54 protein-coding genes and 1 riboswitch (2 of these 55 only partly in view) are annotated in these 56391 nt (G+C 72.8%); of the genes, 26 read left to right on the forward strand and 28 right to left on the reverse strand.

All coding sequences use genetic code 11. The annotated features are described in order from the left end of the window. Nucleotides 1–251: the end of an FAD-binding oxidoreductase gene (locus tag M8H82_RS08465; RefSeq protein WP_250071867.1), read on the forward strand. It extends 1153 nt beyond the left edge of the window; 251 of the gene's 1404 nt are visible here — the last part of the coding sequence; the start codon falls outside the window, past its left edge; the stop codon is at nt 249–251. 141 nt (nt 252–392) lie between these two features. Here M8H82_RS08465 and M8H82_RS08470 read toward each other — a convergent pair whose 3' ends face one another. Next, the gene (locus tag M8H82_RS08470) at nt 393–1373 is read right to left on the reverse strand and encodes a zinc-binding dehydrogenase (protein ID WP_250071868.1); all 981 of its coding nucleotides are present in this window, start codon (nt 1371–1373) and stop codon (nt 393–395) included. Nucleotides 1374–1431: 58 nt separating this feature from the next. Continuing rightward, complete coding sequence (locus tag M8H82_RS08475) at nt 1432–2592, reverse strand: FAD-dependent oxidoreductase (protein ID WP_250071869.1); 1161 nt, start codon at nt 2590–2592, stop codon at nt 1432–1434. A gap of 146 nt (nt 2593–2738) precedes the next feature. Between M8H82_RS08475 and M8H82_RS08480 the strand changes: the two genes are divergently transcribed. Then, complete coding sequence (locus M8H82_RS08480) at nt 2739–3425, forward strand: pentapeptide repeat-containing protein (protein WP_250071870.1); 687 nt, start codon at nt 2739–2741, stop codon at nt 3423–3425. 63 nt (nt 3426–3488) lie between these two features. Here M8H82_RS08480 and M8H82_RS08485 read toward each other — a convergent pair whose 3' ends face one another. Beyond that, a complete protein-coding gene (locus M8H82_RS08485) occupies nt 3489–3989 on the reverse strand; it encodes a hypothetical protein (protein WP_250071871.1) in 501 nt (166 codons plus the stop codon). A gap of 36 nt (nt 3990–4025) precedes the next feature. On the opposite strand from M8H82_RS08485, the gene M8H82_RS08490 reads away from it, so the two are divergent. Beyond that, complete coding sequence (locus tag M8H82_RS08490; RefSeq protein ID WP_250071872.1) at nt 4026–5381, forward strand: M1 family metallopeptidase; 1356 nt, start codon at nt 4026–4028, stop codon at nt 5379–5381. Nucleotides 5382–5617: 236 nt separating this feature from the next. Here M8H82_RS08490 and M8H82_RS08495 read toward each other — a convergent pair whose 3' ends face one another. Further along, a complete protein-coding gene (locus M8H82_RS08495) occupies nt 5618–6568 on the reverse strand; it encodes a bifunctional GNAT family N-acetyltransferase/NUDIX hydrolase (RefSeq protein ID WP_250071873.1) in 951 nt (316 codons plus the stop codon). A 92-nt stretch (nt 6569–6660) separates the two neighbouring features. After that, a complete protein-coding gene (locus tag M8H82_RS08500) occupies nt 6661–7236 on the reverse strand; it encodes a TerD family protein (protein ID WP_250071874.1) in 576 nt (191 codons plus the stop codon). Between the two features lie 166 nt (nt 7237–7402). Here M8H82_RS08500 and arfB point away from each other — a divergent pair, with 166 nt between their 5' ends. Both arfB and M8H82_RS08510 read left to right on the forward strand, forming a co-directional pair. Further along, nucleotides 7403–7840 carry an alternative ribosome rescue aminoacyl-tRNA hydrolase ArfB gene (arfB, locus tag M8H82_RS08505; protein WP_250071875.1) on the forward strand — a complete coding sequence of 146 codons (438 nt, stop codon included), beginning with the start codon at nt 7403–7405 and terminating at the stop codon, nt 7838–7840. 147 nt (nt 7841–7987) lie between these two features. Continuing rightward, complete coding sequence (locus M8H82_RS08510) at nt 7988–8830, forward strand: sigma-70 family RNA polymerase sigma factor (protein ID WP_250071876.1); 843 nt, start codon at nt 7988–7990, stop codon at nt 8828–8830. Between the two features lie 15 nt (nt 8831–8845). Here M8H82_RS08510 and M8H82_RS08515 read toward each other — a convergent pair whose 3' ends face one another. After that, nucleotides 8846–9313: a GNAT family N-acetyltransferase gene (locus M8H82_RS08515; protein WP_250071877.1), complete on the reverse strand. Its 468-nt coding sequence runs from the start codon at nt 9311–9313 to the stop codon at nt 8846–8848. Between the two features lie 48 nt (nt 9314–9361). Continuing rightward, nucleotides 9362–9940 carry a flavin reductase family protein gene (locus M8H82_RS08520; RefSeq protein ID WP_250071878.1) on the reverse strand — a complete coding sequence of 193 codons (579 nt, stop codon included), beginning with the start codon at nt 9938–9940 and terminating at the stop codon, nt 9362–9364. A gap of 329 nt (nt 9941–10269) precedes the next feature. Here M8H82_RS08520 and cdgB point away from each other — a divergent pair, with 329 nt between their 5' ends. Continuing rightward, nucleotides 10270–11922: a diguanylate cyclase CdgB gene (cdgB, locus tag M8H82_RS08525; RefSeq protein WP_250071879.1), complete on the forward strand. Its 1653-nt coding sequence runs from the start codon at nt 10270–10272 to the stop codon at nt 11920–11922. 118 nt (nt 11923–12040) lie between these two features. Further along, entirely contained in the window at nt 12041–12985 is a 945-nt protein-coding gene (locus M8H82_RS08530; protein WP_250071880.1) for a carbohydrate-binding protein, read from the forward strand. Nucleotide 12986: 1 nt separating this feature from the next. Here the strand turns inward: M8H82_RS08530 and M8H82_RS08535 are convergent, their stop codons facing one another. From M8H82_RS08535 to M8H82_RS08545, 3 genes are all read right to left on the reverse strand, one after another. Beyond that, nucleotides 12987–13916, reverse strand: a complete 930-nt coding sequence (locus tag M8H82_RS08535) for a 1-phosphofructokinase family hexose kinase (RefSeq protein WP_250071881.1) — start codon at nt 13914–13916, stop codon at nt 12987–12989. A gap of 114 nt (nt 13917–14030) precedes the next feature. Next, on the reverse strand, nt 14031–15221 hold the full coding sequence (nagA, locus tag M8H82_RS08540) for an N-acetylglucosamine-6-phosphate deacetylase (RefSeq protein ID WP_250071882.1): 1191 nt from the start codon (nt 15219–15221) through the stop codon (nt 14031–14033). After that, a complete protein-coding gene (locus tag M8H82_RS08545; protein WP_250071883.1) occupies nt 15221–16192 on the reverse strand; it encodes an ROK family protein in 972 nt (323 codons plus the stop codon). The genes nagA and M8H82_RS08545 overlap by 1 nt, the downstream gene beginning before the upstream one ends. A 73-nt stretch (nt 16193–16265) precedes the next feature. Here M8H82_RS08545 and M8H82_RS08550 point away from each other — a divergent pair, with 73 nt between their 5' ends. The 3 genes from M8H82_RS08550 to otsB are packed head-to-tail and all read left to right on the forward strand — an operon-like array spanning nt 16266 to nt 18704. After that, the gene (locus tag M8H82_RS08550) at nt 16266–17540 is read left to right on the forward strand and encodes an ABC transporter substrate-binding protein (RefSeq protein WP_250071884.1); all 1275 of its coding nucleotides are present in this window, start codon (nt 16266–16268) and stop codon (nt 17538–17540) included. Nucleotides 17541–17575: 35 nt separating this feature from the next. Next, nucleotides 17576–17809 carry a DUF3263 domain-containing protein gene (locus tag M8H82_RS08555; protein WP_250071885.1) on the forward strand — a complete coding sequence of 78 codons (234 nt, stop codon included), beginning with the start codon at nt 17576–17578 and terminating at the stop codon, nt 17807–17809. 43 nt (nt 17810–17852) lie between these two features. Then, the gene (gene otsB, locus M8H82_RS08560) at nt 17853–18704 is read left to right on the forward strand and encodes a trehalose-phosphatase (protein WP_250071886.1); all 852 of its coding nucleotides are present in this window, start codon (nt 17853–17855) and stop codon (nt 18702–18704) included. 32 nt (nt 18705–18736) lie between these two features. Here the strand turns inward: otsB and M8H82_RS08565 are convergent, their stop codons facing one another. Both M8H82_RS08565 and M8H82_RS08570 read right to left on the reverse strand, forming a co-directional pair. Continuing rightward, nucleotides 18737–20125, reverse strand: coding sequence for a trehalose-6-phosphate synthase (locus M8H82_RS08565; RefSeq protein WP_250071887.1), 1389 nt, complete (start codon nt 20123–20125; stop codon nt 18737–18739). Nucleotides 20126–20187: 62 nt separating this feature from the next. Next, nucleotides 20188–21159, reverse strand: a complete 972-nt coding sequence (locus tag M8H82_RS08570; protein ID WP_250071888.1) for a glucosyl-3-phosphoglycerate synthase — start codon at nt 21157–21159, stop codon at nt 20188–20190. Between the two features lie 150 nt (nt 21160–21309). Next, nucleotides 21310–21448, forward strand: a riboswitch (SAM riboswitch). An 18-nt stretch (nt 21449–21466) separates the two neighbouring features. On the opposite strand from M8H82_RS08570, the gene thrC reads away from it, so the two are divergent. The 4 genes from thrC to groL all read left to right on the forward strand — a co-directional run bounded on the left by thrC (nt 21467) and on the right by groL (nt 25613). Next, complete coding sequence (thrC, locus tag M8H82_RS08575) at nt 21467–22753, forward strand: threonine synthase (RefSeq protein ID WP_250071889.1); 1287 nt, start codon at nt 21467–21469, stop codon at nt 22751–22753. Further along, nucleotides 22750–23025 (forward strand): MoaD/ThiS family protein, encoded by a 276-nt coding sequence (locus M8H82_RS08580; RefSeq protein WP_250071890.1) that lies wholly within the window; start codon nt 22750–22752, stop codon nt 23023–23025. Before thrC ends, M8H82_RS08580 begins: the two co-directional genes overlap by 4 nt. A gap of 430 nt (nt 23026–23455) precedes the next feature. Further along, nucleotides 23456–23659 carry a cold-shock protein gene (locus M8H82_RS08585; RefSeq protein ID WP_004986573.1) on the forward strand — a complete coding sequence of 68 codons (204 nt, stop codon included), beginning with the start codon at nt 23456–23458 and terminating at the stop codon, nt 23657–23659. Between the two features lie 331 nt (nt 23660–23990). After that, on the forward strand, nt 23991–25613 hold the full coding sequence (gene groL, locus M8H82_RS08590) for a chaperonin GroEL (RefSeq protein ID WP_250071891.1): 1623 nt from the start codon (nt 23991–23993) through the stop codon (nt 25611–25613). 48 nt (nt 25614–25661) lie between these two features. Here groL and M8H82_RS08595 read toward each other — a convergent pair whose 3' ends face one another. Next, nucleotides 25662–26351: a class I SAM-dependent methyltransferase gene (locus M8H82_RS08595; protein ID WP_250071892.1), complete on the reverse strand. Its 690-nt coding sequence runs from the start codon at nt 26349–26351 to the stop codon at nt 25662–25664. 109 nt (nt 26352–26460) lie between these two features. Between M8H82_RS08595 and M8H82_RS08600 the strand changes: the two genes are divergently transcribed. After that, nucleotides 26461–27591, forward strand: coding sequence for an NADH:flavin oxidoreductase (locus M8H82_RS08600; protein ID WP_250071893.1), 1131 nt, complete (start codon nt 26461–26463; stop codon nt 27589–27591). A 38-nt stretch (nt 27592–27629) separates the two neighbouring features. Here the strand turns inward: M8H82_RS08600 and M8H82_RS08605 are convergent, their stop codons facing one another. The 3 genes from M8H82_RS08605 to M8H82_RS08615 are packed head-to-tail and all read right to left on the reverse strand — an operon-like array spanning nt 27630 to nt 30901. Further along, nucleotides 27630–28982: a PTS transporter subunit EIIC gene (locus M8H82_RS08605; RefSeq protein ID WP_250071894.1), complete on the reverse strand. Its 1353-nt coding sequence runs from the start codon at nt 28980–28982 to the stop codon at nt 27630–27632. A 16-nt stretch (nt 28983–28998) separates the two neighbouring features. Continuing rightward, nucleotides 28999–29934 carry an N-acetylmuramic acid 6-phosphate etherase gene (gene murQ / locus M8H82_RS08610; RefSeq protein WP_250071895.1) on the reverse strand — a complete coding sequence of 312 codons (936 nt, stop codon included), beginning with the start codon at nt 29932–29934 and terminating at the stop codon, nt 28999–29001. Between the two features lie 31 nt (nt 29935–29965). Beyond that, the gene (locus tag M8H82_RS08615) at nt 29966–30901 is read right to left on the reverse strand and encodes a MurR/RpiR family transcriptional regulator (RefSeq protein ID WP_250071896.1); all 936 of its coding nucleotides are present in this window, start codon (nt 30899–30901) and stop codon (nt 29966–29968) included. Between the two features lie 55 nt (nt 30902–30956). Here M8H82_RS08615 and M8H82_RS08620 point away from each other — a divergent pair, with 55 nt between their 5' ends. Beyond that, on the forward strand, nt 30957–31349 hold the full coding sequence (locus M8H82_RS08620) for a hypothetical protein (RefSeq protein ID WP_250071897.1): 393 nt from the start codon (nt 30957–30959) through the stop codon (nt 31347–31349). A 10-nt stretch (nt 31350–31359) separates the two neighbouring features. Beyond that, on the forward strand, nt 31360–31620 hold the full coding sequence (locus M8H82_RS08625; RefSeq protein WP_250071898.1) for a DUF4031 domain-containing protein: 261 nt from the start codon (nt 31360–31362) through the stop codon (nt 31618–31620). Here M8H82_RS08625 and M8H82_RS08630 read toward each other — a convergent pair. Then, nucleotides 31556–32755 carry a GNAT family N-acetyltransferase gene (locus tag M8H82_RS08630; RefSeq protein ID WP_250071899.1) on the reverse strand — a complete coding sequence of 400 codons (1200 nt, stop codon included), beginning with the start codon at nt 32753–32755 and terminating at the stop codon, nt 31556–31558. The two genes, M8H82_RS08625 and M8H82_RS08630, sit on opposite strands and share 65 nt — an antisense overlap. Before the next feature lie 9 nt (nt 32756–32764). Continuing rightward, nucleotides 32765–33430 carry a hypothetical protein gene (locus M8H82_RS08635; protein ID WP_250071900.1) on the reverse strand — a complete coding sequence of 222 codons (666 nt, stop codon included), beginning with the start codon at nt 33428–33430 and terminating at the stop codon, nt 32765–32767. Between the two features lie 145 nt (nt 33431–33575). Here M8H82_RS08635 and M8H82_RS08640 point away from each other — a divergent pair, with 145 nt between their 5' ends. Next, complete coding sequence (locus M8H82_RS08640; protein WP_250071901.1) at nt 33576–34268, forward strand: copper homeostasis protein CutC; 693 nt, start codon at nt 33576–33578, stop codon at nt 34266–34268. A gap of 73 nt (nt 34269–34341) precedes the next feature. Here the strand turns inward: M8H82_RS08640 and M8H82_RS08645 are convergent, their stop codons facing one another. Further along, nucleotides 34342–36384 (reverse strand): UvrD-helicase domain-containing protein, encoded by a 2043-nt coding sequence (locus M8H82_RS08645; RefSeq protein WP_250071902.1) that lies wholly within the window; start codon nt 36382–36384, stop codon nt 34342–34344. 353 nt (nt 36385–36737) lie between these two features. Here M8H82_RS08645 and M8H82_RS08650 point away from each other — a divergent pair, with 353 nt between their 5' ends. After that, nucleotides 36738–36923, forward strand: coding sequence for a hypothetical protein (locus tag M8H82_RS08650; RefSeq protein ID WP_250071903.1), 186 nt, complete (start codon nt 36738–36740; stop codon nt 36921–36923). A gap of 21 nt (nt 36924–36944) precedes the next feature. On the opposite strand, the gene M8H82_RS08655 is transcribed toward M8H82_RS08650, so the two are convergent. Both M8H82_RS08655 and M8H82_RS08660 read right to left on the reverse strand, forming a co-directional pair. Continuing rightward, nucleotides 36945–38588, reverse strand: a complete 1644-nt coding sequence (locus M8H82_RS08655; protein WP_250071904.1) for a DNA repair helicase XPB — start codon at nt 38586–38588, stop codon at nt 36945–36947. 60 nt (nt 38589–38648) lie between these two features. After that, a complete protein-coding gene (locus M8H82_RS08660; RefSeq protein ID WP_250071905.1) occupies nt 38649–41168 on the reverse strand; it encodes a helicase-associated domain-containing protein in 2520 nt (839 codons plus the stop codon). 154 nt (nt 41169–41322) lie between these two features. Between M8H82_RS08660 and M8H82_RS08665 the strand changes: the two genes are divergently transcribed. Beyond that, on the forward strand, nt 41323–42282 hold the full coding sequence (locus tag M8H82_RS08665) for a hypothetical protein (RefSeq protein ID WP_250071906.1): 960 nt from the start codon (nt 41323–41325) through the stop codon (nt 42280–42282). A gap of 32 nt (nt 42283–42314) precedes the next feature. Next, nucleotides 42315–42965 carry an HAD family hydrolase gene (locus tag M8H82_RS08670; RefSeq protein ID WP_250071907.1) on the forward strand — a complete coding sequence of 217 codons (651 nt, stop codon included), beginning with the start codon at nt 42315–42317 and terminating at the stop codon, nt 42963–42965. On the opposite strand, the gene M8H82_RS08675 is transcribed toward M8H82_RS08670, so the two are convergent. Beyond that, nucleotides 42947–43192, reverse strand: a complete 246-nt coding sequence (locus M8H82_RS08675) for a hypothetical protein (RefSeq protein ID WP_250071908.1) — start codon at nt 43190–43192, stop codon at nt 42947–42949. The two genes, M8H82_RS08670 and M8H82_RS08675, sit on opposite strands and share 19 nt — an antisense overlap. A gap of 165 nt (nt 43193–43357) precedes the next feature. On the opposite strand from M8H82_RS08675, the gene M8H82_RS36420 reads away from it, so the two are divergent. Next, on the forward strand, nt 43358–43741 hold the full coding sequence (locus tag M8H82_RS36420; RefSeq protein WP_308293238.1) for a cold-shock protein: 384 nt from the start codon (nt 43358–43360) through the stop codon (nt 43739–43741). A 9-nt stretch (nt 43742–43750) separates the two neighbouring features. Here the strand turns inward: M8H82_RS36420 and M8H82_RS08685 are convergent, their stop codons facing one another. From M8H82_RS08685 to M8H82_RS08700, 4 genes are all read right to left on the reverse strand, one after another. After that, nucleotides 43751–44590 carry a 1,4-dihydroxy-6-naphthoate synthase gene (locus M8H82_RS08685; RefSeq protein ID WP_250071909.1) on the reverse strand — a complete coding sequence of 280 codons (840 nt, stop codon included), beginning with the start codon at nt 44588–44590 and terminating at the stop codon, nt 43751–43753. Next, nucleotides 44587–45258, reverse strand: coding sequence for a futalosine hydrolase (locus M8H82_RS08690; protein ID WP_250071910.1), 672 nt, complete (start codon nt 45256–45258; stop codon nt 44587–44589). The genes M8H82_RS08685 and M8H82_RS08690 overlap by 4 nt, the downstream gene beginning before the upstream one ends. Then, nucleotides 45228–45701, reverse strand: coding sequence for a DUF2771 domain-containing protein (locus M8H82_RS08695; RefSeq protein WP_374211633.1), 474 nt, complete (start codon nt 45699–45701; stop codon nt 45228–45230). The genes M8H82_RS08690 and M8H82_RS08695 overlap by 31 nt, the downstream gene beginning before the upstream one ends. Before the next feature lie 62 nt (nt 45702–45763). Beyond that, nucleotides 45764–47188: an MFS transporter gene (locus tag M8H82_RS08700; protein ID WP_250071911.1), complete on the reverse strand. Its 1425-nt coding sequence runs from the start codon at nt 47186–47188 to the stop codon at nt 45764–45766. Nucleotides 47189–47461: 273 nt separating this feature from the next. Here M8H82_RS08700 and M8H82_RS08705 point away from each other — a divergent pair, with 273 nt between their 5' ends. The 4 genes from M8H82_RS08705 (at nt 47462) to M8H82_RS08720 (ending at nt 53699) form a co-directional block, all read left to right on the forward strand. Then, complete coding sequence (locus tag M8H82_RS08705; RefSeq protein ID WP_250071912.1) at nt 47462–48388, forward strand: DUF3027 domain-containing protein; 927 nt, start codon at nt 47462–47464, stop codon at nt 48386–48388. A 90-nt stretch (nt 48389–48478) separates the two neighbouring features. Continuing rightward, nucleotides 48479–51610, forward strand: a complete 3132-nt coding sequence (locus M8H82_RS08710) for a sacsin N-terminal ATP-binding-like domain-containing protein (RefSeq protein WP_250071913.1) — start codon at nt 48479–48481, stop codon at nt 51608–51610. A gap of 179 nt (nt 51611–51789) precedes the next feature. Next, nucleotides 51790–52650, forward strand: coding sequence for a calcium-binding protein (locus M8H82_RS08715; protein ID WP_250071914.1), 861 nt, complete (start codon nt 51790–51792; stop codon nt 52648–52650). A gap of 149 nt (nt 52651–52799) precedes the next feature. Beyond that, a complete protein-coding gene (locus tag M8H82_RS08720) occupies nt 52800–53699 on the forward strand; it encodes a hypothetical protein (protein ID WP_250071915.1) in 900 nt (299 codons plus the stop codon). Here M8H82_RS08720 and M8H82_RS08725 read toward each other — a convergent pair whose 3' ends face one another. Together M8H82_RS08725 and M8H82_RS08730 are read right to left on the reverse strand one after the other, a co-directional pair. Continuing rightward, a complete protein-coding gene (locus M8H82_RS08725; protein ID WP_250071916.1) occupies nt 53700–56096 on the reverse strand; it encodes a cation-translocating P-type ATPase in 2397 nt (798 codons plus the stop codon). It lies immediately after the preceding gene. A 112-nt stretch (nt 56097–56208) separates the two neighbouring features. Then, nucleotides 56209–56391, reverse strand: partial view of a DUF2530 domain-containing protein gene (locus tag M8H82_RS08730; RefSeq protein WP_250071917.1) — the 3' portion only. The gene runs 69 nt beyond the window's last position; 183 of the gene's 252 nt are visible here — the last part of the coding sequence; its start codon lies off the right edge, out of view — the gene reads right to left on this strand; its stop codon occupies nt 56209–56211.

A 56391-nucleotide genomic window follows, 5' to 3' on the forward strand; every position in this document is an offset into this window, starting at 1 on the left:
CGGCGAATCTCGCGGCGCGGACCCTGCGGGATCTGGTGCAGCAGGACTCGGGACAAGGGGGGCGTACCGAGCTGACGGATCTGCCGTGGGTGGGGCACAAGGTGCGCAAGTGGGAGCCGGAGCCGTTGCGGTGGCTGGGGGTTCAGGGCATGTACGCGGTGTACCGGGCGGCGGATCGGCGGGAGACGGTTACGCGTCGGGCGGAGTCGTCGAGGCTGGCGCGGGTTGCGGATCGGGTGGCCGGTCGCTGAGCGCTCGCGCTCGACTGGGGCGGGGGCGACTACGGGGGTGCCGTGGGGGGTTGGGTGCCGGGTGCGGGTGGGGGTGGCTGGTCGCGCAGTTCCCCGCGCCCCTGGGGGAGTTGCCCTGCCGGAGTCATTTGTTCCCGTGCTTTACGGCTCCAGTACGACCTTTCCTGTCGTTGCCCTTGATTCCAGGGCTCGGTGGGCCCTAGCGGCCTCGGAGAGGGGGAAGCGGTGGACGGACGGGGTGAGGCGGCCCTCGGCTGCCTCGGTCAGGGCCCGTAGTTCCAGGGTGCGGACCGGGTTGGGGCCGCCCGCCCTGGTCAGCATCACCGGGCCGAGGAACTGTTCGGAGACGCCCTCGACGAGATAGGGCCCGCCGCCCTGGATGCCTTCGCCGGACCAGCCGAAGACGATGTGCTTGCCGCCGGGTCCCAGCAGCGCCACGGACTCCCGGGCCACGTCACCGCCCACCCCGTCATAGACCACCGTGGCCGCGCGCCCGCCCAGCCAGGCGCGGACCTTCTCCGGCCAGCCGGGGTCCGTGTAGTCGACGGCGAGGTCGGCGCCGTTCGCCTGGACGCGGGCCACCTTCTCCGGTCCGCCGGCGAGGCCGACGACGGTGGCGCCGGCGTTCCTGGCGTACTGCACGAGCAGGGTGCCGATGCCGCCGGCCGCCGCCGGGACGACGGCCACGGAGTCCGGGCCCGGCTCGGCGAACTGGAGGATCCCCATCGCCGTACGACCCGTGCCGATCATCGCGACCGCCTCGGCGAAGTCCAGGTTCCCCGGGATCTCGTGCAGCCGCTCGGCATCGGTGACGGCGAGTTCGGCGTACCCGCCGGGCGCGAAGCCGAGGTGGGCCACCACTCGCCTGCCGAGCCACGACTCGGCCACGCCCTCCCCGAGGGACTCGACCACGCCCGCGACCTCCCGGCCCGGAACGGTGGGCAGCGGCGTCGGCGCGGGGGCCGGGCCCTGGGCGCCCTCGCGCAGAGCGGTGTCGAGGAGGTGGACACCGGCCGCGGCGACGGCGATACGGACCTGGCCGGTGCCCGGCCGGGGGTCCTCGACCTGCTCGTAGGTGAGGTTCTCGGCCGGCCCGAAGGCGTGCAGACGGATGGCGTGCATCAGGGGTCCCCCATCACTCGGTCACTCGGTGGTTCGTCCGGGTGACCACTCTGCAACCTCAAGCATGCTTGAGGTCAAGGGAGTTCTGTCCGAGGGCCAGCGACACCGCGGTGAGGGCGCTGGTGAAGGACACCTCGGAGAGCACCCCGGGTGCGGCGACCTGGTCGCCCGCGAGATAGACGCCGTCGCCCCGGTCGATGGCGGGGCGGTCCCGCCAACTGGTGCCGGGCAGGTCCACGGCTCCGGTACGGCCGTTCGCGAGCGCCTCCCGACGCCAGGTGACACGGTCCCGCCAGCCCTCGAAGGCGAGGTCCAGCAGGTGCTCGGCACGGGCGATCCCGGCGGCCTTCGACTCCTGCGGGCCGAGCGGGATCTGCCCCTGGATCAACTGCTCGCCGGCCGGGGCGAGGGTGCGGTCCTGCGCGGTGAACCGCTCGATCCACCCCGGTCGGTCCAGATCGGACACGACGAAGGCGTCCCCGCGCCGGGTGCGTACGGCCAGGTCGATCAGTGCGGTCCGGCCGCTCGGCCAGGTCAGGCTGTCGTCCTTCAGCAGCCGCCGGGCGGAGTCCAGCGAGGTGGCGACGATAACCGGGGTGTCGGTCGGGAGGGCGTCGACGCGGGACAGGGTCTCGATCCGGACCCCGAGGTTCCAGGCATGGTCGGCCATCCGCCCGACGACGCTGCCCCAGCCGCCGCGCGGGTAGTGCGCCTCCGGGGGCAGCTTGGTGGCGCGGCGCAGCCGCTCCTGCACGAAGGCGGCGGACAGCGCGCCGGGGTCGTGGTGGAAGAGCGCCACGGCGGAGTAGTGGGCGGCGGCGCGGGCGCCCTCCTCGCCGGCGATTTCGGTCGCCCAGGTCAGGAAGTCCACGTCGACGGGTGCCTGGGGCAGCCCGCGGCGCAGCAGCTTGAGCATGCCGAAGGGTGGGGTGCGGCGCAGCGCGCCCTTGTGCAGCAGCCGTAGCCGGGCGGCCTCCAGGGGCGGGATCGGGGCGAGCGCCCCGATCAGATCGCGCTGCTTGAGCCAGGCCCAGTGCGGGCCGCCGTTGTAGAGGGCGTGCGGTCCCTCGTTGGTCCGGTACAGCCCCTCGGCGGTCCGCGCCCGTCCGCCCAGCGTGTGGTGGGCCTCGTACACGGTGACCTGGGCGCCCGCTTCGGCGGCGGTGATGGCCGCGGCGAGTCCGGCGAAGCCGCCGCCGATGACGGTGATGCGGTGCATGGGGGTCTCCCTCTGCTCGGATGGCCTTCTGCTTGGGGTCCTGGTGCTTGGGTGGCCTTCTGCCAGTACGACGCAGCGAGCGCCCCGAAGTGTGACATCGGCCGAGTTTTCGCAGGTCAGAGCTGTTGTCAGTGGTGGGGTGCAGGATGGGGTGCATGGCGACTACGGGTGGTGGCGGCAGGAGGGTGAAGGCGGCCCGGCGTCCCGAGCTGCGGCTGCCGGCGCTGGAGCCGTACACCGGGGGCGGACTGGAGCCGGACGGGGACTACGACGGGCTGGAGTTCCGGGAGGCGGATCTCGCCGGGCAGGACGGGGGCGGCGCCCGCTTCATGGACTGCGCGCTCGGGGGGTGCGTGCTGGACGGGACGAGACTGGCTCGCGCCCGCTTCCTTGACTCGGTGCTCACCGCTCCGCGCGGGGTCGGCACGGATCTCTCCGAGGCGACGCTGCGGGACGTGGAGGTGCACGACGCCCGCCTCGGCGGGGTCCAGTTGCACGGCGCCGCCCTGGAGCGGGTCGTGATCCGCGGCGGCAAGATCGACTATCTGAACCTGCGCGCGAGCCGCCTGAGAGACGTCGTCTTCGAGAACTGCGTCCTGGTGGAGCCGGACTTCGGCGGTGCCGTCCTGGAGCGGGTCGCGTTCCCGGGCTGCGTGCTGAAGGGCGCGGACCTCGCCGGGGCGACGCTGACGGACGTGGACCTCAGGGAGGCGGCCGAGCTGGACATCGCTCGGGGGGTGGAGCGGCTGTCGGGGGCGGTGATCGGTACGGGGCAGCTGCTGGACCTGGCGCCGTTGCTGGCGGGGGCGCTGGGGATCCGGGTGGAGGACTGAGGGGGGCGGTGGGTCGCGGGTGCGCTCAAGGGTCGCCGGTGCGCCCGAGTAGCGCGGGTCGGGTCAGGGCACGCGGGGGAAGCGGGCCTGGAGGGTCCAGATCGCCGGGTTCTCCGCCAGGTCCTCGTGAAGGTCGCACAGGTCGGCGATCAGGTCGTGCAGGAAGTCGCGGGCCTCCCGGCGCAGCTCGCTGTGGGAGAAGGTCAGCGGGGCCTCCTCGGCCGGCATCCAGTCCGCCTCCACGTCCACCCAGCCGAAGCGGCGCTCGAAGAGCATCCGGTCGGTGGACTCGGTGAAGTCCAGCTCCGCCCGCTGCGGGCGGGAGGCCCGGGAGCCCGCCGGGTCCTGGTCGATCCGCTCCACGATGTCGCACAGCGCCCACGCGAAGTCCAGCACCGGCACCCATCCCCAGGCTGTGGACAACTCCCGGTCGGCCTTGGTGTCCGCGAGGTAGACGTCACCACAGAACAGGTCGTGCCGCAGGGCGTGGACGTCCGCGCGGCGGTAGTCCGTCTGCGGGGGATCCGGGAAGCGGTTGGAGAGGGCGTAGCCGATGTCGAGCACCAGGTGATGGTGTCATGGCCTCGTAGGATCGCGATCGTGTCCCGGTCCGTGCGCCTTGTCCCCGCCCTGGTCGCGCTGGCGCTGACCGCGTGCGGTGGCGGCCCTGACCCCTCCGGCGCCCCCGGTGTCGGCGACCCGTACTTCCCGAAGGCGGGCAACGGCGGCTACGACGTCGGCCACTACGCCCTGGACATCGCCTACGACCCCGCCTCCCGCCGCCTCACCGGCGCGGCCAGGATCACCGCCCGCGCCACCCAGGACCTCGCCGCCTTCCATCTGGACCTGTTCGGCCTGACGGTCGACTCAGTCACCGTTCAGGGCGAGGCCGCCCGCTGGAGCCGCGACGGCCAGGAGCTCACCGTCCACCCGCCCCGCGCACTCGACAAGGGCGGCGCCTTCGAGGTGCGGGTCCGCTACTCCGGCACCCCCCGCACCATCACCGACCCGGACGGCTCCCGGGAGGGCTGGCTGCGCACCGAGGACGGCGCCCTCGCGCTCGGTGAGCCGACCGGTTCGATGGCGTGGTTCCCCGGCAACCACCACCCCTCGGACAAGGCGTCGTACACCGTCCAGGTCACCGTGCCCGAGGGGCTGAAGGCGGTCTCCAACGGGGAGTTGACCGGCGAGCGGACCGCTCGGGGCGCTACCACCTTCGGCTGGCGCGCCGCCGAGCCGATGGCCAGCTATGTCGCCACGCTCGCCATCGGCAGGTACGAGATCCGGCGGTCCACCGCCGGGGGCGTCCCCGTGTACACGGCTGTGGACCCGCGGGAGGAGAACACCGACGAGCTCGCCGAGGTCATGGCGTGGGCGCGGGACGCCTTCGGGCCGTACCCCTTCTCCTCCACCGGCGTGATCATCGCCCGCGCCGGTGACTCCGAGTACGCCCTGGAGACCCAGAACCGGCCCGTCTTCCCGGGCACCCCCGACACCGAGCTGCTGGTCCATGAGATCGCCCACCAGTGGTTCGGCAACTCCGTCACGCCCGCGTCCTGGAAGGACATGTGGCTCAACGAGGGGTTCGCGACCTACGCCGAGTGGCTGTGGCGGGAGGACCACGGAGGCGACAGCGCGCAGCGGACCTTCGAGGCGCTGTACCGCAGTGACGACGCCGACCTCTGGGCCTTCCCGCCCGCCGAGCCGTCCGGCGCCGGGCACATCTCGGACCGGCCGGTCTACGAACGGGGCGCGATGGTCCTGCACAAGATCCGGCAGCGGGTGGGGGACGACGCCTTCGGCGACCTCGTCCGGGGCTGGGCGGCGGCCCGGCGCCACGGGAACGCGAGCACCGCCGACTTCACCCGGTACGTCGAACGGCGGGCACCGGACCAGGACTTCGGCCGGATCTGGGCGGACTGGCTGTACGGGGAGGGAAAACCGGACCGCCCCTGACGGTCCGGCCCGGCGTTCCCGGCCGCCGCCCGCGACCTGCCACCTGCCACCCGCCGCCCGCGACCCGCGACCCGCCGCCCGCGACCTGCCACCCGCCGCCCGCCGCCCGCGACCCGCGACCCGCCGCCCGCGACCTGCCACCCGCGACCCGCCGCCCGCGACCCGCGACCCGCGACCCGCGACCCGCGACCCGCCGCCCGCGACCCGCCACCCGGCGCCCCGTCACCCGCGACCCGTCACACCGGCGTCTCCCACTCCGTCAGCAGCCGGGCCAGGTCGGGCGGCCAGACGGGATCGGGCGCCGTGGCCAGTTCGTCTCGGGTCCACCAGCGCCAGGCGAGGATGCCGTCCTCGGCGTGCGCGGCGGTGAGATGGGGGCCGGTGGGTTCGCGGCGCGGGCCCCGGGTGACGTAGACGTGCTCGTGCTGGTGGACCGGCCCCACCGCGTGGGTGAAGTCGTGCTCCCAGGTGCACAGCAGCGGCCCCGGTTCCAGGTCCGTCCAGCCCGTCTCCTCGCGCAGCTCCCGCAGGGCGCCCTCGCGCGGGCCCTCGCCGGGCTCCAGCCCGCCGCCGGGCAGCGCCCAGTGCACGCCGACCTCGACGTTGTCGTACCGGAAGAGGAATACCGCCCCCTCCGGGTCCAGCACGGCGACGCGGGCGGCGCGGCGGAGGGCGCGCAGCGGCTTGCGCAGGACCGCGCACGGGCGGCCCAGCCGGTGGTCCTCGCGGTGGTCGACGACCTCGTACCCGAGGGCGGTCCAGAAGGCCAGGGCCGCGGGGTTGCCGGCGAGGACGGCGAGGCGTACGCCGGTACGGCCGGCCGTGCGGAAGCGGTCCTCGACGCTCTGCACGATGCGGCGCCCGTATCCCCGCCCGTGCGCGCTCGCGTCCACCATCAGCAGACCGATCCAGGGGTCCGGGTCGGCCGGATCGGGGTGCCGGTCGAGGGTGATCACGATGCCGACGAGCCGCCCCTCGCCGCGGGCGAGCAGCACCTCGGCACCGGGGTGCGCCAACTCCTCGGCCAGCGCCGCCGCCACCTGCTCCGGACGGATGTCGTCCGGGTCCGGGAAGTCGCCGCTGAGGGCGTGGAAGTCGCGGTTCGAGGCGTACAGCGCGGTGAGTTCGGTGCGCAGCGGGCCCGGGATGTCATGGCCGGGGGACACGGGCAGGCGTTCGAGAAGCATGCCAGGACGCTACTGCGCCACGACCGAACCCCCGGCCGGAGCCGGGGGTTCGGGTGCGTCGGTGCGAACGGTCGGACCGTCCGTGCGAACGGTCAGACGTTGACGCCGAAGTCCTGGGCGATGCCCACCAGGCCCGAGGCGTAGCCCTGGCCGACCGCGCGGAACTTCCACTCCGCGCCGTTGCGGTACAGCTCGCCGAAGACCATGGCCGTCTCCGTCGCCGCGTCCTCGGACAGGTCGTAGCGCGCGATCTCGGCGCCGCCGGCCTGGTTGAGGATGCGGATGTAGGCGTTGCGGACCTGGCCGAAGTTCTGCGAGCGGTTCTCGGCGTCGTAGATGGAGACCGGGAAGACGATCTTGTCGATGTCGGCCGGGAGTCCTTCCAGGTTGACGTTGATCGCCTCGTCGTCGCCCGCGCCCTCACCCGTGCGGTTGTCGCCGGTGTGGACGATGGTCTGGTCCGGGGTCTGCTTGTTGTTGAAGAACACGAAGTGGCCGTCGGAGTAGACCTTGCCCTGCGTGTTGACCGCGATCGCGGAGGCGTCGAGGTCGAAGTCCGTGCCGGTGGTGGTGCGGACGTCCCAGCCGAGGCCCACGGTGACGGCGGTCAGGCCCGGAGCCTCCTTGGTGAGCGAGACGTTGCCACCCTTGGACAGGCTTACAGCCATTGTTGGGAGTCCCTTCCCTCGTTTTGCGTACGAGCACGAAGCTACAGCTACCCCTATGAACGTCGAGAGGGGTACGCGAGGTTCCCCGTCGCTTTACTTTCTTTACTCGCCCTTTCGGCGGCCTCCCGGGATATTCGCGTGACGTGGACCGGACAGACGCGCGACGATGGAGGGCATGTCCGGTCCTTACGTCGTTCGCGGCTCCGTCTCGCTTCCCGAGGCCGAGCTCCTGTGGCGTTTCTCGCGCTCCTCGGGGCCCGGCGGACAGCACGTCAACACCAGCGACTCCCAAGTGGAACTCCGCTTCGACCTCGCGCGCACCGAGGCGCTGCCCGAGGTGTGGAAGGAGCGGGCGCTGGAGCGGCTGGCCGGGCGCCTGGTCGACGGTGTCGTCACGGTCCGCTCCTCCGAGCACCGCTCCCAGTGGCGCAACCGGGAGACCGCGGCGGTGCGCCTCGCGGCGCTGCTGGCGGAGGCCACTGCGCCGCCGCCGAAGCCGCGCAGGCCGACCCGCATCCCCCGGGGCATCAACGAACGGCGGCTGCGGCAGAAGAAGCAGCGCTCGGACACCAAGCGGGGCCGCTCGGGCCGCGACTGGGGATAGTGCCCGGCGGCATCCGCCGGAGCGCCCGCCGCGTCGCATCACCGCGCCGCGCCGCATCATCGCTTCGCCTCGCCGCGTCACATCATCCTCGCCCGGTCCGTCATGTCAGTGACCGCACGGGGCACGACGAGAGGGTGTGACGGACCGATGACCACCGACCACGACGTACTCGCCCAGCACTTCGAGGCGCACCGAGGGCAGCTGCACGCCGTCGCCCACCGGGTGCTCGGCTCCTCCGCGGAGGCCGAGGACGCCGTGCAGGAGGCTTGGTTCCGGCTCAGCCGGTCCGAGGCCGCACGGATCGACAACCTCGGCGGCTGGCTGACCACCGTCGTCGGCCGGGTCTGCCTCGACATGCTCCGCTCCCGCGGCTCGCGCGGCGAGCGGCCCCTGGACGCCGTGGGACCGCGACCCGCCGCCGGGGCGGATCCGGAGCAGGACGCGCTGCTCGCCGACTCCGTCGGGATCGCCCTGCTCGTCGTGCTGGACACCCTCACCCCCGCCGAACGGCTCGCCTTCGTGCTGCACGACCTGTTCGCGGTGCCCTTCGAGGAGATCGCGACCGTGCTCGGCCGTACGCCCGCCGCAGCGCGCCAGCTCGCCAGCCGGGCCCGGCGCCGGGTGCGCGGCGCGGAACCGGCGGCCGGGGATCCGGCCCGGCAGCGGGCGGTCGTCGACGCCTTCCTCGCCGCCGTCCGGGACGGGGACTTCGACGCGCTGGTCGGGGTGCTCGACCCGGACGTGGTGGCGCGGAGCGAGGCCGGGGTGTCGACCGGCGCCCTCGCCGTGGCCCGGGGCGCCTCCGGTTACGCCGCCCTCGCCGGCCTCGCCCGGCCCGCGCTGGTCGACGGCCGGGCGGGCCTCGCGGCGCTGGTCGACGGGCGGGTGGAACGGGTACTGGCCTTCACGGTCGTACGGGACCGGATCGCCGCCATCGACATCGCGACGACATCCGAACGCGTCGCGGAACTGGAGGTACGGCTCGTGTAGCGGCCCCTGAGGGGGTCAGTGGAGCTTCAGGACGCCGACCGTCTGACCGCCGCTCGTCTCGCCGTTCGGTTCGAAGCCGAGACCGAGGTAGAAGTTCTCCGGGCCGGTCGGGCCGGGGTGCCAGGTGACGTACATCTCGCTGCCGCCCCGGCGGCGCAGTTCCGCAGCCACGGACTCGACCGCGAACCGGCCGTAGCCCCGCCCCTGTTCCTCCGCCGCGATGTTCAGGCGCCACAGGCCGGAGCGGACGAGGGTGCCGTCGCCCTTCCAGTCGATGTCGAGGAACGCCATCAGGAAGCCGACCGCCCGGCCGTCGTCGACGATCAGGCGGGGCCAGGCGACCCCGGGCCAGACGTACGCCTCGGCCAGCGAGTGCGCCACCGGCTCGACCGCGTCCTCCTGGTCCGGGCGGATCCGGATGGCGAGCGCGTCCTCGACATTCTTCGGGGTGAGCGTTTCCAGGCGGGGGCCGGTCGTCGTCATGCGCGCAGAGTAGGCCGCGAGTTCACACCCCGTCATGCAAATTCCGGCTCAGCCCAATTGGCGATAGCGACCGCGGAAATACGTCAGCGGCCCGCCCTCCGCGCTCGGCACGCTCGCCGTCAGGACGCGGCCGATCACCAGGGTGTGGTCACCCGCCTCCACGCGCTGCTCGGTGCGGCACTCCAGGGTGGCCAGCGCGCCGCCCACCAGTGCCGCGCCGGTCGCCGCGCCGCGGAGGCAGGGGATGTCCTCGAACAGGAGGCGGTCGCTGATGCGGCCCTTCATGGCGAACCGCCCGGCGATGTGGCGCTGGCTCTCGGACAGCACCGAGACCCCCCACAGGGGCTGCTCGTCGAGCAGCTCGTCCATCCGGGCACCCGTGCGCAGGCTGACCAGCACCAGCGGCGGGTCCAGCGAGACCGACATGAACGATGTCGCCGTCATGCCCACGTCCTCCCCCTTCGGCCCGTCGGCGGCGAGCGGGGGTTCGAAGGCGGTCACCAGGACCACACCGGCGGCCAGCCGGGACATGGCGGCACGGAACTCGTCGTTGCTCACCCCCTCAGCATGCCCGGCGGGGGCGGGTGCGGTGATCGGGGCCTGCGCGGCGGGGGGAGTGTTCGGCACGCCGGAAACGCTAGTCTCCGGGTCGGGGCCGCCGCATCGGGCCGGGGGCCGAGAACGGTCCTAGGACCTTCGCCCGACCTCCGACCGACAGCACCCGGCGTTTGCGGTCGGTAAACGCACCGGAAAAACGCAGAAACACTGCGCAATTGTTCATCTTTCGTTGTGACTTGAGTCACAAGGGGCAGTAATTGTTGACCCTGTGTACCGGGTGGGCAGCGCGCTGTGATTCAGTGGCGGGGAACCTTCATCAAGAACAGCAAGGGCACGACACAGAAAAGACGCCGAAGACAACCCTTGATTCGCTGCGAGGTCTCGGGGGGAGGGCGAGCATGGAGACCGAGTCGGAGCCGTACGTCCGTCTTGCGACCCTGCGACAACTGCACCAGGTCATGGCGGACATGAACACCGCGCGCAGCCTGGCGGACACGCTTCAGACCGTCGCCGACGGCGTCGTCACCGGCCTCGGCTACGAACTCGCGGCCGTCAATCTGGTCCGCCCCGACGGCGACCTCGTCGTCGCCGCCCTCGCCGGCAACCCCGCCGCCGAGGCACTGATCACCGGCCGGACCGGCTCCCGCGAGTCCTGGGAGCGCCGGCTGAGCATGGGCGAGCACTGGGGCGACCTGGTGTTCATCCCGCACACCGAGGGCTGGGTCCTCGACGACGACGACGTCCCGCAGTGGTACACCGACGGGCCCGCGCCCCGCTTCGAGGACGAGTGGCACCCCTCGGACCGGCTCTTCGCCCCCATGTACACACCGGGCGTGCACGGCAGCGGCAGCGGTGAACTGATCGGCGTCCTGTCCGTGGACCGGCCGCGCAACGGCCGGCTGCCGGGCGCGTGGGGGCGCGAGGCGCTCCAGATGTACGCGTTCCAGGCCGCCATCGCGATCAGCAACGCCCGCCTGCGGGCGAACATGCAGCGGGCGCTGGTCAGGCTGGAGCGCGAGCAGCAGGCGCTGCGGGCCAGCGAGGAAAGCTTCAGGCAGGCCTTCGAGTACGCCCCCTCCGGCATGGCCATCGCCGAGATGGGCGGCGACCAGCACGGCCGGATCCTGCGCACCAACGACGCCCTGTGCCGGCTGCTCGGCCGCCCCGCCTCCGCGATGCGCCGCTACGCCTTCTCCGACCTCGTCCACCCCGAGGACATCGGCACCCTGCTCAGGACCTCCGCCGAGGGCGGCCGCGCCGAGCTCCGCCTCGGCCGCCGGGACGGCACCTACGTCTGGGTGTCCCTGCGCAACAGCGTGGTCGCCGACGCCGCCGACGGGCCGCGCTTCCTGCTGACGCATGTCGAGGACATAGAGGAGCGCAAGCGGCGCGAGCTCCAGCTCGCCCACCGCGCCTCCCACGACTCCCTGACCGGGCTGCCGAACTCCGCCGAACTGCGCGCCCGGCTCTCCTCGCGGCTGTGCCAGCGCGCCACCCAGGCCGGAGCCCTGGAGTCCCTGGACGCGGCCTTCGGTCACCCGGCCTACGACGTCAACGGCCACGGCTTCGACTTCCCCCCGGGCGCCGAGGTCCTCGACGGCTACGACCACCACGTGCACACCGTCGCCCCTGAGGGTGAACACGACGACGGCACCAAGGGGCTCGCGGTGCTCTTCTGCGACCTCGACGGCTTCAAGTCGATCAACGACCGGTTCGGGCACAACGCGGGTGACGCGGTCCTGATCGAGGTCGCCCGCCGGCTCTCCGGGGGCGTCCGGGACGGCGACACCGTGGCCCGGCTCGGCGGCGACGAGTTCGTGGTGCTGGCCGACGGGCTCGGCCGGGCCGACGCCCAGGACCTGGCCGTACGGCTGCGCAACGAGATAATCCAGCCGATCCGGGTCGACGGCCGCGCCATGCGGGTGGGCGCCAGTTTCGGCATCGGGTGGGCCCACTGCGGCATGACCGCGGACGAGGTGCTGAAGTCCGCGGACGAGCGGATGTACGTAGAGAAACGATCTCGTCCCAAACAGCACAGACGTGCGGGATGAAGCCCAGGTCAGCGAGCTGATGCGGTCCGAGTCACCCGTTTGGGTCAGCCAGAGCGGGTAGGCTCGCCCTTCGCTACACGTACCGCATCCGCCCCGCACCTGGTGAGGAGACCAAGGGATGACGTCCGGCAACAACGGCGCCACTACGCCCGAGGACGACGACCCGTTCGGCTACCTCTACGCCGACGGGCAGGCCAACGGCGCCCAGCCACCGTCCGGTGGCTACGGCTACCCGAACTCGGTGAACCGGGTGCGCTCGGTCGGCCAGCGGCAGTACGGCCAGCAGACGGCTGCGCCCCACACCCAGGTGCCCCAGCAGCAGGGCGGGTACAACCGGCCGAACGCGCACTACTCGGCCCCGGAGACCTTCCCGGGCGGCGCCCCGGCCACCCATCAGCAGACGGCCTCCTACAGCGACGGCATCGGCGGCGGCGGCCGGGGACGCGGACCGAACACCAAGGGACTGCTGATCGGCGCGATCGCGGTGGTCGCCGCGGTCGTCATCGGTATCGCGGTGGCGATGGCGGGCGGTGACAAGGACGACGAGGGCACCGACAACGAGGCCGGCCCCACCCCGACCCAGACCGAGAGCACGGACCCGACACCTTCGCAGGGCAGCAGCGCCGAGGAAGAGGTGGACCTGCCGGAGTCGGACGCGAAGTCGCTGCGCCTGTCGCCCGGAGTGACCGTGGCCTCGGAGGTGCAGGGCGCCAACGCGGGCTCCTACGTCACCGGCCTCAACCAGCCCGGCGCCTCGGCCACCTGGACGGTCGACGGCATCCCCGAGGACGGCACCTACACGCTGTTCACGCGCTTCAGCACCACCGACGAGGACCAGTCGATGACGCTGACCGTCAACGGCAAGCCCTTCGGCAGCAAGCTGAACCTGGGCAACTTCACCCGGACCAAGGGCGGCGACTTCTCCAAGGGCTGGACCCAGACCTACGCCTGGCCCACCCTCAACAAGGGCACCAACACCATCGCGATCTCCTGCGGCGACGGCGACAAGTGCAACGTCCTGCTGGACCAGCTGTGGATCAAGGAAGGCCAGGTCAAACGCTAGGTCAGGCCGCGTCGGCCTCGCCCGTCACGGCCACCCGGCCCAGCAGCTCTTCGTACGTTCCGCGGTCGAACTCGCCCGCCACCGGTGCCGGCACGCTCGCCGCGGACAGGGCGACCGCGCGGGCCAGCCGGTCCGGCCAGGGGAGCCCTTCGACCAGGCCCGACAGCAGGCCCGCGACCGCCGCGTCGCCCGCGCCGGTCGGGTTGCCGCGCAGCGGTGCGGGCGGGACGGCCCGCCAGCGGCCCTGCGGGGTGTGGGCGAGCAGACCGTCGGCCCCCAGTGAGGCGACCACCGTGCGGGCGCCGCGGCGGCGGGCGTCCCGCGTGGCGCGCAACGGCTCGTGGGAGCCGGTGAGTTCGGCCAGCTCGTCGGCGTTGGGCTTGATGAGGTCCGGGCGGGCGGCGACGGCCCGGCGCAGGGGTTCGCCGCTGGTGTCCAGGAGTACGGGGACGCCCGCGGCGCGTGCCGCGCGGACCAGGCCCGCGTAGGCGCCGACGGGGACGCCCGGGGGGAGGCTGCCGCAGAGGGCCACCGCGTCGGCCGACGCGAGCAGCCGGTCGTAGGTCTGCTGGAAGGCGGACCACTCGGCGGGGGTGACGACCGGGCCCGGCTCGTTGAGCTGGGTCGTGTCGCCGGTGAGGTCGTCGACGACCGCGATCGTGCGGCGGGTCGTGCCGGCGAGCGGGACGAGGGCGTCGACCACCCCGCCGTCGGCGGTGAGCAGTTCGCGTACGACGCGGCCCGTGGTGCCGCCCGTGAAGCCGGTGGCGGTCACCTCGTGGCCGAGGGCCGCCAGCACCCGCGCCACGTTCAGGCCCTTGCCGCCGGGGCGTTCGAGGACCTCGGAGACGCGGTGCGAGGCGTGCGGGCGCAGCGCAGGTACGCGGTACGTGATGTCGAGAGCGGTGTTCAGCGTGACCGTGAGGATCATCCGGGCCGACCTCCCCGGTCAGTGGTGCCGTCTCTTCCGGTCCTGATCATGCCAAAGACGAGGCGGCCGTCCCAGCCCTGGGAAACGGCCGCCGTCGCGCGGATGCCGGACGGATCAGCCCAGTCGGGGATCGACCACCCAGTGACCTCGGCGCATGACGCCCTTGACCTCGTAGGCGTCGTCCAGGATCACCAGGTCGGCGTACTTGCCCGGCTCCAGCGAGCCGATCGTGTCGGACAGTCCCAGCAGCCGGGCCGGGTTGGCGGACAGGGCCTTCACCGCGTCCTCCACGGACAGCCGGTCGACCGTCACCGCGCGCTTGAAGGCGCGGTCCAGGGTGAGGGTCGAGCCGGCGATCGAGCCGCCCTCCACCAGCCGGGCGACGCCGTCGGCGACCTCGACCTCCAGCGGGCCGAGCATGTAGCGGCCGTCGCCGAAGCCGGCCGCGTCCATCGCGTCCGTGATGAACGCCACCCGGTCCGCGCCCGCGTGATGGAACGCCAGCTGCAGGGAGGCGGGGTGCAGATGGGTGCCGTCGTTGATCAGCTCGACGGTGATCCGGTCGTCCTCCAGCAGCGCCGCGATCGGTCCCGGGGCGCGGTGGCCGAGGGCGGGCATCGCGTTGAAGAGGTGCGTCGCCACGGTGGCGCCCGCGTCGATCGCCTCGACCGTCTGCTCGTACGTCGCGTCCGTGTGGCCGATCGCCGCGATGACGCCGTGCTCGGCGAGCAGCCGTACGGAGTCGATGCCGCCGGGCAGTTCGGTGGCGAGGGTGACCATCCTGGCCCAGCCGCGCGCGGCGTCGATCAGCTTGCGCACCTCGGCCGGGTCCGGGTCGCGCAGCAGCTCCTCGGAGTGCGCGCCCTTGCGGCACGGGGAGATGAACGGGCCCTCGAAGTGGATCCCGGCGATGTCGCCCTGCTCGGCGAGCTCGGAGAGGAACCCCGCGCGCTGGGCGAGGAAGTCCATGTCGCCGGTGACGGTGGAGGCGACGAGGGTGGTGGTGCCGTGCCGGCGGTGGGTGTCGATGCCCTGCAGCACGTCCTCGACGGTGCCCGAGGTGAACGAGGCTCCACCGCCGCCGTGGTTGTGGATGTCCACGAAACCGGGGACCAGGTAGTGGCCGGTTACGTCGATGACCTGGGCGTTCTCTTGCGCGGTCGCGGCGATTCGGTCGCCCTCGACGACCACTTGGCCGTTGTCGATCACTCCGGTGGGGAGTGCTACGTGGGCTCCCTTGAGGACCGTCTGCGGGCCGGTGGGGGCTGGTCGCGCAGTTCCCCGCGCCCCTGAGGGGGTTGCCATCAGGTGGGTTCCTCCTGGATCCGAGTTGTAGTAGTCAGCAGGTCCCAGGCCAGGAGGCCCGCGCCCAGACAGCCCGCCGCGTCCCCCAGGGCCGCCGGAACGATCTCCGGCACCTTCTGGAACGTGACCCTGCGCCGGACGGCGTCCCGCAGGGGTGTGAACAAGGTTTCCCCCGCCTCGGCGAGGCCGCCACCGATGATCAGTGTGCGCGGGTCCAGCAGGGTGAGGGCGGTGACCAGGCCGTCGGCCAGGGCGTCCACGGCGTCCTGCCAGACGCGTACGGCGTTCGGGTCACCGGACGCGACGGCCTTCGCGCAGTCGGCCGCGTCCGCGTCCGGGTTCCCGTCGGCCCTCGCCCAGGCCTCGCTCACCGCGGCCGCGGAGGCGAAACGCTCCAGGCAGCCGCGCTGTCCGCAGGGGCAGGGGGCGCCTCCGGGGCGTACGACGACATGGCCGATCTCGCCCGCGAACCCGTGCGCCCCGGCCTCCACCCGGCCGTCCACCCCGATCGCGCCCGCGATGCCGGTGCCGAGCGCCACGAACAGGAACCGGTCGGTGCCCCGGCCCGCGCCGACCCGGCCCTCGGCGAGACCGCCGGTGCGCACGTCGTGGCCGAGGGCGGCCGGGATGCCGAGCTCGGTGGAGATCAGTTCGCGCAGGGGTACGTCGCGCCAGCCGAGGTTGGCCGAGTAGGCGGCGATGCCGGCCACCTCGTCGACGATGCCGGGGACGGCGAGACCGGCCGCGGCGGCGGGCTCCCCGAAGTGCTCGGCGCCGTGCGCGCGCAGTTCGGCGGCGAAGCCGAGGATGCCCGCCACGACCGCGTCGGGGCCGCGCTCGCGTCCGGTCGGCCGGCGGGCCTGGTGCAGCAGGGCGCCGTCCGCCCCGACCAGGGCGGCCTTCATCCCGGTGCCGCCCACGTCGAGGGCGATGACATGTCTCACGGGGGACAGTGTGGCCCGCATACCCATGAGAGGTCTAGTCCACTAAGGTGGTGTAGACCTTATGGCGTTGTTTCGAAAGCTTTCGCATCGGGTTGGGGACATGGCAGTGCAGCGGCGCAGGACGGCAATGATCGCGGCGGTGTCCGCCCTCGGTGTGACGGCGGCGCTCGGCGGCTGCGGCCTGACCGGGGGCTCGGACGAGGTCACCCTGCGACTCGTCGCGGCGGACTACGGCGACAGCGCGGCCAACAGCTCCCAGAAGTACTGGGACTCGCTGGTCGGCGCGTACGAGAAGGACCACCCCGACGTGAACGTCGAGGTCAGCGTCTACTCCTGGACCGACGTCGACCGGAAGGTCAGGGAGCTGGTCGACGCCGGCAAGGCGCCGGACCTGGCACAGATCGGGGCGTACGCGGACTACGCGAAGGCCGGGAAGCTGTACACCGCGAGCGAGCTGCTCTCGATCACCACCCAGGCCGACTTCCTCCCGCAGTTCGCCTCGGCGGGCGCGGTCAACGGCATCCAGTACGGGATGCCGTTCGCCTCCTCCACGCGGCTGCTGTTCTACAACAAGGGCCTCTTCGAGAAGGCCGGGATATCCGCCCCGCAGACCTGGCAGGAGCTGGCGGCGAACGCCGAGGCGCTGAAGGCGGACGGGGTGAAGTACCCGTACGCGCTGCCGCTCGGGCCGGAGGAGGCGCAGGCGGAGACCATGCAGTGGCTGCTCAGCGGGGGCGGCGGCTACACCGACACCGACGCCGGGACCTACAACATCGACTCGGAGGAGAACATCGCCACGTTCGACTGGCTCAACGACGAGCTGGTCGGTCAGGGTCTGACCGGTCCCGTCGCGCCCGCCGCGCTGAACCGCGCGGACGCCTTCGAGGCGTTCACGGACGGCGAGGTCGGCATGCTCAACGGACACCCCTCGCTGATGAAGGCGGCCAAGGCCAAGGGCGTGGACTTCGGCATGGTGCCGATGCCCGGCGCCGACGGGCCGAGCGAGGTCTCGATGGGCGTCGCCGACTGGATGATGGCGTTCAAGCAGAACGGCCACGCGAAGGAGGCCGGCGACTTCCTCGACTTCGTCTACGAGGAGAAGAACGTGCTCGCCCTCTCCCGCGAGTACGACCTGCTGCCGGTGACGAACTCGGTCTCGGACATCATGAGCGCGGCGGAGCAGGACGCCGGCCTTAAGCCGTTCCTCGAGGCGCTGCCCTCCTCCGAGCTGTACCCGGTGGGCCGTACCTCCTGGGCGGCGGTCAGTGCGGCGGTGAAGAAGAAGATCGGCAAGGCGGTCTCCTCCAGCGGCGACCCAGCGAGCGTGCTGCGCGAGCTGCAGGGCACGGCGGTGGCTGAGGAGGCCGCGGAGTAGCGGCGCTGTCGGTGCCGGGGGCTACGGTGCCAGGTATGGCACCGGACCCGCTGAACCCCAGGGAACAGTCCATCCTCGCCCTGGAACGCCGCGGCTTCCCCGGCCCGGGCGCCAAGGAGCGCGCGATACGCGAGGAGCTGGGCCTGGCCCCCGTCCGCTACTACCAGCTCCTCAACGCCCTCCTGGACGACGAGCGGGCCCTCGCGCACGACCCGGTGACGGTGAACCGGCTGCGCAGGGTGCGGGAGTCACGCCGAGCGGAGCGGTGAGGTGCTGCTGACCGGCGGGCCGGCGCTGGATAGGGTCGTCCGTATGGGCAGCCACACGGAATCGACCTCCTTGCCGACCCCGGCCACCCCCGCCGGCCGGGCCGGCCTCGACGCCATCCTCGCCGAACCCGCGCGGGCGGTGATCGCCATCGACTTCGACGGGACGCTCGCGCCGATCGTGCCGGACCCCGAACAGGCCCGGGCGCACCCCGGCGCGGTGGAGGCGCTCGCCGCGCTCGCGCCGAAGGTGGCCGCCGTCGCCGTGGTCACCGGCCGGCCCGCCGGCGTCGCCGTCCGGTACGGCGGGTTCGCCGGGGTCCCGGGCCTGGAGCATCTCGTCGTCCTCGGCCACTACGGCGCCGAGCGCTGGGACGCCGTCACCGGCACCGTCAGCGCACCCGCCCCCGACCCGGGGGTCGCCGCCGTCCGCGCGGAGCTGCCCGGAGTCCTCGACGGGGTCGGCGCCTGGCACGGCACCTGGATCGAGGAGAAGGGCAGCGCGGTCGCCGTGCACACCCGCCGGGCCGCTGATCCGCAGGCCGCCTTCGACGCGCTGCGCGCGCCCCTCGCCGCGCTCGCCGCCCGGCACGGCCTGATCGTCGAGCCGGGCCGGCTGGTCCTGGAACTGCGCCCGCCCGGCATGGACAAGGGCGTCGCCCTCCTCGACTGGGTCCGCGAGACCGACGCGACCGCGATCCTTTACGCCGGCGACGACCTGGGCGACCTGCCCGCTTACGCGGCCGTCGACAAGCTCCGCACCGACGGCACCCCCGGCCTGCTGGTGTGCAGCAGCGGCAGCGAGCAGGTCCCGGAGCTGCGGGAGAGGGCCGACCTGGTGGTCCAGGGCCCCCGGGGAGTGGTGGCGCTGCTCAGCGAGCTGGCGGCGCACCTGTAGGCCCCGGGGGGATCGGCCCGGCGTCGCGGGCGCTAGCTCGTCAGCGCCCGCAGCTGGGCCATGAACCACTGCGCCGGGGGCAGGGCCGTGGCCGCCGCGGCCAGCCGCTTGGAGCGCTCGGCCCGCTCGTGCGGGGGCATGGTCAGGGCCTCGTGCAGGGCGCGCGCGGTGTCCAGGACGTCGTACGGGTTCACCACGATCGCGTGCTCGCCGAGCTCCTCGTACGCCCCCGCCTCCCGGGACAGCACCAGCGCGCAGCCCTCGTCGGAGACGACCGGCACCTCCTTGGCGACCAGGTTCATGCCGTCCCGGATGGGGTTGACCAGGGCCACGTCGGCGAGCCGGTAGGCGGCCAGGGAGCGCGCGAAGTCGTCCTTGACGTGCAGCACGACCGGAGTCCAGCCCGGGGTGCCGTACTGGGAGTTGATCTCGTCGGCGAGGCGCTGCACCTCGGCCGTGTACTCCCGGTAGACGGCGAGATCCTGCCGGGAGGGGTAGGCGAAGGCCACGTGCACGACCCGCTCGCGCCACTCGGGGTGGTCGTCGAGAAGCTGCCGGTAGGCCAGCAGCCCGCGCACGATGTTCTTCGACAGCTCGGTCCGGTCCACCCGGACGATCGTCCGCCGGCCCTCCCCGATCTCCGCCCGCAGCGCCGTCATCCGCTCCTCGACGTCCGCCTCGTGCGAGCGCCGGCGCAGGAAGTCCGCGTCCGCCCCCAGCCCGTGCACCCCGATCTCGGTGTCCCCGAGCCCGCCCGCCAGCTCATCGCAGCACGCGGTGAACGCGTCCGCCCAGCGCTGGGTGAGGAAGCCGAGGCGGTCGGCGCCGAGCATGCCCTCCAGCACCTCGCGCGCCACCCGGTCGGGCAGCATGCGGAAGTAGTCCACCGGGGCCCACGGCGTGTGCGAGAAGTGGCTGATGCGCAGGTCCGGGCGCAGCTTGCGCAGCAGCCCCGGCACCAGCGTCAGGTGGTAGTCCTGCACCAGGACCGCCGCGCCCTCGGCCGCCTCGTCGGCCAGCGCCTCGGCGAAGGCACGGTTGTAGCGGGCGTAGTTCTCCCACTGCCGCCAGAACGCGGAGTCGAAGGCCGGCTCCAGCGGGGTCTGGTACAGCATGTGGTGGACGAACCAGAGCACGGAGTTGGCGACGCCGTTGTACGCGTCCGCGTGCACGTCGGCCGGTACGGCGAGCATCCGCACGCCGTCCTCGCCCACCCCGCGGCGCACCGCCTCGCGGTCGCCGTCGGACAGTGCCGAGCACACCCACAGGGCACCGGCGTCCGGGCCGATGGCCGACAGGCCCGACACCAGTCCGCCGCCCCCGCGCTTGGTGCGCAGTGAGCCGTCTTCCTGCAGTTCATAGGAGACCGGGCCGCGGTTCGACGCGACCAGCACCTGAGCAGCGCCGTACGTGGAAGCCATGTGGTCCAACCTAGCCCGTGCCGTAAACGCTCAAACGTGCGAGGCGCTTCGGGCGGCGTGGGTTACGCCACCTTGCGGGACGCGTACTCCGAGATCTCCGCCATCGGCGGCCGTTCCTCGGTGTCCACCGAGTACGTCCGCGGCTCGAAACCGTCCTCACCGCGCTCGAACTGGGTGAGCGTGGGGCGGATGAGGTGGCCGCGGGCCAGCCGGAGCTGGGCCGTGCGGTAGATCGCGGCGGACATCCGGCCGAGCGCCTGGCCGTCCTGGTGCCGGTGCTTGCGCACCCCGACGTCGACCTGGGCCAGCGCGTCGAGGCCGACCAGGTGCAGCGCGTCGACCAGCATGCCGAGCTCCACGCCGTAGCCGACGGGGAAGGGGAGCTGTTCCAGCAGGGAGCGGCGGGCCGCGTACTCCCCGCCGAGGGGCTGCACGAAGCCGGCCAGCTGCGGCCAGTGCATGTTCAGCAGCGGGCGGGCCATCAGCTCGGTGACCCGGCCGCCCTGGCCCGCCGCCGTCGTGCCGGAGGCGCGCCCGTCGGACACCGTGAGCGGGCGGTCGTACATCGCCTTGACCAGGTCCACCCCGGGGTCGGTGAGCAGCGGTCCGACGATGCCCGAGACGAAGTCCGAGGAGAACTCCTTCAGGTCCGCGTCGATGAAGCAGACGATGTCGCCGCGGGTGACCAGCAGCGAGCGCCAGAGGACCTCGCCCTTGCCGGGCACGGCGGGCAGGCGCGGCAGGATCGCGTCCCGGTGCACCACCGTCGCCCCGGCCGCCGCGGCGACCTCGGCGGTGCGGTCGGTCGACCCGGAGTCGACGACGACGATCTCGTCCACCAGCGGGACCTGGTGCATCAGGTCGTGCCGGATCACGGCGACGATGTCGCCGACCGTCTCCTCCTCGTCGAGCGCGGGCAGCACGACGGAGACGGACTGGCCCGAGCTGCGCTTCGCGGCCAGTATCTGGTGGAGCGGGCGATCGGTCACCGACCAGGAGCGGGTGCTCAGCCAGCGCTCGACTTCTTTCAGCACGTAGGCGGCTCCTTCGCTTGTGATCCGCTGTTTGTGATCCATCTCGCCGTTCGGACGACTATCTCAACTGTCCTGGTCGTCGGTTACAGTCTTGAACAACGCGGGTGACCATCGCATGTCCTGGCCGGCCCGGCGTTCACAACTTCATACCGCTCATCCAGAGGGGCAGAGGGATACGGCCCGATGAAGCCCCGGCAACCCTCCAGCCGGTCTCGTTCACGCGAGGCTCCCGGCTCGGGAAGGTGCCAAATCCGTCTCACGGCGAGATGCGTCGTGAGGAAGATGAGGAGAAAGGGCCTCGCCTCACATGGCTGTGCAGACTGTCGCAAGCACCGGAAACACCACTGTCGATCTCGGTCCCGCCGCCGCCCTGAGCTGCCGCGAGTGCGGACACCGCGTCCCGCTCGGCCCGGTTTTCGCGTGCGAGGAGTGTTTCGGCCCGCTGGAGATCGCCTACGACTTCTCGGCGTACGACACCGAGGAGCTCCGCAAGCGCATCGAAGCGGGACCCGCGAACATCTGGCGTTACGCGCCGCTGCTGCCCGTCCCCTCGGACGTGGCCGGCAAGCCCAACCTCAACCCCGGCTGGACCGCGTTCGTCAAGGCCGACAACCTGGCCCGCGAGCTCGGCGTGACCGGCGGCCTGTACGTGAAGGACGACTCCGGCAACCCGACGCACTCCTTCAAGGACCGGGTCGTCGCCCAGGCCCTGGAGGCCGCCCGTGCCTTCGGCTTCACCACGCTCTCCTGCTCGTCGACGGGGAACCTGGCCGGTGCCGTCGGCGCCGCCGCGGCCCGCGCGGGCTTCCGCTCCTGCGTGTTCATCCCGCACGACCTGGAGCAGGGCAAGGTCGTGATGGCCGCGGTGTACGGCGGCGAGCTCGTCGGCATCGAGGGCAACTACGACGACGTGAACCGGTTCTGCTCCGAGCTGATCGGCGACCCGGCCGGCGAGGGCTGGGGCTTCGTCAACGTCAACCTGCGGCCCTACTACGCGGAGGGCTCCAAGACCCTGGCGTACGAGATCTGCGAGCAGCTCGGCTGGCGGCTCCCGGACCAGCTCGTCGTGCCGATCGCGTCCGGCTCGCAGCTGACGAAGATCGACAAGGGGCTGCAGGAGCTGATCAAGCTCGGGCTCGTCGAGGACCGGCCGTACAAGATCTTCGGCGCGCAGGCCGAGGGGTGCTCGCCGGTGTCGGTGGCCTACAAGGCGGGCCACGACGTGGTCCGGCCGCAGAAGCCGAACACCATCGCCAAGTCGCTGGCCATCGGCAACCCCGCGGACGGGCCCTACGTCCTGGACATCGCCCGGCGCACCGGCGGCGCGGTGGAGGACGTGACCGACGAACAGATCGTCGACGCGATCAAGCTGCTGGCCCGGACCGAGGGCATCTTCGCCGAGACGGCGGGCGGCGTGACGGTGGGCGTGACGCGCAAGCTGATCGAGAACGGGCTGCTCGACCCCACGAAGACGACCGTCGTCCTGAACACCGGCGACGGCCTCAAGACCCTCGACGCGGTGGCCGGCACCGGCCTCACCGCGACGATCCGCCCGAACCTCGACTCCTTCCGAGAGGCTGGCCTCGACTCATGAGCGTCAAAGTCCGCATCCCCACCATCCTGCGCACCTACACCGGTGGTGCCGCCGAGGTGACGGCCGAGGGTGGCACCCTCGCCGAGGTCATCGCCGACCTGGAGAAGAACCACACCGGCATCGCCGCCCGGGTTCTGGACGACCAGGGCAAGCTGCGCCGCTTCGTGAATGTGTACGTCAATGACGACGATGTCCGCTTCGAGCAGGGCCTGGAGACGGCGACCCCCGACGGCGCCGGAGTTTCCATCATTCCGGCGGTTGCCGGCGGCTGATCGTTACCGTCGGTAAGGCGCGTCACCCTGAGTTCATCGAATTGCCCTCTCCGTAAGACAAACGGAGGGGGCAATTCAGCTTGATTGAGCGCGGTACAGTTGGGGAACTCGCACCACTTCGCATGCCGGGCGCATATGAGTACCGCGACCCTGTGCGACGAGAAGTAGCCAAAGTGTGCGCGCCTTTTGCGTCATCTGCTCCTTTTGCGGGGCCCGACTTGCCCTGAGTTCTGGCAAATTCTCACTATATTCCGGACCTTGCGCGTCTAGAATTCTCGTCCGATTGACCTGTTGCAGACGGCAGTTGGACAGATACATTCGGCCGCGGTCGACGCGTTCCGGCGCACGCCCCCAAACCGTGGGGGGTGAGGTCTGACCCGGATCCGCGAAGTGCGGATCTGTGCAAGGGCCAGTAATAGGGGAGTTAGGCATGGCTCAGGGCACCGTCAAGTGGTTCAACGCGGAGAAGGGGTACGGCTTCATCGCGGTCGACGGTGGTGCGGATGTTTTCGTCCACTACAGCGCGATCCAGATGGACGGGTACCGCACCCTGGAAGAGGGCCAGCGGGTCGAGTTCGAGATCTCGCAGGGCCAGAAGGGCCCGCAGGCCGACATGGTTCGCGTCACTGCCTGAACGCGCGACCAACGAACCGCAAGCTACGTCTTCCGCTGAAGGGCTCGCACCAAGGGGACCCAACCCCCGGGGTGCGAGCCCTTCCGTGTGCCCGGAGGGTCCCGCCACAGGCGCACGACGCCCGCCCGAAACCCGAGAGCCGCTTGCACTCGCCTACCCCGAGTGCTAATCATTGGCGTTAGCACTCTGAAGGTGAGAGTGACAACGAAGGACCGGGTCGGTGAGGCCCGCAGGCCGGGTGGGGCAAGGAACCACAGGCGTGCGAGCCGTCCGTCGCGGGCGCGGGCGCGGTCCGAAGGAATCACCCCCAGTCCTGGAGGGACCACTTCACATGGCCAAGATCATCGCGTTCGACGAGGAGGCGCGGCGCGGCCTCGAGCGCGGCATGAACCAGCTCGCGGACGCCGTGAAGGTGACGCTCGGCCCCAAGGGCCGCAACGTCGTCCTCGAGAAGAAGTGGGGCGCCCCCACGATCACCAACGATGGTGTCTCCATCGCCAAGGAGATCGAACTCGAGGACCCGTACGAGAAGATCGGCGCCGAGCTGGTCAAGGAAGTCGCCAAGAAGACGGACGACGTCGCCGGTGACGGTACGACCACCGCGACCGTTCTCGCCCAGGCGCTGGTCCGCGAGGGCCTGCGCAACGTCGCCGCCGGTGCCAACCCGATGGCCCTGAAGCGCGGTATCGAGAAGGCCGTCGAGGCCGTCTCCGCCGCCCTGCTGGAGCAGGCGAAGGACGTCGAGACCAAGGAGCAGATCGCCTCCACGGCCTCCATCTCCGCCGCCGACACCCAGATCGGCGAGCTCATCGCCGAGGCCATGGACAAGGTCGGCAAGGAAGGCGTCATCACCGTCGAGGAGTCCCAGACCTTCGGTCTGGAGCTGGAGCTCACCGAGGGTATGCGCTTCGACAAGGGCTACATCTCGGCGTACTTCGCCACCGACATGGAGCGTATGGAGGCCGTCCTGGACGACCCGTACATCCTGATCGCCAACTCCAAGATCTCCTCGGTCAAGGACCTGCTCCCGCTGCTGGAGAAGGTCATGCAGTCGGGCAAGCCGCTGCTGATCATCGCCGAGGACGTCGAGGGCGAGGCCCTGTCGACCCTGGTCGTCAACAAGATCCGCGGCACCTTCAAGTCCGTCGCCGTCAAGGCCCCGGGCTTCGGCGACCGCCGCAAGGCGATGCTGAACGACATCGCCATCCTCACCGGTGGCGAGGTCATCTCCGAGGAGGTCGGTCTCAAGCTCGAGAACACCTCCCTCGACCTGCTCGGCAAGGCCCGCAAGGTCGTCATCACCAAGGACGAGACCACCATCGTCGACGGCTCCGGCTCCTCGGAGCAGGTCCAGGGCCGGGTCAACCAGATCCGTGCCGAGATCGAGAACAGCGACTCGGACTACGACCGCGAGAAGCTGCAGGAGCGTCTGGCGAAGCTGGCCGGCGGCGTGGCCGTCATCAAGGCCGGTGCCGCCACCGAGGTGGAGCTCAAGGAGCGCAAGCACCGCATCGAGGACGCCGTGCGCAACGCCAAGGCGGCCGTCGAGGAGGGCATCGTCGCCGGTGGTGGCGTGGCCCTGCTCCAGGCCTCCTCGGTCTTCGAGAAGCTCGACCTCTCGGGCGACGAGGCGACCGGCGCCAACGCCGTGAAGCTCGCGCTGGAGGCCCCGCTCAAGCAGATCGCCGTCAACGGTGGTCTCGAGGGCGGCGTCATCGTCGAGAAGGTGCGCAACCTGCCCGTCGGCCACGGCCTGAACGCCGCGACCGGTGAGTACGTCGACATGATCGCCGAGGGCATCATCGACCCGGCGAAGGTGACCCGTTCCGCGCTGCAGAACGCCGCCTCCATCGCCGCGCTGTTCCTGACCACCGAGGCCGTCATCGCCGACAAGCCGGAGAAGGCCGCCGCGGCCGCTCCGGGCGGCATGCCGGGCGGTGACATGGACTTCTGATCGACTCCGGTCGGTCGTCGTCTTGCCGAGGGCGGTACCCCCTGTTCGTCAGGGGGTACCGCCCTCGGGCGCGTAGTGGGAGCCGACCGCCGGCTGCCCGGTGCAGTTGGGACCGGCGGCGGGATCGGCGCCGAGATACCGGAACGGCAGCCGGAGGGTGCGCGGCCCCCGGAGGCGGAGCCGGTGGTGCCGGGCGCTGTACCGGAACCCGGCGGCCCGCAGCGCCGACAGCACGGCCCGCCCGGCCGGACTCCCGTCGGACCAGCGGACTGAGTCCGGGTCGAAGTGGGCGAGCAGCAGCCCGTCCGGGGCGAGCCAGGAGGCGGCCCGCGCCAGCAGCCCGAGCTGGTCCCCGACGTAGTGCAGCCCGTGCACACAGGTGATCAGGTCGTACGTCCGTCCCGGCGGCGGCGCCCAGATCATGACCGAGCCGACGATCTCCTCCAGCGAGGGCGGGGCCGGGGTGGGGGCGAGCGGGCCCACCAGGTCGACGGCGGTGAGCACCGCGTCCGGGGGCAGGACGGCGGCGGCCTCCCGCAGCGCGCGTCCCTCGCCGCTGCCCAGGTCCAGCCAGGAGGGCGCTGCCGGCCGGGCGGCCAGGTGGGCCGTCGGATCGAGGCCCAGTTCCCGGGCGTAACTGTTCACCCCGGTCAGGCCGCGCTCGCGGTTCATGGTGTTGTTGGCGACCACGGAGGAGCGTTCGAGGGCGTCGGCGCCGAGCAGGGTGGGCTTGGTCATACGGGCATTCTCCCGGCGCGGGAATGGGCGGCGGGGTCGTGGAGGTTGACGCCGAGGTGTGGTAAATGCACGCGCACATACCCGTCGGTACCCCTCAAGGAGCCCCCACGTGACCGTCGCCGCATCCGAGGCCGCCTCGCGCGCCGCCGAGATCCTCTCCCGCCCGACCTCGATCAACGGCCTGACCGTCCCGAACCGCATCGTCATGGCGCCGATGACCCGGATGTTCTCGCCGGGCGGCGTCCCGGGCGAGGACGTGGCGTCGTACTACGCCCGCCGGGCCGCCGCCGGAGTCGGTCTGATCGTCACGGAGGGGACGTACGTCGGCCACGACTCGGCCGGTCAGAGCGACCGGGTGCCGCGCTTCCACGGGGCCGAGCAGCTCGCGGGCTGGACGAAGGTCGCCGACGCGGTGCACGCGGCGGGCGGCACGATCGTTCCGCAGCTGTGGCACATCGGCATGGTCCGCCGGCCGGGCGAGCCGCCGTTCGCGGACGCCCCCGCGGTCGGCCCCTCGGGGCTGCGCATCGGCGCCGACGAGGTCACCGGCAGGGCCATGACCCAGCAGGACCTCGACGACGTCATCGGCGCGTTCGCCGAGGCCGCCGCCGCGGCGGAGCGGATCGGCTTCGACGGCGTCGAGCTGCACGGCGCGCACGGCTATCTCATCGACCAGTTCCTGTGGGAGGGCACCAACCGCCGCACCGACGCCTACGGCGGCGACCCGGTGGCCCGGACCCGGTTCGCCGCGGAGATCGTGGCCGCCGTCCGCGCGGCCGTCTCGCCCGACTTCCCGGTGATCTTCCGCTACTCGCAGTGGAAGCAGGACGCCTACGACGCCCGCCTCGCCGAGACCCCGGAGGAGCTGGAGGCCGTCCTCGCCCCGCTCGCGGCGGCCGGTGCCGACGCCTTCCACGCCTCCACGCGCCGCTACTGGCTCCCCGAGTTCGAGGGCTCGGACCTGAATTTGGCCGGCTGGACCAAGAAGCTGACCGGCAGGCCCACGATCACCGTCGGCTCGGTCGGCCTGAACGGCGACTTCCACAAGGCCTTCCAGGGGGAGGGCGCCGAGGTGGGCTCCCTCGACAACCTCCTGGACCGCCTGGAGCGCGACGAGTTCGACCTGGTCGCCGTCGGCCGCGCCCTGCTCCAGGACCCGCAGTGGGCACAGAAGGTGCTGACAGGCCGCCTGGCGGACCTGGCTCCCTACGACCCGGCCGCGCTGAAGTCCCTGAGCTGACGTTCACCGCGCCGGCGGAGCCGTGGGACGACCGGAGTTCACCGCGACGCCGATGTGTGAACTCCGGCAGACACGGCCCGCAGACCGAAGGCGTACGTCGTCAGGAAGCCCACCGCGTACCCCGTCAGCAGCCCGCCCGCGTAGATCGCGGCCGTCGGGGCCAGGCCCCTGTTGCCCGCCAGCAGCGGGAACAGCGCCCATCCCGACGGCCCGATCGCCGTCGCGCCCACCCGTTCGCCGAGCATCGCGAACAGCCCGACGAAGCCGCCCCCGGCGGCTCCGCCCACGCAGGCGGTGAGGAAGGGGCGGCCGAGCGGCAGGGACACCCCGTAGATCAGCGGTTCACCCACGCCCAGCAGTCCGGCCGGGAGCGCCGACCTGATCGTCGTCCGCATGGTGGTGTCGTGGCGCAGCCGGACGTACACCGCCGCCGCCGCGCCCACCTGGCCGGCGCCCGCCATCGCGAGCAGGGGGAGCAGGACGGTGTGGCCCTGCTGCTCGATCAGGGTGGCGTGGATCGGGATGAGGGCCTGGTGCAGACCCAGCATGACCAGGGGCAGGAAGAGGCCGCCGAGGACCAGGCCGGCGAAGGCTCCCGTCGTCGTCAGCAGCCAGTTCGCCGCCGTGCCGATGGCCGTCGAGACCGCGCCGGCCGTGTACATCAGGCCGTAGAGCGTGGCCAGGCCCGCCACGAGGACCGTGAGGGTGGGGGTGAGCAGGACGTCCAGGGTGGCCGGGACCCGGCGGCGGCACCACTTCTCGACGTGGACGCCCAGCAGGGCCGCCGCCAGCGCGCCGAGCACGCCGCCCTGCCCCGGTGCCAGCGTCACGCCGAACGCCGTCACCTTCGCCACGCCCGGGTAGACGACGATCGCCGCCACCGCGCCGCCGAGCACCGGTGTGCCGCCGAACTCCTTCGCCGTGTTGTACCCGACGAAGACCGCGATCAGGGACATGAAGGCGGTGGCGATCACCGACAGGGCCGGGGTGACCCCGGGCAGCAGCCCGAGGTTCAGCAGCAGACCGTTGAGCCCGGCCAGCACCCCGCAGCCGATCAGTGCCGGGATCAGCGGCACGAAGATGTTCGCGACCCGGCGCAGGGCCAGCTTCACCGGGGTCGCGTTGCGCTGCTGCCGGGCCCGCTTCAGCACCAGCGCCTGGAACTCCGGCGTCACCCGCGCCACCACCCCGGGCCCCAGCACGATCTGGTAGGTGTCGTCGTCGACCACCCCGAGGACGCCGGGCACCGCGCGCAGCGCCTCCTCGTCCACCAGGGAGCGGTCGGCCAGGCCCAGCCGCAGCCGGGTCATGCAGTGGGCGACGGAGGTGACGTTCGCGGGGCCGCCGACCAGGGGGAGGATCGCGGCGGCGGTGTCGTACGAGGTGCTCACCCCCCCGAGCCTGGGGTCAGCCGCCCGCCGCCGCCAGCGCGGCACGCAGATGGCCGCCGGACTCCTCCAGAAGGCGGGCGGCCGTCGGGCCGTCGACGCCGGCGAGGATCGTCAGGACGGCGTGCTTCACCTCGCCGTCGGTGGCGGTGAGCGCCCGCTCGATCTCCTCGTCGCCCGCGCCGGTCGCCAGCGCGACGATGCGGCGGGAGCGGGCGCGCAGCTTGTCGTTGGAGGCGCGTACGTCGACCATCAGGTTCCCGTACGTCTTGCCCAGCCGGATCATGGTGATCGTCGAGATCATGTTGAGGACGAGCTTCTGCGCCGTGCCGGACTTCAGGCGGGTGGAGCCGGTGAGCAGCTCGGGGCCGACCACGATCTCGATGCGGTGCTCGGCGGCGGCCGCGAGCGCGCTGTGCGCGTTGCAGGCCAGGCCGATCGTCAACGCGCCCAGGGAGCGGGCGTGTTCCACCGCGCCGATCGCGTACGGGGTACGGCCGGAGGCGGAGATGCCGACCACCGTGTCCAGCGGTGTCAGCGCGAGCGCGTCGAGGTCGGCGCGGGCCAGTTCCCCGGAGTCCTCGGCGCCCTCCACGGAGCTGACCATGGCCTCGGGACCGCCCGCGATCAGGCCGACGACCTGACCGGGGTCGGTGTTGAAGGTGGGCGGGCACTCGGAGGCGTCGAGCACGCCGAGCCGCCCCGCGGTGCCCGCGCCCGCGTAGACGAGCCGTCCGCCGCGCGCCATCCGCTCGGCCACGGCGTCGACGGCGGCGGCGATCTCGGGGAGCCGCGCGGCGACGGCGGTGGGTACGGAGGTGTCCTCGCCGTTCATCAGGCGGGCGATGTCGAGAGTGGGCAGCCGGTCGATGTCGGCCAGCTCGGGGCGGAAGGCCTCGGTGGTGAGGGACTCCAACTCGGCGCGCAGCGCACGGGGGTCGGACGGTGAGGTCATGGGCTCTTTCCACGTACGGAACTGATGTGGGCTACCGCCGGTGCCGGTGGGCCAGCGCCTCGTAGGACGCCGACAGGGCGGGTGCGGCGGTGTCGTACGTCCGCTGCGCGACTCCGACGAACAGGCAGTCCACGACCAGCAGTTGGCCGGTCCTGGACGACATGGCGGCCGGGCGCAGCTCGCTCTCCCGCGCGGTGGACGTGGTGAGGACGTGGTCGGCGTACTGGGCGACCGGCCCGTCCGGCCGTCCGGTGATCGCGACGGTCGTCGCCCCGTGCTCGAAGGCGACCCGCAGGGGCTCGATCACGTCCCCGGTGGACCCGGAGTGCGTGATGGCGAGCGCCACGTCGCCCCCGCGCAGCTGCACCGCGTTGGTCACGGCGAGATGGGGATCGCTGTGCGCGTGGGCTATCAGGCCTATGCGCAGCAGTTTCTGCGTGAGGTCCTGGGCGACGAGCCCGGACGCCCCGACGCCGTACACGTCGATCCGGCGGGCGCCGGCCAGGGCGGTCACGGCCGCGCCGAGCTGGGCGGTGTCGAGTCCGGCGGCGGTGTCGGCGAGGGTCTGCTGCTCGTCGTAGGCGAGTTTGGCGACGACGTCGGCGATGGGGTCGTCCACCGCGATGTCGGTGGTGATGGCGGGCGCCCGCCCGGACTGCTGCTGGGCGGCGAGGCCGGCCAGCGCCAGGCGCAGATCGCGGTAGCCGGGGTAGCCGAGCAGGCGGGCGGTGCGCACGACGGTCGCCTCGCTGGTGCCGGTGAGCTCCGCGAGACCGGTGACGGTGAGCGCGGCGCAGCCGGCCGGGTCGCCGGCGACGGCTTCGGCGACCCGCTGCATGGAGCGGGTCATGGACGGCGCGAGCGTGCGCACCTTGGCCGCGAGGGCGGCGGGAGCGGGGGGCGGGCCGCCGGACGGACCGGCCTGTCCCGGTCCGGCTCCGAAAGTTTCCTTCACCTGCTGGGTCACGGTTGAAAGATATTTTCGCTTCAGTGTTGTGGTCAAGAGTGCGCACAATGGGGGCATGGATCCCTCCCGCCACCCCGTAAGCCCCCTGGAGCAGGCGTTGCACGCGGCACGTGCCCTGGTGCTCGCCGATCTGGTCGCGGGCCAGGTCGCCGAGGCGGACGTCGTGTCGATCGTCGAGGACTCGGTCGTGCAGCGGCGCTGGTGGGTGGAGCAGTGGCCCGAGGGCGCCGCCTTCATCGCCGGGCTGGTGGCGCAGGACGTCCAGGACGCCCTCCTGGACCGGTACGGCCGCTGGCCGCTCTGCCCGGTCTGCGGCCAGGGCGACCCGCACGCGCTGGACGTCGAACCGGAACTGGGCCCCGATCCGCACTGGGTCTGCCACAAGGCGGGCGTGAAGGTGGCGTCGGTGGGCCTGTTGGGGGCGGCGACGGGCGGGGCTTCCCCGTGAGGCGGTCCCCGTGACGGTCTACATAGATCCGCCGACCTGGCCCGGGCACGGCCGGATGTGGTCCCACCTGGTCAGCGACGTCTCCTTCGCCGAACTCCACGACTTCGCCGACCGGCTCGGCGTCCCCCGGCGGGCCTTCGAGCGGGACCACTACGACATCCCCTCGCACCGCTACGCCGACGCGGTCGCCGCGGGCGCGGTGGAGGTCAGCAGCCGGGACGTGGTGCGGCTGCTGAACGGAGCGGGACTGCGCCGGCCGAAGGGCCGCTAGACCCTGCCGTCGGCGCTCCGGACGAGCCAGCCGGGGCGCTGAGCAGATAGACGTGCAACGGGCCGTCCGCCTCCCGGCGCTCGCCCATCGCCCGCTCCTCCTCGGGCGTGGCCCGCACGAAGCCCGCGCGGGTGACCACGGCCTGGGACGGCAGGTTGGCGCGGTCTATGGTCGCCAGCAGCGTGTGTACGTCGTCCCTGGCCAGCGCCCACCGCGACAGCGCCCGCAGCGCCTCGGTCGCGTAGCCGTTGCCGCGGGCCGACTCCGCCAGGTCGTAGCCGATCTCCACGCGGCCCTCCTCGTCGGGCGCGCCGTGGAAGCCGAGGGCGCCCACGGCCCGGTCGTCCTCCTCGCGGACGAGGACGAAGACGCCGAACTCCGGCCGGTGCACGCCCGCTTCGTACGCCTTGAGCAGCATCCCGGAGGCCTCCCGGGTGCCGTCGTAGGGGCCGCCCGGCGCCCACGTGTAGCCGCCGTCGCCCCCGGCCGCGAGGTCGGCCGCGGCGGCGGGGGTCAGGCTCTCCAGGGTGAGCCGGCCGGCGGGCAGGACGAGGTGGTTGATCCAGTGCCAGTCGGTGACCGGCGCACGGTCGGGAAGGGTGCCGCGGCCGGTGGCCCAGAGCAGGGTCGCCCAGGGGGTGGGCCCGGGCCGGACGTGCGGCAGGAGCCGGGTGAGGGCGAACTCGGCCAGCTCGGCGGGCGGTTCGTAGGCCAGGCCCAGCGCCTCGGCGATGTCGTACGTGTGCAGCAGCACCTCGCCGACGCCGAGGGCGGCGAAGCCATCGGCGTTGGCGCTGAAGTAGGGGCAGGGGTGGTGCGCGCGGACGTGGCGCGGGGTGGTGCGCAGGGTGGCGGTGAACAGGGTGCCGGTGGTCTCGATGGCCTCCAGCAGCCCTTCGTTGCCGGCGGTGGCGTCGGGAGTGACCGTCAGGGGCACGTGCGCGGTGCGGCCCCGCGCCGCGAGGCGACCGGCGTAGACGATGAGGTCGTGGGCGATGTGGACCGCCGCCTCCCGGCAACTCCACTCCGACCGCGCGGCCTTGACCGTGTCCCAGTCCTTGCCGGCCGCCGTCCGCAACAGGGCCACCGAGCCCGCCACGGCTTCCTGCACGCGTTCCCCGCCCATGTCTCGCATGCGGGCAGGCTATGCGGACGGGCCGGAGGGGAGCGAGAGCATTTCGAGTTCCGCAGCGAGGTTGTACCGGGCGGTGGCCTCCCACTTCTCCTGTCCGTACGGCGTCCTGAACAGCCGCGGCAGGTCGAGCAGTTGGCGCAGCACCGCGGACCTGCCCGACCGGAAGGCGTCGTTCGGCACGAAGTGGTACTCCTCGCGGACGGCGGCGGTGTAGGCGGCGTACGCGGAGGGCGGCGCGGCGAGGATCGCGAGGTCGGCGTCGCACAGGACCTGGCCGTTGCGGTCGTCGTCGGCGGGATCGTGGGTCACGGTGAGGCGGACGAGCCGGGCCACCTCGGCGGTGCGCTCGGCGGGCACTCCGGCCTCGGGCAGGGCGCGCTCGGCGAGACGGGCCGACCGCTCCTCGTTGGTGGAGCGGTCCGGCAGGTAGACGGCGTCGTGGAACCACGCGGCCAGCCGTACGGCGGCCGGGTCGGCGGCGTACTCCTCCAGGACGTCGACATGGTCGAGGACCGCCGCGAGGTGGTCCACGGTGTGATAGCGCCGCTGCGGCTCCGACCACCGCTCGAGCAGCGCGTCGCCGTACCGGTCGGGGGAGACGGCGCGGGAGTCGTCCTCCCGCGCCGCGAGCAGGGTGCGCAGCCAGCGGGAGCGGAGGTCGTCGAGATCTGCCATGCGCCCATTCTCCCTCCCGCACCGGGGCGCGCCCCGGTGCGTGGGCCGGGTGTGACGGGGCGTGTGGCGGGCGTAGTCTTGGAGCAGGATTGGACTAGACCTATACACCTGGTGTCGACCCTTGGTCGCCGACGAATGGGGCCCCATGAGCAAGCGTGCACTCCTGGAGGTGATCGCCCTCGACGTCGAGGACGCGGTCGCCGCCCAGGCCGGAGGCGCGGACCGCCTCGAACTGGTCACCGACATCGCCGCCGACGGGCTGACCCCGTCGGCCGCGACCGTGGCCGGGATCCGGGCCGCCGTGGACATTCCGGTGCGGGTGATGGTGCGGTTGGCGGACGGGTTCGCGGCGGGGGACGCCCACCGGCTGGTGGGGGCCGCCGAGGAGATGCGGGGCGCGGGGGCCGAGGAGTTCGTGCTCGGGTTCCTCGACTCCGACGGGGCTGTCGACCTGGATGCGGTGGAGCGGGTCGTGGCGGTGCTGGGCGGGTGCCGGTGGACGTTCCACCGGGCGATCGACCGGGCGGCGGACCGGGACGCGCTGCGCAAGGCGCTGGACGGGCTGGCGGGGCTGGACACCTATCTGACGGCGGGGTCCGCGGCGGGGGTCGACGAAGGGCTGCCCACGCTGCTGGCGGAGGCGGCGCGGGGTGGCGAGCCGGGGTACGAGCAGCGGGTGCTCGTGGGCGGGGGACTGCGGCTGGACCACGTGCCGTATCTGCTGTCCGCGGGGCTCGACGCGTTCCACATCGGCGGGGCGGCCCGGCCCGAGGGCTGGACCGGACCGGTGTCCCAGGCGGCGGTGGGGGAGTGGCGGCGGGTGCTGGACGGGGTGTGACCGCCGGGCCCTGGACGGCGTGCCTCGTCCCCGAACGCCGGAGGGGCTGGGAACAGCCCTCCGGCGCTCGGGATCAGGCCGTCAGCTCCGGCGGCAGCGGTGCCGCATGGGTCACGATCAGGCCCGACACCGCTCGCGTCAGCGTGACGTACAGCCGCCGCAGCCCCGTCCGTTCGTCCGGCTCCCCGTCCACCACCGCCCGGGGTTCGTCCAGGACCACGTAGTCGTACTCCAGGCCCTTCGCCAGCGACGCCGGGACCAGCGTCAGCCGGGTCCGCGCCGTCGTCTCCTCGCCCGGGGACAGATGCCCGATCCCCGCCGCGGCCAGCGCCTCCGCCAGTTCCGGCACCCGTGCGTCCGCCGCGATCAGCCCCGTGGACCCTTCGTTGCGCAGCAGCTCCTCGCAGGCGCCCACCACGTCCGCCGTGCCCCGCACCGCCCGCACCTCGAAGAAGCCCGGGTTCTCCCGGACCGACGCCACCGGCGTCAGCCCCGGCGCGATGTGCGGCAGCAGCCGGGAGGCGTACGTGATCACATCCGTCGGCACCCGGAAGCCCGCCGTCAGCTCCTCCACCACGCCCTCCGGCTTGCCCAGATGGGACAGCGCCTCCGCCCAGCTCTTCGTCGCCCACGGGGTCGTCCCCTGCGCCAGGTCCCCCAGCACCGTCGCCGAGCCCGTCGTGCAGCGCCGCCCCACCGCCCGGTACTGCATCGGGGACAGATCCTGCGCCTCGTCCAGCACCACGTGCCCCAGCGAGTGCGTCCGCCGGATCAGGTCCGTCGCCTCGTCGATCAGCACCGCGTCCGCCGCCGACCACTTCGCCGACTTCACCGACCGCACCGGCCGCTCCCACAGGATCAGCTTGCGCTCCTCCTCGCTCAGCACCCCCTCGGCGTGCTCCGCGAGGAACCCGGCGTCCGTCAGCAGCCGCAGCACCAGCTTCGCCGGCTCCACCACCGGCCAGATCGCCTTCACCGCCGCCTTCACCGCCGTATTGCGGGCCACCGCGTCCTGGACCCGGTCGTCCGGCGCCTCCCCCGAGCGCTCCATCTGCACCAGCACCGCATGCGCGATCCGCTGCGGCAGCGCCTCCCGGGCGGCCCCGTACCGGATCTCCCGGTCCAGCAACTCCCGGACCATGGCCTCGACTTCGTACGCCGGCACCCGCCAGCGGCGCGAACCGCGCACCACCACGACCGGCTCGGACGGCATCGTCACGTGCGAGTACAGCGCCCGCCGCAGCACCTCCGCCATCCTCGCGTCACCCTTGACGACCGCCGCCGCCGCGTCGTCCGTGCCGCGCACCTCCACCTGAGCGACCAGGTCGTCGACGGTCGCCTGCCGGACCGTCAGCTCGCCGAGCGCGGGCAGGACCTGCTCGATGTAGTGGAGGAAGGACCGGTTCGGGCCGATGACCAGGGTCCCCGTCCTGGCCAGCCGCTCACGGTGGGCGTACAGCAGATACGCCACCCGGTGCAGGCCCACCGCCGTCTTCCCGGTACCGGGGCCTCCCTGCACGCACACCGTGCCGCCCAGACCGGACCGCACGATCTCGTCCTGCTCGGGCTGGATCGTGGCGACGATGTCCCGCATCGGGCCCACGCGCGGGCGCTCGATCTCCTGCTGGAGCAGCTTGCTGGTCCTCGCCGCCTCGGCCGGGTCGGAGAGGTGCTCGTCCTCGTACGCGGTGAGGTCGCCGCCCGTGTAGCCGAAGCGGCGGCGCAGCGCCACGTCCTGCGGGTCCTTCTTCGAGGCCCGGTAGAACGGCTGGGACACCGGCGCGCGCCAGTCGATCACCATCGGATCGCCGGCGGCGTCGTGCACATGCCGCCGCCCGATGTAGAACTGCTCGCCCTGCGCGCCCTCGGAGCGGTCCGCGCCGGGTGCGTGCAGATAGTCGAGGCGGCCGAAGAACAGCGGGGTGTCGCTCAGGTCGGCCAGCGCCTTGATCCGCTCGTCGATCTGGTGGGCGAGGACGGCGGCGTTGACCCAGTTCGCGGTGACGTCCGTGATGTCGAGCGCCTCGACGTCCTCGCGCATCGCACGCAGGGCGGCGCGAGAGGAGGCGAGGTGGGAACGCTCACGGGCCAGGGGGTCGTCGGCGGGCGTGGACAAGGGAGTGCCTCCGGGGGGCCTGCGGGATCGGGCGCTGCGAGAAGCCGTCCGGTTTCCGGCCGGACGGCGGCACTCCGCGAAGGGAGGCGGGCAAGAGCGGAGATTCTAGGCGAGCGGGGAAGGAGGGGGCCAACGGTTTTCCCGCCGCCGCTGACGCCCCGCTGACCTCCCGCTGACGCCCTGGCCGCCATCCCCGCCGCCCCGCCCGAACCCGCCTCCCCCATGTCCGTCCCCTAGGGGACCCCGCCCTCCCCCTGGGGGGTACGGCTCGGTCCACAGGTGGACAGCGGCCCCGCGCCGATTCGGTCCCGAGACCGATGCCCGCCTTATGTCCCGGAATCCACCATGGAGACATGAGCGCCGCAACCCTCACCCCAGTCCCCGGCCGCCACCCGGCCGCCGGAGCCAGTCCCCTTCTCGGCAGTCACCGCCACCGCCTCGGCGACGCCCTGCGCGCCGTGAAGGTCTTCGCGGGCGCCGCCTTCGACGTCGTCATCCTCGGGGAGTACGGCGAGGAAGCGGGCGTCCGCCGCAGGTGACCGCCGAGGGTCACCGGCGGCTCAGCCGTCCGCGAGGAGTTCGTCCGCGTCCACGATCCGGTAGGCGTACCCCTGCTCCGCCAGGAACCGCTGGCGGTGGGCGGCGAAGTCCTGGTCGAGGGTGTCGCGGGCGACCACGGAGTAGAAGTGCGCCTGGTGGCCGTCGGCCTTCGGACGCAGCACCCGGCCGAGGCGCTGGGCCTCCTCCTGGCGGGAGCCGAAGGTGCCCGAGACCTGGATGGCGACCGTGGCCTCCGGCAGGTCGATGGAGAAGTTGGCGACCTTCGAGACGACCAGCACGCTGATCTCGCCCTGCCGGAAGGCGTCGAAGAGCTTCTCGCGCTGGGCGTTGGAGGTCTCGCCCTTGATGACCGGGGCGTTCAGGTGCTCGCCCAGTTCGTCGAGCTGGTCGATGTACTGGCCGATCACCAGGATCTGCTGCCCCGCGAACCGCCGCACCAGCGCCTCCGTGACCTTGCGCTTGGTCGCGGTCGTGGCGCAGAAGCGGTACTTCTCCTCCTGCTCGGCGGTGGCGTAGGCGAGCCGCTCGGAATCGGTGAGGTTCACCCGGACCTCGACGCAGTCGGCGGGCGCGATGTAGCCCTGCGCCTCGATCTCCTTCCAGGGAGCGTCGAACCGCTTGGGGCCGATGAGCGAGAAGACGTCCGACTCGCGCCCGTCCTCGCGGACGAGGGTCGCGGTCAGCCCGAGCCGCCGCCGCGCCTGGAGGTCGGCGGTGAACTTGAAGACCGGCGCGGGCAGCAGGTGCACCTCGTCGTAGACGATCAGCCCCCAGTCCCGGGAGTCGAACAGCTCCAGGTGCGGGTAGACACCCTTCCGCTTCGTCGTCAGCACCTGGTAGGTGGCGATGGTGACGGGCCGGATCTCCTTGCGCGTCCCGCTGTACTCGCCGATCTCGTCCTCGGTCAGCGAGGTCCGCTTCACCAGCTCGTGCTTCCACTGCCGGGCGGAGACGGTGTTGGTGACGAGGATGAGGGTGGTCGCCTTGGCCTGCGCCATCGACCCGGCGCCGACGAGCGTCTTGCCGGCACCGCAGGGCAGCACGACCACTCCGCTCCCGCCGTGCCAGAAGTTCTCCACGGCCTGCTTCTGGTACGGCCGCAGCGCCCAGCCGTCCTCGGCCAGCTCGATCGGATGCGCCTCGCCGTCGACGTACCCGGCGAGGTCCTCGGCCGGCCAGCCCAGCTTCAGCAGCGTCTGCTTGATCTGGCCGCGCTCGGAGGGGTGCACGGCCACGGTGTCCGGGTCGATCCGCGCCCCGACCAGCGGGATGATCCGCTTGGAGCGCAGGATCTCCTCCAGCACCGGACGGTCGGTGGTGGTCAGGACGAGACCGTGCGTCGGGTGCTTGCTGAGCGTCAGCCTGCCGTACCGGTCCATCGTCTCGGCGATGTCGACGAGCAGCGCGTGCGGCACCGGATAGCGGCTGTACTGCACGAGCGCGTCCACGACCTGCTCCGCGTCGTGCCCGGCGGCGCGCGCGTTCCACAGCCCGAGCGGGGTCACCCGGTAGGTGTGGATGTGCTCCGGCGCCCGCTCCAGCTCCGCGAACGGCGCGATGGCCCGACGGCACTCACCGGCCTGCTCGTGGTCGACCTCCAGGAGCAGGGTCTTGTCGGACTGGACGATCAGCGGTCCGTTCACGTGCGCATCCCTCCGGACTAATCCAAACCTCCAGTGTGCCGCACCCCCGGACGATCAAGCTCAGTCGTCCGCCAGCTCGGCCACCCCGGTGACCCGGTGCAGCGGATAGGTCCGGACCTCGTCCGCGGTGTGGTCGTACGCCGTGACGAAGCCGCCCTCCACGCGGACGGGGGCGATGACGCGCTGGCTGGCGGCGCCCTCGGCGTTGACGTAGCCGATCCACAGGGCCTCGCCGGTGAGGACGGCCGCCTGCATGGTGGCGAGGGTCTCGGCGGAACTGGTGCGGGGTAGCTCGCCGCCGGCCGGCGGGGACTGCTTGTGGGGGGTCGTGGCGGCCATGTCGCCCGCCCTGATCGCGCGGATCGCCGCCGACAGCAGGGTGGTGTCCGGGACCGGGGGGCCCTCCGGGACCGGTTCCGGGGCGGTGCGCGGCGGGGTGCGGTGGGCGAGGGCGCGGGCGATCAGGACGTCGCCCTCGGCGGACTCGGCGGCCGGGGCGAAGCCCATCGCGCGCAGTCCGTCCAGCAGGGCGGCCGGGTCGGCCTGGGCGGCCAGGACCGTGGGGGCGAGGCGGCGCAGGCGCAGGCCCGCGGCGCGCTTGTCGGCGAGGATCTCGTTGAGCAGGGCGTCGTCGTCGCAGCGGACGTAGGCGGAGGCCGCGCCGACCCGGAGGTGGCCGTGCCTGCGGGCCACGTCGTCGATCAGGTACGTCAGCGGCTGCGGCACCGGAGTGCGGGAGTGGGCGCTGAGGAAGGCGTGCAGGTCGGAGGCGGACCGGCCGGCGTCCAGGGCCCGGCGTACCGAGCCCGGCGTGAACCGGTACACCGTCGCGCCGCCCTTCGACTCCACGTCCGCCAGCACCCCGAGCATGTCCGCCAGCGGGCGCTGCAGCGGGCCGGGCGCCACCGCGGTCAGGTCCGCCTGGAGCAGCACGTGGTCCAGGGGTGCGGGCAGCAGCGGCGCCAGGAGGCGGGCGGCGGTCGCGGCGGCAGCCGCCTGCTCGGGCGGGGAGAGCGGGACGGCCGCGGGGGCCGGGCGGTGGTGGACGGGGAGCTTGTCGCCCGGCCCTTCGGGGTGCTCCTCGTGCCGGTGCGGCCTCGCCTCCGGTGCGCCCAGCAGGGCGCGGCCGTGCGCGGACAGGGCGCCCCGGCCGGTCACGCCCAGCATCTCGGCCTCCGCCAGCGTCCACCGGGCCAGCTGGGAGCGCAGGTCGTCGTCCGTGCGGGGGCCGCGCAGCGGTCGTTCCCACTCCAGCCGGGCCAGCACCGACTCGGCGCTGGGGGCGGCACCCTCCGGGAGGGCGGCGAGCAGGGTGAGGACCCGGTGCCGTACCTCGGGGGCCGCCGAGCGGTCCAGGCCGGGGCCGAGGGCGGAGAGCGTCCGGTCCTTGGCGTCCCGCCCGCCGATCAGCCCCGGCGTCCGGGTCGCCGTCAGCCAGGTCGCCGCGAGCCGGGCCCAGCGCAGGTCCGGGGACTGCTCCAGCCACTCGTCGTAGGCCGGGGTCGCCGCGTACCGCTCGTCGGCCTCGCCGTCGGAGGCGAGCAGGCCCGCCGCGTAGGCCAGCTCGACCCAGAACGCGGCGACCGGCTCGGCGACGTCCAGTGCCACGGCCGTGCGCTTGAGGTCGCGGACGCTGAGGCCGCCGGCCCGCAGCACCGCCGGGCCGCCCTCGTCCCAGTCCTTCAGCAGCTCCTCGACGGTGGCCAGCGCGGTGTAGGCCTGCCCGGCCGCCGTCGCGTCCACCACCTGGGGGCGGTGGGTGGCGGCGGCCTCCACGGCGGGCGGCAGCGGCTCGGTGGCGCGGTGCGCGTGGCCGCCGCGCAGGTGCAGGGCCACTTCGCGGGGCAGGACGACCGTGCCCGGCGCCGTGGGCAGCAGCAGGCCGCGGTCCAGGAGCCAGCGCAGCCGGGGCGCCGGGTCGGCGGTGACCTGGCCGTACGGCGGCCCCCAGATCAGCCGGGTCAGCACCTCCAGGGAGTCGGCGGGGGCCCCGGCGAGCAGGGCGGCCATCCGGCGCCGGTCGGTGAACAGCGAGGTGAGCGAGGTCACGGCGGAGACGGCGTCATGGGTGGACGGCAGCCCGGCGGCGGTGACGATCTCCTGGATACGGCCCGGGGACATGCCCGCGGTGGCCTCCCGCACGGTCGGGCCGAGGCCCGTCGGGGACGGGTGCTGCGGGCTGGGCGTGAGCAGCTCGCGGGCCGTGCGCACGAGACGCAGGCGGTCGTCGTCGCCCCAGACCAGGGCCTGCTCGCGCAGCAGGGCGACGGCACGCGGAAGGGCGCTCGCCACGGCCGGGTCGCCCTCGTCGCCCGCCATCAGGCCGAGGAGTTCGTCGTACGGGGCCGGGTCGGCGGCCACGGCCAGGGCCTCCGCGGTCTGCAGGGCGAAGCGGTCCAGGCGCTCCAGCGCGCGGATCACCGAGGCGCGGGTGCCGGCCCGGGTCGCGAGCTGGGTGAGGTCCGTGGGGACGGGGGTGATGAGGTCGGGGCGGGCGCGCAGGAGTACGGCCAGGGAGGCGTCGTCCCGCGCGCGGAGCGCTTCCGCGAGGGAACGGGGCGAGGATGCCGGGTCGCTCATCCGACCCACGTTAGCGGGTGGGTACGACGAGGGGGCCGGCCCGCGTCGCGCGAGGCCCCCGGCGGCCCGCGGCCGGGCGGGTCCAAGATGTCTGCTTCGGCGCGGTACCGTCGTGCGACGGGGTTTCAACGTGCCGACCCCCGGAGGGACTTCGGTGGGGATTGAGAGCGACCAGGTCGTCTACGAGTATCTGAGCCGCGTCGGGGACGTGGCCCAGCAGCGGCAGTTGCCGTCGGGTGCCCGGATGCGGCTCGTCTCGGAGCTGCGCAACGAGATCGACCGGCGCCGGGCCCGGGTGCCCGTGGACAGTCCCGCCGCCGTCCGCCGGATCATCGCCCGGCTCGGCACCCCCGACGAGGTCGTCACCGCGGCCGGTGGCGCCGGGGCGGCCCCGGCGCCGCCCGCCGCCGTGCCCGTGCAGCCGGACCGTGCGCAGAAGCGGCTTCGGCGGATCGTGCCGCGGCCCCGGCCCGCCGAAGCCGACGACGCCCTCCACGACATCCCCTCCTCGCCCCATCTCGCCAGTACGCACGAGCTCGGGGACAGCGCCGCCCAGCCCGACTGGTGGCGGGTGGACTCCAGCCCGTTCGGGGTCGGCGACGAGGTCCCGGGGTTCGTCGGTGGCGTGGAGATCCCCGAGCTGCTCAGGCCGCCGCCCCCGAAGGAGCAGCTGAGGCCGGCGCAGGCCCCGGCCGTGGCCGCCGAGGACCTCGTCGAGGAGGAGGCCGCCCCGCGCCGCCGGCGGTTCGGCGTCGCCCTGCCCGCCGCCGGCTGGAAGACCTGGCAGAACCCCCTCCTGCTGCTCGCCGCCGCCCTCCTGCTCACCGGCGCCGTCATCGGTAACCTCGTCGTCCTGATCCTCGGCTGGCTCCTCGCCTACGGCTCCCGCCGGCTGACCGACGCCGAGAAGAAGGGCGCCGTCGTCGTGCTCCCCGCCCTCGCGGTCACCGCGGGCCTGGTGTGGCTGTGGGGACGTACCGAGGGCCGCTGGGGCGACCCGATCGCCGAGGGGCACATGAACGACGCCGTCGCCGAGACCTGGCCGTGGGTCGTGCGGGGCGCCGCGGTCGCGTCGGCGCTGTACCTGGTGTGGCGGTCGCAACGGCGGACGTAGGGCCGCCGGAGGCGATGGGCACAATGTCCCTCATGGCCTCCACCGCGCATCCCGCACCCGCCCGCACCGCCTCCGGCGTCACCGTCGGCTTCGACCTCGACATGACCCTCATCGACTCGCGCCCCGGCATCCACGCCTGCTACACCGCGCTCGCCGAGCGCACCGGGACCTTCGTCGACGCCGACCTCGCGGTCACCCGGCTCGGGCCGCCGCTGGAGGAGGAGCTCGCGCACTGGTTCCCGGCGGAGCGGGTCCGGGAGATCGCCGACGTGTACCGGTCGATGTACCCGGAGTACGCCATTACCGCCACCCCCGCACTGGCAGGCGCCGCCGAGGCGATCGCCGCGGTGCGCGCCGCGGGCGGGCGGGCGATCGTCGTCACGGCCAAGTACGAGCCCAACGCCAAGCTCCACCTCGCCCACCTCGGCATCGAGGCGGACGCGGTGATAGGCGACCTGTGGGCCGAGCAGAAGGGGGAGGCGCTGCGCGAGCACGCCGCCGGCGTCTACGTCGGCGACCACCTGGGCGACATCCGCGGCGCCCGGATCGCCGGGGCGCTCTCCGTCGCCGTCGCGACCGGCCCCTACGACGCCGACGCCCTGCGCGCGGCCGGAGCCGACGTCGTCCTCGCCGACCTCACGCACTTCCCGGCATGGCTGGCGGGCTACCGGCCCGCCGCCTGACGGCGCCCCGCGGCGATCGACCGGAACACCCCGGCGCCGGCGATCAGGAAACCGACCCCCATGAGCATGCTCAGTCCGAACATGTACGCCGGGAAAGGCGTCGTGCCGAGCAGCAGCGGGGCCACCGTTACCAGAGTGGCCACGGCGCCGAGGAAGAACACGACCGCTCCGACTCGGATCAGTCGGTCACCGGGCGCGGCGGAATTCGTTTGGGTTTTGTCACGCACCGGACCAGGGTAGTTCCCTGCCCGAAGGAACAACCGGGGGACGTCTTGTCACCCGCCCGAAGACCATTAGCCTTGGTACCGGCGGGTCATGGTCGACCCGCCCGAGTGCTATCAAGAGCCGTTTTCCGATGCAGTTTTCCGACGAGTACGAGGACGAGGACAGACGTGCCTACCGGCAAGGTCAAGTGGTTCAACAGCGAGAAGGGCTTCGGCTTTCTCTCCCGCGACGACGGCGGTGACGTCTTCGTCCATTCCTCGGTCCTCCCCGCCGGAGTCGAGACGCTCAAGCCGGGCCAGCGAGTGGAGTTCGGGGTCGTCGCCGGACAGCGCGGCGACCAGGCCCTGTCCGTCACCGTTCTCGATCCGACCCCTTCGGTCGCCGCGGCCACCCGCAAGAAGCCGGACGAGTTGGCCTCCATCGTCCAGGATTTGACGACCCTGCTCGAGAACATCACGCCGATGCTGGAGCGGGGCCGCTATCCCGACAAGGCCGCCGGCGGGAAGATCGCGGGTCTGCTGCGGGCGGTCGCCGACCAGCTCGACGTATAGCCGTCGCTTTTACGGGAATTCCAGTGCGTCCGGGCCGAGGGGCGGCAACAGCCCCTCGGCCGCCGCGCGTGTCAGCAGGCCGCGCACGGCCGCGTAGCCGTCCTCGCCGAGTCCCGCGGTGAACTCGTTGACGTACAGCCCGATGTGCTGGTCGGCGACGGCCGGGTCCATCTCCTGGGCGTGCTCCATGACATAGGGCCGGGAGACCTCGGGGTCGTCCCAGGCGGCCAGCACCGAGGCGCGGACCGACTCGGCGAGACGGGTCAGCGTCTGCGCGCCCAGCGCCCGCTTGGCGATGATCGCGCCGAGCGGAATGGGCAGACCGGTGGTGCGCTCCCAGTGCTCGCCCATGTCCGCGAGCTTGTGCAGCCCGTAGTTCTGGTACGTGAAGCGCGCCTCGTGGATGACGAGTCCCGCGTCGACCTTCCCGTCCCGCACGGCCGGCATGATCTCGTGGAACGGCATCACCACGACCTCCCCGACCCCTCCCGGCAGGGTGTCCGCCGCCCAGAGCCGGAACAGCAGATACGCCGTCGACCGCTCGCTCGGCACCGCGACCGTACGGCCGGTGAGGTCCGTCCCGGCCTCCCGGGTCAGCACCAGCGGACCGCAGCCCCGGCCCAGCGCGCCCCCGCAGGGCAGCAGCGCGTACTCGTCGAGGACGTACGGCAGCACCGCGTACGACACCTTCAGCACGTCGAACTCACCGCGCTCGGCCATGCCGTTGGTGAGGTCGATGTCCGCGAACGTCACGTCGAGCCCGGGCGCGCCGGGGACCCGGCCGTGCGCGAGGGCGTCGAAGACGAAGGTGTCGTTCGGACAGGGGGAGTACGCGATCCGGAGCCTCATACCGACTTCCAACTCTCCAGGACGGGTGTGAGCTTCCCGAAGCCCTCGGTCAGCGCGGCCAGCGCCGCCCCGATGCGCCAGGCGGCGCGGTCGCGGGGGCCGACGGGGTTGGAGACGGCACGGATCTCCAGCACGGGCACGCCGTGCAGGGCGGCCGCCTCGGCGACGCCGAAGCCCTCCATGGCCTCGGCCAGGGCGGTGGGGTGACGGGCGCGCAGCGCGGCGGCGCGGGCGGCGGTGCCGGTGACCGTGGAGACGGTGAGGACGGCACCGGTCAGGGCGCCGGTGGCGGCCGCGGTCTCCCGTACGAGTGCTTCGGGCGGACGGTGGGTGACGGTGCCGAAGCCGAGCTCGGTGACCGGCAGGAACCCCTCGGGGGTCTCGGCGCCCAGGTCGGCGGCGGTGATCTCGTCGGCGACCACGAGGGAACCGAGGGGGGCGTGGGGCGCGAAGCCGCCGCCGATCCCGGCCGAGACGACCAGGTCGTACGGGGCCCGTGCGAGGGCCGTGGCGGTGCCGGCGGCGGCCCGGGCCGGGCCCACTCCGACGGCGAGGACCTCGCCCGGGAACGCCTGTGCCACCGCGTCCCGTTCGGCGGGGACGGCGGTGGCGACGAGGATGCGCAGGGCGGACGTGGTCAGTCGTCCTTCTTGAGCTTGAAGGACCACAGACCGGTCGTCTCGTTCTTGCCCTCCCGGATGGACACCAGCGTCGAGTTGCCCTGGGCGCCGTACTGGGCGTTGAAGAACACGCTGCCCGGGATCGTGGTGTACGTCTTCTTCAGGGGCTCCTGGAGCAGCGGCTGGCCGTTCATCATGATCGTCCAGCCCTTGTCCGCGATCTCCGGGTCGACACCGAAGCGCACGGTCTCGTCCGGGTCCACGGTGAGCGACTTGATGTCGGTCTCCTTCAGGCACTCCGTCAGGGCCGCGTTCTTCAGGGCCTCGCCCTCGCCACCGCAGGTGGCCTCCTCGCTCACCGACGACGAACCGACGGTGATCGTGGCCATCGGCGTGGGCTTCTCGCAGGCCGACAGGACGAGCAGTCCGGCGGATACGGCGCCGGCGGCGGCGACGGCGCGGCGGCGTCGCACAGCGGATTGCATGGTCATGGGGCGAAGGCTATCGGCAGCGCCCCACCGGTTCCTTACGCGGGGTGCGGCGTGCCGGTGCGTTAGGCCACCCTCGTCCGCGATGGGCCGCTGTGCCGGGCCGAGCGGATCAGGCCGCGGACCGTGGTCAGCCAGCCCGTGGCGACGATCACCGCGCCCACCGTCATGCCCAGGCTGCCGCTCAGCGGCAGCACGATGCCGATCGCGCCGCCCAGCACCCAGGACATCTGCAGCAGCGTCTCGGAGCGGGCGAACGCGGAGGTGCGCACCAGCTCCGGCACGTCCCGCTGGATCAGCGCGTCCAGGGACAGCTTGGCCAGCGCCTGCGAGAACCCGGCGACCGCCGCGAGGCAGGCCACCACGGCGGCGCTGAAGAAGACCGCCGCGATGATCGCCGCGGTCATCACGCAGCCCACCACGGTCACGATGATGTATTCCGGGGCGCGTGATCTCAGCCACGCCCCGACCGCCGTCCCGCAGGCGTTGCCCACCCCGGCCGAGACGGCCACTATGCCCAGCGACACCGCGGCGCTCTGCCCCGCCATCGGATGCTCGCGCAGCAGGAAGGCGAGGTAGAAGATCAGGAAGCCGGACAGGCAGCGCAGGGCGGCGTTGGCGCCCAGGGCATGGGTGACGGCGATGCCGACCGTGCGCAGCCCGGGGCGCTTGACCGGCTTCAGGTGCGGTCCGTGCAGATGCTCCTCGTCCGCCGCCAGCAGCGCGGTGTCCTCGCCCTTGGCCGAGTCGACCTTCGGCGGCAGCGTGAACGACAGGAACGCCCCCACCATGAACAGCACGAAGGCGCCGTACAGCGGCCAGCGCGGGCCGATCGCCTGCAGCCCGGCGCCGACCGGCGCCGCCACCCCGGTGGCCAGCAGCCCGCCGAGCGTGACCCGTGAGTTCGCCTTGACCAGGGAGAAGCCGGGTGGCAGCAGCCGGGGCACGACCGCGCTTCTGACCACGCCGTACGCCTTCGACGACACCAGCACCCCGAGCGCCGCCGGGTACAGCTCGATCCCGCCGGTGATCACCGCGCCGGACAGGATCAGCGCGAGCAGGGCCCGGGCGAGCATGGCGCCGGCCATCGCCGCCCGGCGGCCGTGCGGGACGCGGTCCAGGAGCGGGCCGATCACGGGCGCGAGGAGCGTGAACGGCGCCATGGTGATGCCGAGGTAGAGCGCGACCCGGCCGCGGGCCTCGTCGGTCGGGACGGAGAAGAAGACCGTCGAGGCGAGGGCGACCGTGATCATCATGTCGCCGGCGCCGTTCACCCCGTGCAGTTCGATCAGCTTGCCGAGGCCGGACTCGCCCGCTCCCTGTGCGTGGGTCGCCTTGCGGATGCCGCGGGCGGTGCCGGTGACCGGAAAGTGCAGGGCACGTCCGACGGAGCGGACGGCGCCGCCGAGTCGGCCCGAACCGCCGCTCCGTGTGCGGCCCCGGTCCCCACCGGCTCCGGTGGCTCCCTGAGGCGTCCGCGCGGCTGCCACGACGTCATAGTGCCCCGAGATGGTCGAACGTAGTGCGGTTACCGCGCGTATGGGCGCGGCTTTGTCAGTGGTTTGCGACCGTCGGTGTAGGCCGAGCGCCGGTGAACAGGTAGCGTGCGTATCTCGGCCATCCCGCAGAATGGATGGTGACAGGTGCGCCCGAGTGCGAGGGGGCGCGGACGTCGACGCGGTCCCCCGGTCCGCTCCGTCCGCCCGTCCCGCCGCCTTCAGGCAGCCGCACCCGACAGACGGCGTAGGAGAGAAGCGATACCTGTGAGCGCAGCGACCACGCGAAGCCGCACCCCCGACCGCCTGTGCGCCGAGGCGACCGACCTCGCCCGCACCGCCGCCGAGGAGGCAGCCGCGCCCGGCGTCGTCGGGGAGCACGTGGGTCTGGTCTCCGAGGGCGACCGCGTCGTCACGCACTTCTTCGAGTGCAAGGAGCTCGGCTACCGCGGCTGGCGCTGGGCCGTGACGGTGGCCCGGGCGTCCCGCGCGAAGAACGTCACGCTCGACGAGGTGGTCCTCCTCCCCGGCCCGGACGCGCTCCTCGCCCCCGAGTGGGTGCCGTGGAGCGAGCGGCTGCGCCCCGGCGACATGGGCCCCGGCGATCTGCTCCCCACCGACGCCGAGGACCTGCGCCTGGAGCCCGGCTACACCGGTGAGGACGAGCCGGTGCCCAGCTCCGCCGTCTCGCACGAGATGGCCGAGCTGGTCGAGGCCGAGGACGCCGAGGTCACCGGCGGCACCCCCGCCCACCTGCCGGTCGTCCCGGCCCGCGGCTCGATCGCCGCCGTCGCCGAGGAACTGGGCATGCGCCGGGCCCGGGTCCTGTCGCGCTACGGCCTGCATGTCGCCGCCGACCGGTGGGAGGAGGCGTTCGGCGCCAAGACCCCGATGGCGCAGGCCGCCCCCGCCTCCTGCGTCAGCTGCGGCTTCCTGATGCGGCTCGGCGGCTCCCTGGGCCAGGCCTTCGGCGTGTGCGCCAACGAGTTCTCCCCGGCCGACGGCCGGGTCGTCTCCCTGACCTACGGCTGCGGCGGCCACTCCGAGGCGGCCGTCATGCCCAAGCCCCCGCAGCCGGCCCCGCCGGTGATCGACGAGACGACGGTCGACCCCTTCCCGCTGCGCCCGGCGGCGGACTCGGGATCGGTGCCGGCGGTGTCCGACGAGGACGCGGCCGATCTGGGGCACTCGTAGCGGCTGCGCGGCCCCAGGGCTCCTCGGCCCGGGGTTAGCGGCACCCCACCTCGCGGTACCTTCATCGTCACGCCGATGAGTGGAGTGAACGTGAGCAAGTTCGTGCGGCCGGCCGTCGAGGGAGCGGATCCGTTCGGGACCGCCCGGCTGCGACGCGGGGTACTGGACGCCTGGGCGACCAGCCCGGCCCGGTTCCGGGAGGACGCCAACGCCGAGGAGGACCTCGTCCTCGGCGGATACCGGGACCGCCTCGTCGTCGAGCTCGCTCAGAACGCCGCCGACGCCGCCGCCCGGGCGGGCGTGCCCGGACGGCTCCGGCTCACCCTGCGCGAGGGTGTCCTCGTCGCCGCCAACACCGGCGCGCCGCTGGACGCCGTCGGCGTCGAGTCGCTCGCCACGCTCCGGGCGTCCGCCAAGCGGGACACGCCCTCCATCGGCCGCTTCGGCGTCGGTTTCGCCGCCGTCCTGTCCGTCACCGACGAGCCCGCCGTGGTCGGCCGGCACGGAGGCGTGCGCTGGTCGCTCGCCGAGGCCCGCGAGCTCGCCGCCGACACCGCCCGGCACAGCCCGGGCCTCGGGGACGAGATCCGGCGCCGCGACGGCCACGTGCCCCTCCTGCGGCTCCCCTTCGCCGCCGAGGGCACCGCCCCCGGCCCCTACGACACGGCCGTCATCCTGCCGCTGCGCGACACGGCCGCCGCCGACCTCGCCGAGCGGCTCCTGGACGCCGTCGACGACGCCCTGCTGCTCGCCCTGCCGGGGCTCACCGAGGTCGTCGTCGAGACGGACACCGTGCGCACGATCACCCGCCGCACCGACGGCGCCTTCACCGTCGTGGAGGACTCCCGGGACGGCGCCACCCGCTGGCGGACCGCGACGGCGAACGGGCCCCTCGCGGCCGAGCTGCTGGCCGACCGGCCCGTCGAGGAGCGGCTGCGGCCGCACTGGTCCGTCACCTGGGCCGTGCCCGCCGACGAGGACGGCGCCCCCGTCCGGCCGCGGACCAGCCCCGTCGTGCACGCGCCGACGCCGAGCGACGAGGCCCTCGGGGTGCCCGCGCTGCTCATCGCCTCCTTCCCGCTGGACACCACCCGGCGGCACGCGGCCCCCGGCCCGCTGACCGACTTCCTGGTGCAGCGCGCCGCCGACGCCTACGCCGGGCTGCTCGCCGGCTGGCGGCCGGTGACCGCGGGGATCATCGACCTCGTGCCCGGCCCGCTGGGCAAGGGCGAACTGGACGGCGCGCTGCGCGCGGCGATCCTGGAGCGGCTGCCGCGGACGGAATTCCTCCCGCCCGCCCTCCCGGCCGACCCGGCCGACCCGACCCGCCCGGAAGCCACCGACGATCTCCCCGAGGCCCTGCGGCCCCGGGACGCGGAAGGGGTGGAGGGCGCGGGCGCCGAGACCGTGCGGGTCCTCGCCGAGGTGCTGCCCACGCTGCTGCCCGCCGGGCTCGAACGGCGCGTGGAGCTGCGGACGTTGGGCGTCGCACGGGTGCCGCTGACCGACGCCGTCGACCGGCTGGCCGGCCTGGAGAAGGAACCCGACTGGTGGCGGCGGCTCTACGACAGCCTCGCCGGGGTCGACCCCGACCGGCTCTCCGGGCTGCCGGTGCCGCTCGCCGACGGGCGGACCACCATCGGCCCGCGTCAGGTGCTGCTGCCCACCGCGGACGCCGGGATCGACCCGGAACTGCTCGCCCGGCTCGGGCTGAAGGTCGCCCACCCGGACGCCGCCCACCCGCTGCTGGAGAAGCTCGGCGCGCTGGCCGCCACCCCGCGGGCCGTGCTCACCACCCCGCAGGTGCGGGCAGCCGTGGCCGCCTCCCTGGACGACGACGGCGGTCTCGACTGGGAACGGGACACGCTCGACGCCGAGGAACTGGCCGACACCGTGCTGGCCCTGGTGCGGGACGCCGACCTCGAACCGGGAGACGAACCCTGGCTCGGCGCCCTCGCCCTGCCCGACGAGGAGGGCGAGCCGGCGCCCGCGGGCGAGCTGGTGCTGCCCGGCAGCCCCTTCCACCAGGTCATGCGCGAGGGCGAACTCGCCACCGTGGACGCCGAACTGGCCGAGCGGTGGGGCGAACAGCCGCTCGCGGCCTGCGGAGTGCTCGCGACCTTCGCGCTGGTCCGCGCCACGGACGTGGTGCTCGACCCCGACGAACTGGAGCCCCGCGAGGGCGACTTCGCCCACCCCGACGACGCCGGGCTGCTGGACGCCGTGGACGTGTGGAGCGAGGACATCCTCGACCGCTTCCCCGACACCCCCGTGCCGCCCGTCGCCACGGAACTGGTCGCCGTGCGCGACCTGGACCTCGTCGACGACGACAAGTGGCCGCAGGCGCTGGCCCTGCTCGCCCGGCCGCCGCTCAGGGACGCCCTCACCCAGCAGGTGCGGATCCTGCTGCCCGACGGCACGCATGAGGTCGTACGGCCCTACACCGCCTGGTGGTTGCGCGGGCACCCGGTGCTCGACGGCCGCCGCCCGGCCGGACTGCTCGCCGCCGGCGGCGACCCGCTGCTGCGCGGCCTGTACGACGAGGCCGACGCGACCGGGTTCGACGACGAACAGGTGCTGCGCGCCCTGGGCGTGCGGACCTCCGTGGCCGCGCTGCTCGACGAGCCAGGCGGCGCCGCCGAGCTGCTGGACCGGCTCGCCGATCCCGCGCGGACGGTGACCGGGTCCCAACTGCACGCCCTGTACGGCGCGCTGGCCGACCTCGACCCCGAGCGGGTGACCCTGCCGGACGAGCTGCGCGCCGTCGTCGACGGCCGGGTGGAGGTGGTGGAGGCGGCCGACGCCGTGGTCGTCGACTCCCCCGATCTGCTCCCCTTCACCGCGGGCGTGCCGCTGCTGCCGGTCCGGCCGTCGCGCGCCGCCGAACTGGCCGAGCTGTTCCAGGTGCGGCGGCTGAGCGAGTCCGTCACCGGGTCCGTCGACTCCGAGGGCGCCGAGCACGACGTACCGGAGCCGGTGCGGGTCCTGCTGGGGGCGCGGACGCCGGCCTCCTACGTCGAGCACGACGAACTCGTCGTGGACGGCGTGGAGATCGACTGGCGGCTCACCGACGACGGTGTGCTGCACGCGTCCACCCTGGAGGGCGTCGCCGCGGGGCTGGCCTGGGCGGCCCGGCAGTGGCCGCGGCGGTTCGAGGTGGCGGCGCTGCTGGAGGATCCGTCGCGGACGCAGGAGCTCGCGCGGGACCGCTGGTTCGACTGAGGTCTTCACGCGGTCCCGGAAATTCCCGCACACAATTTTCGTACGACGTACAACCATTCACCTGCCTCATGAATCTGATCATGCGAGCCAACAGGCTCCACGATCACTTTGAGGCCCCGGCCGACGACGAGCCGTAGGGAACGACCACCGTCGGGGCCCCTCTCCAACGTGGGGAACACATGCGCATACGTGCCACCGTGGCCGCCGTCACCGGCGCCCTGGCCCTGTCCGCCCTTGCTGTGCCGTTCGCGCAGGCCGACTCGCGGGATGCCGCGAGCCTGGACCGGCCGAGCGCCGCGGAGCGCTTCGGCGCCTCTTCCGCCAAGTCGGCGTACAACACGGCCGCCGCCGCGCCGACCGTCTCCAACGTGACGGTGAACGCCGGCAAGAACCTCGTCTTCGGCACCACCACCGTCAAGACCTTCGAGGTGTCCCTCACCGCCACCCACGAGAGCGGCATCGCGGACGCCTACATGGACCTGTGGCACGGCACCGACCCGGCGAGCGACATCGACGGTTACCTCCCCCCGAACGAGGAGGCGGCCGACTGCACCCCCCTCAGCGCCACCACGTCGACGTGCAAGCTCACCATCACCGGTGACACCTACGACGACCTGCTGGACAACTCGCTGGCCGGGAACTGGCACGTGACCGCGGCCGCGCTCGCCAATGACGGCAGCGAGTACTGGAACGACTTCTACTCGACTCACAAGGTCCAGCGCACGTCGAAGCTGACGGTCAACGCCTCGCCGGAGCCGGTGAAGAAGGGCAAGACCATCACGGTCAGCGGCAGGCTGACCCGCGCCGACTGGGAGACGCTCGGCTACTCGGGCATGCCCAGCGGACAGAGCGCCGTGCTTCAGTTCCGCAAGAAGGGCTCCACGACGTACTCCAACGTCAAGGGCATCAAGACCACTACGGGTGGTTACCTGAAGACCACGGTGACGGCCTCCACCGATGGTTACTTCCGCTTCACCTACGCGGGCATCACCAGCACCGCCCCGGCCACCGCCACCGGTGACTTCGTCGACGTGCAGTAAGCACCCCTCACCTCCACCGACGCCCGGTCCCGGAAGCCATCCGGGGCCGGGCGTCGGTGTTTTGGGGGCCGTCGGGCAACCGAACGGCCCGTGGACCCCTCTGATCATGCGGAGCATCCAGGCTCCCTTCACGACCACTTGGGGAACGCATGCGCATACGAGCCACCGTCGCCGCCGTCACCGGCGCCCTGGCCCTGTCCGCCTTCGCCGTGCCGGCCGCGCAGGCCGCCGACTCCGGCTCCGCCAACCGCGCCGACATCGCGAAGATCCGCGCCCAGTTCGGCAAGGACGCACGCGCGGACGCCCCGTACGACCTGGACGTCACCTTCTCCGACTTCAAGATCGCCAAGACGCTCAAGGTCGGTACGACCGCCCCCGTCTCGACGACGGTCACCTACACGATGACCCACGCAGCAGACGTCGACATCGAGGCCGAGGACTTCCAGACCGGCCCCTACCTCTACAAGGGCTCCTACACGAGCCCGGACAACATGCTGTTCGGCACCAAGCCGGCCACCTGCGCCGCCACCTCGGCGACCACCGCCGCCTGCACCGGCAAGATCGACGTCCTGCCGGCCGAGGGCGAGCTGGGGAACTCCGACGCCGGCAGCTGGAAGGGCGCGGCCCTCGGGCTCGCCCAGAACGGCCAGGACCCGCTGGCCGAGAACTACGACATCACCAAGGTCGGGTACGCCGACCAGGGCGGCCTCGGCGGCACGACGGTCCAGCGCGCGTCGAAGCTGACGGTCGACGCCTCGCCGGAGCCGGTGCAGAAGGGCAAGACCCTCACGGTCACCGGCAAGCTGACCCGCGCCAACTGGGAGACCGAGAAGTACGTGGGCCTCCCGTCCGGCCAGAAGGTGGTGCTGCAGTTCCGCAAGGCGGGCACCTCGGCGTACACCAACGTCAAGGGCATCCAGACCGCGACGGGCGGCGCCCTGAAGACGACGGTCACGGCGTCCGAGGACGGCTACTACCGCTTCACCTACGCGGGCATCACGAGCACTGCCCCGGTGAGCGCCGCGGGCGACTTCGTCGACGTGCAGTAACTACCCGGCCGGGAACCGGCGGTCGATCCACTTCCAGATCACTTCGAGGGCGGCCGCCGCTCCCACCGAGATGCCCACCGCGATCCACGGCATCGTCTGCCCGACCAGCTTCAGCGCGAAGAACTCCTGCAGCCAGGGCACGGCCAGGACCAGGACGAAGCCGAGACCCATGGACGCGACCAGGACGATCCGCCACCAGGTGTACGGCCGGGCGATGATCGCCAGCACCCACATCGAGATCAGGAACAGCGTGAGCGTCGCCGCACTGGTCTCGGCGTCCAGGGCGCCCTCGCCCGCGTAGTGGTGCCGGGCGATCAGGTACGTCAGGAAGGTCGCGACCGCGGCCACCACCCCGCCCGGGATCGAGTACCGCATCACCCGCCGCACGAAGTGGGGCTTGGCCCGTTCCTTGTTGGGCGCGAGGGCGAGGAAGAAGGCGGGGACGCCGATGGTGAGGGTGGACAGCAGCGTCAGGTGCCGCGGCAGGAACGGGTACTCCACCTGCCAGCACACCACCAGGACCGCCAGCAGCACCGAGTACACGGTCTTCACCAGGAACAGCGTGGCGACCCGGGTGATGTTCCCGATGACCCGCCGCCCCTCGGCGACCACCGAGGGAAGCGTCGCGAAGCTGTTGTTCAGCAGCACGATCTGCGCGACCGCCCGGGTCGCCTCGGACCCGGAGCCCATGGAGACGCCGATGTCGGCGTCCTTCAGCGCGAGGACGTCGTTCACGCCGTCCCCGGTCATCGCGACGGTGTGCCCGTGCGACTGGAGCGCGCCGACCATGTCCCGCTTCTGCTGCGGGGTGACCCGCCCGAACACCGTGCCCGCGTCGAGCGCCTCCGCCATGCCGTCCCGCTCCTGCGGCAGCAGCCGGGCGTCGACGGTGCTGCCCTCCAGGCCGAGCTTGGCCGCGACCGCGCCCACGGAGACCGCGTTGTCGCCGGAGATGACCTTGGCGCTGACGTTCTGCTCGGCGAAGTAGCGCAGGGTGTCGGCGGCGTCGGGCCGCAGCCGCTGCTCCAGCACCACCAGGGCGGTCGGCCGGGCGCCCGCGGCCACGTCGGGGGCGTCCAGCTCGTGCGCGGCGCGGGCCAGGAGGAGGACGCGCAGGCCCTGTTCGTTGAGCCGCTCGGTCTCGGCGAGGGCGGGGTCGTCCGGGGCGAGCAGGACGTCGGGCGCCCCCAGCAGCCACGTATGGGAGTCGCCGTCGCTCTCGCTGAGGGTGGCGCCGCTGTACTTGCGGGCCGAGGAGAAGGGGAGGGACTCGGTGCAGCGCCAGCCCTCGGCGACGGGACAGGCGTCGATGATGGCCTGGAGGGAGGCGTTGGGGCGGGGGTCGGACTCGCCGAGGGCGCCGAGGACCGTGCGGACGTAGGACGCGTCGCTGCCGTCGAGGGGGCGCAGCTCGGTGACGTCCATCCCGCCCTCGGTGAGGGTGCCGGTCTTGTCGAGGCAGACGGTATCGACGCGGGCGAGGCCCTCGATGGCCGGGAGTTCCTGCACGAGGCACTGTTTTCGGCCAAGCCGGATGACGCCGATCGCGAAGGCGACGGAGGTGAGCAGGACCAGGCCCTCGGGGACCATGGGGACGATGCCGCCGACGGTCCGGGCGATCGAGTCGTCGAGGTCCTTGTTCTTCACGAAGAGCTGGGTGGCGACCAGGCCGAGCGCGGCCGGGATCATCATCCAGGTCACGTACTTGAGGATCGTGGAGATGCCGGAGCGCAGCTCGGAGTGGACCAGGGTGAAGCGGGAGGCCTCCTCGGCGAGCTGGGCGGCGTAGGCCTCGCGGCCGACCTTGGTGGCCTGGAAGGCGCCGCCGCCCGCGACCACGAAGCTGCCGGAGAGGATCTGGTCCCCGGGCCGCTTGACGACCGGGTCGGCCTCGCCGGTGAGCAGGGACTCGTCGATCTCCAGGCCGTCGGCCTCGACGCAGACGCCGTCGACGACGGCCTTGTCGCCGGGGCCGATCTCGATCAGGTCGTCGAGGACGATCTCCGAGGTGGAGACCTCGGCCGGGGCGCCGTCGCGCCGGACGGTGGGCCGGGCCTCCCCGATGACGGCGAGCGAGTCCAGGGTCTTCTTCGCCCGCCACTCCTGGACGATGCCGATGCCGGTGTTGGCGAGGATGACGAAGCCGAACAGGCTGTCCTGGATCGGCGCGACGACCAGCATGATCAGCCAGAGCACGCCGATGATCGCGTTGAACCGGGTGAAGACGTTGGCGCGGACGATCTCGACGGTGGACCGGCTGCTGCGCACCGGGATGTCGTTGACCTGCCCCCGCGCGACCCGCTCGGCGACCTCGGCGGCGGTCAGCCCGCCCGTACCCACCGGGGCGGGCAGCGGATGGCCGGGATCGACTTCGGTGCCCGCGTCGATGTGCGTCATGCCTTCGACGGTACGTGCGGATCTACGGCTTCACCCGCCGAGTGCGCGGAAGATCCGACCTGGGGAGGACGGACAACGGGGCGAAGTGGTGCCGTGGTTGTACGCGGGCCGGCTACTCGGCGGCGGCCTCGCGCTTGATCGCCGCGTCCCGCCTGCGGACGTACCAGACGCCGATCAGGCCGAGTCCGCCGCCGGCCAGGCAGGTCCACAGCCACCACAGGTGACCGTGGTCGTCGAACCAGCCGTAGAAGGGGAGCTGGACCAGGAAGAGGACGAACCAGAGGATCGTGCCGCC

The sequence above is a fragment of the Streptomyces sp. YS415 genome (genome assembly GCF_023544665.1).
GTDB lineage: Bacteria > Actinomycetota > Actinomycetes > Streptomycetales > Streptomycetaceae > Streptomyces.

Coding starts and splice junctions, on each gene's coding strand:
- M8H82_RS08500 (WP_250071874.1), bottom strand. CDS start 7,236: ATGGCTGTAAGCCTGTCCAAGGGTGGCAACGTCTCGCTCACCAAGGAG.
- M8H82_RS08580 (WP_250071890.1), top strand. CDS start 22,750: ATGAGCGTCAAAGTCCGCATCCCCACCATCCTGCGCACCTACACCGGT.
- M8H82_RS08475 (WP_250071869.1), bottom strand. CDS start 2,592: ATGCACCGCATCACCGTCATCGGCGGCGGCTTCGCCGGACTCGCCGCG.
- M8H82_RS08545 (WP_250071883.1), bottom strand. CDS start 16,192: ATGGGTATGCGGGCCACACTGTCCCCCGTGAGACATGTCATCGCCCTC.
- M8H82_RS08725 (WP_250071916.1), bottom strand. CDS start 56,096: ATGACGCACATCGACGCGGGCACCGAAGTCGATCCCGGCCATCCGCTG.
- M8H82_RS08535 (WP_250071881.1), bottom strand. CDS start 13,916: ATGATCCTCACGGTCACGCTGAACACCGCTCTCGACATCACGTACCGC.
- M8H82_RS08530 (WP_250071880.1), top strand. CDS start 12,041: ATGACGTCCGGCAACAACGGCGCCACTACGCCCGAGGACGACGACCCG.
- nagA (WP_250071882.1), bottom strand. CDS start 15,221: ATGGCAACCCCCTCAGGGGCGCGGGGAACTGCGCGACCAGCCCCCACC.
- M8H82_RS08650 (WP_250071903.1), top strand. CDS start 36,738: ATGAGCGCCGCAACCCTCACCCCAGTCCCCGGCCGCCACCCGGCCGCC.
- M8H82_RS08470 (WP_250071868.1), bottom strand. CDS start 1,373: ATGCACGCCATCCGTCTGCACGCCTTCGGGCCGGCCGAGAACCTCACC.
- M8H82_RS08635 (WP_250071900.1), bottom strand. CDS start 33,430: ATGGCAGATCTCGACGACCTCCGCTCCCGCTGGCTGCGCACCCTGCTC.
- M8H82_RS08585 (WP_004986573.1), top strand. CDS start 23,456: ATGGCTCAGGGCACCGTCAAGTGGTTCAACGCGGAGAAGGGGTACGGC.
- cdgB (WP_250071879.1), top strand. CDS start 10,270: ATGGAGACCGAGTCGGAGCCGTACGTCCGTCTTGCGACCCTGCGACAA.
- arfB (WP_250071875.1), top strand. CDS start 7,403: ATGGAGGGCATGTCCGGTCCTTACGTCGTTCGCGGCTCCGTCTCGCTT.
- groL (WP_250071891.1), top strand. CDS start 23,991: ATGGCCAAGATCATCGCGTTCGACGAGGAGGCGCGGCGCGGCCTCGAG.
- M8H82_RS08595 (WP_250071892.1), bottom strand. CDS start 26,351: ATGACCAAGCCCACCCTGCTCGGCGCCGACGCCCTCGAACGCTCCTCC.
- M8H82_RS08670 (WP_250071907.1), top strand. CDS start 42,315: ATGGCCTCCACCGCGCATCCCGCACCCGCCCGCACCGCCTCCGGCGTC.
- M8H82_RS08695 (WP_374211633.1), bottom strand. CDS start 45,701: ATGACCATGCAATCCGCTGTGCGACGCCGCCGCGCCGTCGCCGCCGCC.
- M8H82_RS08555 (WP_250071885.1), top strand. CDS start 17,576: ATGGCACCGGACCCGCTGAACCCCAGGGAACAGTCCATCCTCGCCCTG.
- M8H82_RS08480 (WP_250071870.1), top strand. CDS start 2,739: ATGGGGTGCATGGCGACTACGGGTGGTGGCGGCAGGAGGGTGAAGGCG.
- otsB (WP_250071886.1), top strand. CDS start 17,853: ATGGGCAGCCACACGGAATCGACCTCCTTGCCGACCCCGGCCACCCCC.
- M8H82_RS08510 (WP_250071876.1), top strand. CDS start 7,988: ATGACCACCGACCACGACGTACTCGCCCAGCACTTCGAGGCGCACCGA.
- murQ (WP_250071895.1), bottom strand. CDS start 29,934: ATGACCTCACCGTCCGACCCCCGTGCGCTGCGCGCCGAGTTGGAGTCC.
- M8H82_RS08515 (WP_250071877.1), bottom strand. CDS start 9,313: ATGACGACGACCGGCCCCCGCCTGGAAACGCTCACCCCGAAGAATGTC.
- M8H82_RS08630 (WP_250071899.1), bottom strand. CDS start 32,755: ATGCGAGACATGGGCGGGGAACGCGTGCAGGAAGCCGTGGCGGGCTCG.
- M8H82_RS08550 (WP_250071884.1), top strand. CDS start 16,266: ATGGCAGTGCAGCGGCGCAGGACGGCAATGATCGCGGCGGTGTCCGCC.
- thrC (WP_250071889.1), top strand. CDS start 21,467: ATGGCTGTGCAGACTGTCGCAAGCACCGGAAACACCACTGTCGATCTC.
- M8H82_RS08640 (WP_250071901.1), top strand. CDS start 33,576: ATGAGCAAGCGTGCACTCCTGGAGGTGATCGCCCTCGACGTCGAGGAC.
- M8H82_RS08685 (WP_250071909.1), bottom strand. CDS start 44,590: ATGAGGCTCCGGATCGCGTACTCCCCCTGTCCGAACGACACCTTCGTC.
- M8H82_RS08495 (WP_250071873.1), bottom strand. CDS start 6,568: ATGCTTCTCGAACGCCTGCCCGTGTCCCCCGGCCATGACATCCCGGGC.
- M8H82_RS08565 (WP_250071887.1), bottom strand. CDS start 20,125: ATGGCTTCCACGTACGGCGCTGCTCAGGTGCTGGTCGCGTCGAACCGC.
- M8H82_RS08720 (WP_250071915.1), top strand. CDS start 52,800: ATGCGCATACGAGCCACCGTCGCCGCCGTCACCGGCGCCCTGGCCCTG.
- M8H82_RS08620 (WP_250071897.1), top strand. CDS start 30,957: ATGGATCCCTCCCGCCACCCCGTAAGCCCCCTGGAGCAGGCGTTGCAC.
- M8H82_RS08660 (WP_250071905.1), bottom strand. CDS start 41,168: ATGAGCGACCCGGCATCCTCGCCCCGTTCCCTCGCGGAAGCGCTCCGC.
- M8H82_RS08715 (WP_250071914.1), top strand. CDS start 51,790: ATGCGCATACGTGCCACCGTGGCCGCCGTCACCGGCGCCCTGGCCCTG.